The organism is Formosa sp. Hel3_A1_48 (assembly GCF_001735715.1).
In the GTDB taxonomy this organism is placed as follows: domain Bacteria; phylum Bacteroidota; class Bacteroidia; order Flavobacteriales; family Flavobacteriaceae; genus UBA3537.
The window spans coordinates 905858-963528 of the sequence record NZ_CP017259.1; the positions used below are offsets into that span (position 1 = coordinate 905858).

Consider the following 57671-nt stretch of genomic DNA (forward strand, 5'->3'; position numbering starts at 1 on the left):
TTGAGTTTTCTGGTTCGGAACAGTTATTACCTTTTGCTGAAAAGGTTTATGATACTGATATCGATTTTAAGAACACCATTAAGTCTGCACTAGGCAATGCAACATATCTTAAAAATGATGGGGTCATTTTAGAAGCGTCAACTCGTATAAATGCCACTTTAGTACTCATTGGAATTTTAGGATTTATTGCCTGCTTTGCATTTTCACTAGGCCCTGTAATGTGGGTCTTACTGTCCGAGTTATACCCATTGAAATATAGAGGTCTAGCTATCGGAGTTATTGCCTTTGTAAACTCCCTTATTAGCTCTTTAGTGCAATTGATTTTTCCTTGGGAACTTTCAAACTTAGGAAACGCACTAACCTTTTTTATCTTTGGAGCAATTGCTTTGATAGGCTTCTTTGTACTCCTAAAACTATTACCAGAAACAAAAGGAAAGTCTTTAGAGGCTTTAGAAAAAGAGTTGGTAAAACAATAAAGTTATAAAAAACTCTTTAGTATTTTAAGCTTGCATTTAAAGATGAATGAATCATAACTTTCTGTAGCTTGATTATTGAGCCAGTCCCCTTAAATCTCCAAAATTCTATGGCAATACATTAAATAAATATACAATGCAGCGCGATCAAATCACTTCTAATTTGAATGCGCTCAATATTTCAGATTCGGAATATAAGGGTCTTATTGAAAATACATTTCTACATTTATAAAATTTTAAGCAAACCTATACCAACAGTGCAATTGCGCATAAAAAAAGCTGATAAGTTCGATTTTAACTTCATTTTTAATTGTACAGATTAAACCGCATCACTTTTATGCAAAGGTTTTGCGGTTCTTTTTAGACAACCAATTAAAAAACCTCTTAAAACACTTCGTTTTAGCACAATAAAATAAACTCCTCCCAAGTCTTTTCATTTTAATTAGTTGATTTTTTAGCTTAAAATTAAGATTCAAAGCGATTTATTGCTCTTATATTTGGTCTACCAATTTAACACTCATGAAAATAAATCTGTACCTTATTTGTCTAATTGGGTGTATTCTTTACATCACTACTTGTCGGTTCCAAGCGAACTCAACGCCCAAAAAAATAAATCCCGTCGTACTCAAAAAAAAAGGTAAAAAAACTGCGGAAGAAAGGCGATTATTTGTAGAAGAGCGAATGCAACATGAGTATAATCTCCAAAAAAACCCTCTCAGCAGAATTATCCCTATTCAAGAAAAGCGTATTGAACTTAACAATTCCATAGCTGCAAAGCAGAAATTAGCGCGCAGGCGCTCAATGAGCAGCAATACATATATTTCAAGAGGACCCTCAAATTATGGAGGAAGAACACGTTCTTTGGTTATAGACCTGAGTGACCCAAGTGGCAACACTATGATTGCAGGAGGAGTTAGTAGTGGAGTATTCCGAACAACTGATGGTGGTGCTAGTTGGAGTAAGGTCTCTGCTAACGATGAAATTCACAATGTATCCGCAATTGCGCAAGATCCAAGACCTGGGTTTCAAAATATTTGGTATTATGCCACTGGAGAAAGGTTGGGCAATAGCGCCTCATTGGGGTCATTTTATTTTGGTGATGGTATATGGAAATCGGAAGATGGTGGCTTAACATGGAATATAATACAACAAACCAGCTTCGATTTCACTAGTTTTGACTCAAGACTTGATCTGATATCTGCATTAGAAGTTAGCCCTATCAACGGAGATCTTTTGATTGCAGCAACTGCGCGAATCTACCGATTCGATGGTACAACACTAACTACCGAACTCAATCAAGACAATTCAAATACAACATCAGATGTATTGATTAGCAGCAGCGGGCGCGTTTACGCAGCCTTTGATGGAGGAGTAGATCAAAACGGAGTATGGACCTCTCCCACAGGAAATGGCTCATGGACAAGAATTGCTGAAAATGGGACACCAACCGATTGGTTAGCGCAAGGAAGAATTGTACTTGGAGCCGCCCCATCAAATGACAATATTATTTATGCCCTTTACGTCAATGGAGCCTCAGAAAGCATAGAAGCAGATTTATGGAAATATGACTTGGATTTGGATACATGGACCAATTACTCATCAAAATTACCGGACGAACCTGACGGTGACCTTGCTGGAAATGACCCGTTTGCTGTTCAAGGAGGGTACGATTTAGTGGTTAGTGTTAAGCCCGACGATGAAAACTTTGTAACCATAGGAGGAACCAATATTTACAAAATAGAAGATATTTTAAATGATGAAACATTTACGCGCATTGGTGGCTACATCAGCAACACCAGTTATGGTTTGTACAATACCGGTGGCGTTGAGCATCACCCAGATATACATGCTTTAGTTTTTGATCCTAATAACCCTAATATATTTTTTTCTGGAACAGATGGTGGTGTACATAAAACCTCTGATGTTAATGCCGAGGAAGTCGCTTGGGAAAGCTTAAATAATAATTACATAACCTACCAATTTTACCATGTCGCATTAGATCCAACAACAGAAAGTAATCTTGTTATTGGAGGAACCCAAGATAACGGTACAAAATATGGAGGAACAGATGTTGGCCTTCCAGACAACACAAGTATGCAATCGTATTCAGGTGGAGATGGTGTTGCTGTTGGAATTGCACGGAGAGGCGAAAACGAAGCTATTCAAATCTATGCGGGAACTCAAAATGGGAATATGTTTACTAACCTTCCTGAGTTCAGAACAATTACCCCTGATGGGTCCGAAAGCCAATTTGTAACCTACTTTTATATAGACCCCGATAATACAACAAATTTGTATTACGCAGGATTGTCTGAACTGTACAAAACAAATGACGCAGAAAACATAACAGCTCTCACGTGGGAAAACTTAGGCGCTTTGCCAAACGATGAGCCAATCCGGACATTTGCAACTACAAGAGGGGCTCATAATCCTCTATCAAGTTATTTGTTGATTGGTGGCGGGAACGGCGGTATTTTCAGGCTAGATGATCCACAAAACGCAACAAGTATTGACGATGCAATAATCATTACACCCTTTGGTGCAGACACCAATAACGGGGCTTATGTAAGTGGATTGGCGATTCATCCGAACGATCCAGATACCGTCTTGGTGGTTTATTCAAATTATGGTATTAATAGTATTTTTTTAACCCTAAATGCCCGTGCAGAGGAACCACTATGGTCGTTAGTGGAAAACAATCTAAATGCACATTCCATTCGCTCTGCGGCGATAGCCGAGGTTGACGGAGAGGTGATTTATTTTGTTGGTACAGCCAGGGGGCTGTATGCATCTAATGATCCACTTAATAACGATTGGGAAATTGAAGGAGTTAATGAAATTGGACTGGCCGTGGTCAGCGGATTGGTTTACAGACCGTCCGACAGCAAACTTCTTGTGGGAACGCACGGAAACGGCATGTTCGAAACAACAGTTGAAAGCACTTTATCTGCCAATGAAAATAGTTTTAATACAACGTCACTCAGTATATTTCCCAATCCTGTAGTTTCAACACTAAGCATAAAAACAGCCCCTTCTATTCAAAAGATCGCCTACAGTATCATGGAGCTTTCTGGGAAACAAATTTTGAAAGGGATTACAGAAAATAAAAGAATTGGTGTAGAAACACTCCGCCCCGGACTTTACATCCTAGGCCTAAAATTTGAAGGTAAAGAGCAATTTTTAAAGTTTATTAAAAAATAGAAAACTGTTCTTCTGGCTTCAGCAAAATTTAGTGTGAAATAAAAAAAGACCTCCGTTTGGAGGTCTTTTATATTTTGATTAGTTAGTAAAAACTTATTTGATGACTAACTTTTTAGTTGCTTGTTGTGCACCTAACGTCATTTGAACGAAATATAGTCCAGAATTTAATTCAGAAACATTAACTGCATTTCTTACGTTATCGACACGCATTACAGATTTTCCTAGCATATCAAAAATCTGAACATCCAAATTCTCGTTAGAATTTACAGAGAATTGAACTGTATCTTTTGCAGGATTAGGGAACATTTTGACAGCAGAGCTTAACTCAAAAGATTGAGTTGACAAAGATGCGAATTCACCAAAAACAATATTGTCAATCATGAAGGTATCATCATTAGCATCTGTACTTGCTGGTCCTGTAATATCTGTGAACAATACAATAAGATTTAAATCTGAAGCATTAAATGCAGAGAAGTCAAAAAGAAGTCTCTGCCATAATCCAACATTAGTGTAGTTAGCATCTACTTCTCTAGCGGCTGAACCACCTTCCAATTTTAATTTTACTGAGGTTTCTCTATTACCCTTGTACATAATAGAAAAACCCTTATCGTTAGCAGATAAATCAAAAGCTGTTGGGTTAATCGCAATTTTAATGTGGCAGTAGGGAGCGGCGTTTACATTATCCAATTTCCCAACTTTAGCTGATGTATTGATACCATCAGTTAGATCATTGTCAAAAAGATCTGTGTATACCAAACCTTCAAATCCTGATACAGTTGTTGCAGTTTCGAAATCTAATGACCAGCTTGTAACTGGAGGGGTATATGTAGCTCCAAGTACACCACCCTCAAAATCGTCAATGTAATAGGTTCCCACTGATGTAATACCAAAATCCATGAACAACACATATTTTCTATATTGGTCATAGACTACAGTATTTGTATTACCACAGCAGTAGCTTGCACTACTAAAATCAAGATCTATTGTTTCCCATCCTGTTCCTGCTGTTGTGAACGATTTTTCAATTGCAGGATTACCATTTAGAGAACTTTCTAATTTCAATAATCCTGGCTTAGGCGAATCACTCCAAATTCGAAAAGAAATGGTTTTGTCGCCTCCTGTAAGATCAACATAAACATCTTGCGTAAATTGTGTGTTTGCATATGCTGGGTTAGAGTTTTCTATTTTCCCAACATTATTAGTAGCATCAAAGGGATCTGCTACCACAGAGAATGTAGGAGCAGCACCACCAGCGCCATCAGTTGAAACAGTATAGTTTACAGTTTCAAAATCAAATAAAGGATTCAAAGTACCTGATGAACCATAGGTTTCAATTTTGAAGTTACTTGCAGTAACCTCAATATCTCTAGATGTCACATAAAATATAGCAGAATTAAAATTCTGGCCAACAGTTGAATACGCAGGAATATCAACAGTGTAAGTTGAATTATCCCCTAAAGCTGCTAATAAAGGAACCGTAACTTCGAATGAAGGGGTATTGTTTGGATAGGGATTAGCTTCAAATAAAAATCTTACCTCAGTATCAGTTGCTGTAGTTGCTGTGAATGTAATCTTACCCCCTCGTTAAAAGTCATAGGGTATAAATTGGTATTATTGTTTGCAAATCCTGCCCAAGCATCAGCAGCAGTAGGAAAAGTAAAACTTTGTGAATAAACTGATCCTGCAAAAACACCCTTGTAGACTGGAAAATCTGATTTTTCTACTGTAGTCCCATCTGAAGCATACGTTTGGATCTTAGCTTCCTTAATTGAAACTGTAACATCCCTTTGAGTGACATAAAAAATAGCGGAGTTAAAGTTTTGATCAGCTGTAGTATACGCTGGAATAGTGACAGAGTAAACATGATCGGCATCATTAGAAGCAAGCAGTTGAACTGTTACATCAAATGCTGGTGAGTTGTTCGGATATGGATTAGCTTCAAATAAAAATCTTACCTCAGTATCAGTTGCTGTAGTTGCCTTAAAAGTGATTAAGCCACCATTGTTAAATACCATTGGATACATATTAGTATTATCGTTTGCGAAGCCTGCCCAAGCATCAGCAGCAGTAGGAAAAGTAAAACTTTGCGAATAAACTGATCCAGCAAAAGTGCCATCATAAACAGGGTAATCAGTTTTTAGGACATCCTGTGAAAATCCAAGCATGAAGAATGAAAGGAATAATAAAAATGTAATTTTTTTCATGTTATTGTAATTTGTTAATTAATTTATCAATCTCAAAAATAATTAAATGTTTGTTTTGAATTCCATAGCAAACCAATACAAATAACATACAAAAGGGTTAACAAAACTTCGTTTTTTATAAATTTGATAATTTTAAACATATAAAAAATGTAATTAATAAACGAAAACGATTAATTATAACATAATCTATACTAAAGGAAAATACTTAAACTATCAAAATGTATGGTTTATGTACAGTTTATTTTAACATTAAATTAGTTCTACATAGTAAAAAACTGATTTTAAAAAATTAATAATGTGCAAAAAAAGCAGAATTAACAATAATAACTAAAACGGTTTCGTTAGAATAAACTGATAAATAATTGTTACTAAAGTGTTTGAGAATAAATAAAAATAACGAAAAACCCAACTACTTAAAGGCTGGCTATTTAATTTTGATTGCAGTTGTTGAATAAATTGATAAATAATCAGCTTTGTCTAGCTAAATTCACCCACAATGTCATTTTTATGAAAAAAAGTCTATCTCCTAAAGTTGAAATATTGAGTGGGTGAGCGCAATGGTTTTCTGGGCGTAGAACAGCTACTTATTGTAGATCAAAAATATAAAGAGCAATTAAAAAAAGACATCTCTAAAGATGCCTTTTCAAGTTAAGTTGGTTAGTCAAATTAGACGAATCTAATTAGTTTGTTGCTTTTATGCTCTGCTATAACTAGGTAAACAAAACTTCAAAATTGATAGAAGATGCGCTGTTTTGGCTTTAATATTTTTAAAACATAAAACAAAAATTCACAACAAAACAAAATTAATTATTTGTGTGCTGATCATAAACATTAACACCACTACAATTTTGATACATTATAATGTAAAAAAACTAACCGTTTTAAAACTGCTTGTTTATTTAGTTGTGCTTATAATTTAAGAATATTAATTAAACATTTATACAGTCTAATTAATGTTCAAAAAAAATAAACCCGAGCTACTGTATAGCCCTTGTATAGTTTATTTTATATTTTTTAGTTTTTAAAGTTTAAAAAACAAAAATTAATAATTAGCTTTAGGGATAAATAACATAAAAATTCAAATTCATGAACAAAACCTATTATGACCCAGCAGACCTAAAAAAATTTAAAAACATCTCCCAATGGAACGAAGAACTCGGCCAAAAGTTTTTTGACTATTATGGAAAAGTATTTGAAGAAGGTGCACTAAGTGCACGTGAAAAATCCCTTATTGCCTTAGCAGTAGCACATGTTGTGAAATGCCCATATTGTATCGATGCCTATACTAAAGACGGTTTAGAGCGCGGAATCACAAAAGAAGAAATGATGGAAGCTGTACATGCAGGTGCTGCTATAGAAAGTGGCGCAACACTTGTTCACGGGGTGCAAATGATGAATAAGTACAATAAACTTTCTATGTAGATATGTTGAAAAAATCGTTGAAACAGCGGCAAAACGAACTGGCAAATACAGAACGACAGTTGGAAATTTTATCCAATGGAATCTTTGACAACAACGAACTACCAACATTTGTTGAATCCCTAAAAACTGTAAATGAATTTCCTCTGCAGCCCAATACCATTGAAATTTTACAAATCAACCTAGGCTATATGTGCAACCAGGTCTGTGCGCATTGTCATGTTGATGCCGGACCGGATCGAAAAGAAATCATGTCCAAAGCCACCATGATGCAATGTCTAGATGTACTGAAAAAATCGAATGTACACACCTTAGACCTTACTGGAGGTGCACCTGAAATGAATCCAAATTTTAGATGGTTCGTTGAAGAAGCTAGTAAAATAGGAGTGAACGACTTTATTGTGCGCTCAAACCTAACCATCATTATGGCCAATAAAAATTATAACGATTTACCAGCATTTTTTAAAAAACACAATATTCACGTGGTCTCATCTATGCCGCACTGGACCAAAGACAAAACAGATAAGCAAAGGGGGGATGGTGTTTTCAACAAATCTATTGAAGCCTTAAAAAAACTCAATAGTGCTGGTTATGGTCAAAGCGATTCGAAACTAAAATTAGACCTTGTCTACAACCCATCGGGCGCATTTTTACCTGCAGATCAGAAAAGCTTGGAGCTTGAGTTTAAAAAAGAACTTCAAGACGAATTTGGCATAAAATTCAATACCCTTTTTGCGATTACAAATTTGCCTATTAGCCGCTTCTTAGATTACCTTTTGGCGTCAGAGAATTATGAAGACTACATGCATACACTAGTAGAGGCCTTCAACCCCAGTGCTGTACAAAATGTGATGTGCAAAAATACAATATCTGTAAGCTGGGATGGGTATTTGTATGATTGTGACTTTAATCAGATGCTAAATTTGAAACTTAAGGGGGCTGTAGTGCATATTAAAGATTTTGATGAGGCCCTGTTGAATAAACGCAATATTCAAATTTCGCAACACTGCTACGGCTGTACTGCAGGAGCTGGAAGTAGTTGCCAAGGCAGTGTGACTAATTAAAATGAAAATGAAAATCCTAATTTTATTCTTTATGACATTAAGCTGGAGTACTTATGGACAAAAAAGCATTGATGAACTCATGGCTGGTTACAACTTTAAAGCCCCGTTTATCTCTGCCAAATCCTTGTACAAAGTTCAAACGACTAGCGTAGTTTTGGATGCAAGGGAAAAACAGGAGTACCAAGTAAGCAAAATTGAAAATGCATTGCATATTGGATATAAGAATTTTGATTTAAACGAGCTGAGGGATCTAATATCAGATAAAAACACAACCCTAATTGTATATTGCTCTGTTGGGGTTCGATCAGGAAAAATAGCAGAACAACTAATCGCATACGGCTACACTTCAGTATATAACTTATATGGTGGTATTTTCGACTGGGTAAACAAAGGGTATCCAGTCTATGACGATAATAAAAAGACAACAGAAAAAGTGCATGTCTTTTCAAAAAAATGGGGTGTATACCTCTCGAAAGGAAAAAAAGTTTATGAGTAATCAACTGATTATTATATTTGTACGCAATCCAGAGTTGGGACGCGTAAAAACGCGATTAGCCAAAGCTATTGGCGATGAAGCAGCACTCGAGACTTATAAAATCTTAACAAAACACACCGCAAAAATTGCCGCAAAAAGCACAGCAGACAAAATTGTATTTTATTCTCAATATGTTGAAGACAAAGACCCCTGGACATTACTAGAGTGCAAGAAAAAAAAGCAAGCAGAAGGCGACTTGGGTGATAAAATGTCCGCTGCTTTTGAACAAGCATTCAGCTTGGGTTACAAACAGGTAGTCATTGTCGGAAGTGACGTTTACAGTCTAAAAACAGAACACATCACAACTGCTTTTGCTCAACTCTCAAAAAAAGATGTAGTTATTGGACCGGCTGAGGACGGAGGGTATTATTTATTGGGCCTAAATTTTATGATTCCAGAACTATTTAAACACAAAAAATGGGGCAGCAGTACGGTTTTAGAAAACAGTTTAAAGGATTTAAAAAAATTCAACATCAGCTTGCTAGAACCGCTCAACGATATTGATCATTTTGAAGATCTCAAAAAAGAACCTCAACTTCTAAAACAATTAAATATTTATGGTTAAACTCATCAACGAAACGGTTACTTACCTAAAAGATAAAGGATTCGAATCTCCTGAAATTGGGATTATACTTGGTACTGGCCTTGGTCAACTCATCAAGGAGGTCGAGATCATAAGCGAAGTCAGCTACAACCACATTCCTAACTTTCCTACAGCAACAGTAGAATTTCATAAAGGCAAACTCATTTTTGGAAAAATTGAAGGCAAAACAACAATCGTGATGCAAGGGCGCTTCCATTTATATGAAGGCTACTCTTTGCAAGATGTTACCTATCCTGTACGCATCATGAAAGCACTTGGTGTGGCAAAGCTTTTGGTTTCAAATGCCTCTGGTGCCATCAATCTTAATTTTAAAAAAAGTGAGCTTATGCTCGTTGATGACCACATAAATTTACAAGGGGGCTCTCCCCTAGCCTTCAAAGGTGTTGAACTACTCGGTGAACGCTTTGTTGACATGAGTGCACCTTATGATCAAAAAATGAATGAGCGCTTAAAATCTATAGCTCAAAAAGAAGGAATTAAGCTGCACAGTGGTGTGTATACTAGTGTCTATGGCCCCCAACTCGAAACACGTGCAGAATACAGAATGTTGAAACTCATTGGTACGGATGCTGTGGGGATGAGCACAGTTCCCGAAGTCATTGTTGCCAATCATTTAGGCATTAAAGTTGTTGCTGTTTCAGTAATTACTGATGAATGCGATCCAAATCATCTCAGGCCAGTAGACATTCAAGATATTATGGATATGGCTGCTTTGGCTGAGCCCAAAATGATTATTTTATTTAAAGAACTAATTAAAACACTCTAAATGAGCTACTTAGAAACTACACACAATGTTTATAAAGCCGCAGCACTGAAGCCAGATGTTGGCCTGTGTTGTACAACCAATCCGATTTGGGAATTACCGGGTCTGAAGATTCCCAAAATCATGCAAGAAATGAACTATGGCTGTGGAAGTACAGTTCATGCGCGGGATTTGACCAATAACCCAAAAATTTTGTACGTTGGTGTGGGTGGAGGTATGGAACTTTTGCAGTTTGCTTATTTCAGTAGGCAAAAAAATGGCGTTATTGGCGTTGATGTTGTTGATGAAATGCTTGAAGCCTCGGCACAAAACTTCACTGAAGCAGAAGCCCTCAATCCATGGTTTAAAAAAGATTTTGTGCGCCTTGAAAAAGGAAATGCACTAGAACTTCCCGTGGACAGTAACAGTATTGATGTTGCGGCGCAAAACTGTCTGTTCAATATCTTTAAAACTGAAGAATTGAAAAAAGCGATTGCAGAAATGTTTCGGGTTCTTAAACCTCATGGCCGCTTGGTCATGAGCGATCCAACCTGCGAACAACCCATGAGCGATGAACTTCGCGAAAACGAACAACTACGTGCATTATGCCTAAGTGGTAGTATTCCCATTAATGATTATGTACGCATGCTCACCGACGCAGGGTTTGGTACAATTGAAATAAGAGCACGAAAACCCTATCGGATATTAGACCCAAAACACTATAATACCGACGAAATTATTTATATAGAGTCTATTGAAGTTGCAGCTATAAAAGACCCCATGCCTAGCGATGGGCCATGCGTCTTTACTGGCAAAGCTGCTATTTATTTTGGGAGCGATGATTATTTCGACGATAAAGCAGGTCATATACTCCTCAAAAATCAACCTTTGGCTATTTGTGATAAAACTGCTAAAGCGCTCAAAAAATTAAACCAGAAAGATATTTTTATAAGTAAATCAACCTTTCACTACGACGGTGGTGGGTGTTGCTAAATCAGCAAAATGAAATTTAGTATTGTCTTTTTTATCTACATAAATGTCTTGTTTGGATTTTCACAAAACATAAACCACCAGCAGTGGACTTCTCTGCTCAAGAAACACGTTTCTCCAAATGGAGCTGTAGATTATAAAGCCTTTCAAAAAGACCACAAAGCACTTAATGATTATATCAACTTTTTAAGTCTAAATGCCCCTAGTAAATTATGGAGTAAAACTGAAATTTTAGCCTATTGGATAAATGCATATAATGCCCTTACAGTACAACTTATCATTGAAGTATATCCGCTGAAAAGCATAAAAAACATTTGGCGGCCTTGGTCTAAAAAATTGATTGTGGTTGAGGGCAAAAAACTGTCTTTAGACACAATCGAACATGAAATATTGCGCAAAATGAACGAACCCCGAATCCACTTTGCAATTGTATGTGCATCAAAATCCTGTCCCAAACTACAAAACAGCGCATTTGAAGCTTCAAATTTAGATCTTGTGCTTGAGAACGCAACAAAGGAATTTATGAATGATCAAGAAAAAAACAGCATCAGCAAAAAAGTGGTAAACCTGTCAAAGATTTTTAAATGGTTTGCTGCAGATTTTCCAAAAAACAAAGCGTTTATAAAATTCTTAAACCGCTACAGTACAACTAAAATAGATTTGGATGCCAAAATCAATTTTTTAAACTACGACTGGTCCCTAAATGAATAGTCTTAGTGTCATAATTCCTGTCTTTAACGAAGCACAAAACATAAAGCGGCTTCTAGATTATTTGATTGAAAATAAACACGATGATGTTCCTACAGAGGTGATTGTCGTAGATGGCGGCAGCAGGGATGGATCTGTAGAGATTGTATCCGAAATTGCTTCAAAAAACAAAGACATACACATTTTAAAGTCCGAAAAAGGCCGTGCTAAGCAAATGAATATGGGGGCAAAAAAAGCAAAATACAAGATTTTATATTTTCTTCACGCCGATACCTTTCCGCCCAAAAATTACAATAAAATTATAAGCAAACACATTGGAAATGGAGCAAGTTCAGGGTGTTTTAAAATGAAATTTGATTCCCAGCATTGGTGGCTTGTATTTTCTGGATGGCTCACACATTTTAATTTAAAAATTTGCCGTGGAGGTGACCAAAGTCTATTTGTAACTAAGGAAGTGTTTAATCAACTCAATGGTTATGACGAAAGCTATCTAATTTATGAAGACAATGATTTTATAGCTAAGTTATACAAACATCATAAGTTTATTGTTTTGCCGCATTGGGTAACAAGCTCTGCCCGGCGGTACAAATCCAACGGGGTATGGCAACTCCAATATCACTTTTTAATAATCCACCTGAAATGGTATTTTGGCGCATCAGCAAAACAACTTGAAAACTATTATATCAAACATATTAAGTAACTTTAACGTTTGAAACTACAAATTATGACCCAAAAAAAAGACCCTAACCTTATTAAATGGGGTGTCAAATACTCCATAAGTGCTGCACTAGCAGGTATTTTATGCTGTGTAGCTCCCGCTGTTCTATTTATGTTTGGCCTTATGGGTGGCGTTTATGCCATTTCATTTGCTGATTTTTTTTATGAAGAAGATGGAAGTTCTGGTACTGGAGCCTGGATTTTAAAAATCTTAGCCCTATGCATTGGAATTTATGGTGTATACAAATTCAGAAAAAAACAAAACCAGTGTTCTATTGATCCTAAACGCAAGAAGAAAAACCTAATATTACTAAGCATTATTATTTTAATTCTCGGAATTGGCCTCTTTTTGAGTTTAGAAAAATGGTCAGCTTGGTATTTTGACGAATACATTGTGCCTGCACAACAAAAAGAATTGAACATAAAAAACTAAAGACTTTGAATCCCAAAATTAGAGTCATCATTCCTGCCTATAACGAAGCTAATGCGATCAATCATGTGATCAAAGCGATTCCTAAAAGTGTAGCTGAAATTGTAGTTGTGGACAATGGATCAGAAGACCTGACATCAGAAACGGCACGAAAAGCTGGAGCAACAGTACTGTTTGAACCCAATAAAGGATATGGGAATAGTTGTCTCAAAGGGTTGGAATATATTGAAAAATTAAAAGCACAAACAGATATTATTGTTTTTCTGGATGGCGACTACAGCGACTACCCCGAAGAACTTGATCAGCTCGTGGCGCCTATTGTAAAGGATAATATCGATTTTGTATTGGGGTCAAGAGTGCCTTCGCTCCGGGAAGCTGGTGCGATGCAACCACAACAAATCTTTGGAAACTGGTTAGCAACAATTTTAATGAGGCTGTTATTTAATGCCAAATTTACGGACCTTGGCCCCTTTAGAGCAGTCAAATATTCAGTGCTTAAATCTCTAAAGATGAAGGATAAAACATACGGTTGGACAGTTGAAATGCAACTCAAAATACTTAAAAATAGGTGTAGTTACCTAGAAATTCCTGTGCATTACAGAAATAGAATTGGTGTTTCTAAAGTGTCTGGTACTTTAAAAGGTAGTATATTTGCAGGGATTAAAATCCTAACATGGATTTTTAAATACAGTTTCAAGTAATGCTCTTAGAGTCTATCATCATTGTTGTATATTCAACAGCGCTCATCCTAATATTCATGTATGCGCTTGCCCAATTGAACCTACTGTTCAACTACTTAGGCGCCCCTAAGTCCAGCTCCCAGGATGAAAAATTCGATTTATCTAATCCAGATCAAGTACCATTTGTTACTATTCAGCTTCCAGTATACAACGAGATGTATGTAATGGAACGCCTTCTGGACAATATTGTCAAATTAGAGTATCCAAGTCATAAACTTGAGATTCAAGTCTTGGACGACTCGACAGATGAATCAATCGAAACCACATCAGAACAAATAACACGTCTACAAGATAAGGGGTTTAATATTCAACATATAAGAAGAGAAAATAGAACAGGTTTCAAAGCAGGAGCACTAAAGGAGGGTCTAACTGTGGCAAAAGGTGAATATATAGCTATTTTTGACGCCGATTTTCTCCCAAAATCTGATTGGCTAAAGCGTACTATTCCCTACTTCAAAAATGATAAAATAGGTGTTGTTCAAACACGTTGGGGACACATCAATAGGGACTATTCTGTGCTTACAAGAGTGCAAGCATTTGCACTTGATGCACATTTCACTTTAGAACAAGTAGGGCGAAATACAAAAGGCCACTTTATAAACTTTAATGGGACGGCAGGTATCTGGCGTAAGGAATGTATTATTGATGCCGGTAACTGGGAAGGCGATACACTGACCGAAGATTTAGATTTAAGCTATCGTGCGCAATTGAAAAATTGGGAATTCAAATATTTAGAGCATGTAGAAACCCCCGCCGAACTGCCTGTGGTGATCAGTGCCGCACGATCACAACAATTTCGCTGGAACAAAGGGGGGGCTGAAAATTTTAGAAAAATGATTGGGCGTGTATTTTCCAGCAAAAACTTATCTCTAAAAACGAAAATCCACGGCATGTTGCACTTGCTCAACAGTACGATGTTTTTGAATGTACTTATCGTGGGAATTCTAAGCATCCCAATGTTGTATATCAAAAATGAATATGCTCACTTGAAAGCTTATTTTTATGTGATGAGTTTCTTTGTTATAAGTACGCTCATATTTTTTATATGTTACTGGTATATGTACAAAAAGACACACGGTACTTCTCTAAAGAGTTTTGTACAATATATTGTGCTGTTTTTTACATTTTTTTCCATCGCAATGGGCTTCTCTTTACACAATTCTATCGCTGTTATTGAAGGTCATATTGGCAAACGAAGTGAGTTTGTTCGTACCCCAAAATTCAACATGAATTCGCTAACCGACAGTTGGAAAAATAATAAATATATTCGCAAAAAACCATCACTGAATGTTGTTTTAGAAGGGCTTTTGATGCTGTATTTTGCTTTTGGTATGTACAGTGCTTTTATTGTCGGCGATCAAGGTGGAGACTTTGGTTTATTCCCATTCCACTTGATGTTGTTTGTTGGCTTTGGCTTTGTGTTTTTTAACTCCCTCAAATCTAAAACTTAACATCCTTGACCATGATGTCAAGACCCCATACCAAAAACGCACGCCTCTTTTTTTTGAGCTGCATCCTATCGGCTCTTGTTTATTTTTACTTTTTACAATCAGTACAGCGGTACGAACATTTGAAACTAAGCCTTTGCGCGGCTTTGCTTTTTGCAGCCTACTATTACATATTAAAAACACTAAACAACAATACATTAATTCTGGGAGCAGGACTATTCTTTAGACTTGTGCTGTTATTAAGTATTCCGAATTTATCACAAGATTTTTACCGTTTTTTATGGGACGGACGAATGGTCCTGAACGGGCTAAACCCTTATTTGTTTACTCCAAAATCTGTCATCAACTCTAGTGAAGCCCTCTTTCCCCAAATACAACTACTGTATGAAGGCATGGGCCCCCTAAGCGCAAGACACTTTTCTAACTACCCGCCCATACATCAACTACCTTTTGTCATTACAGCTCTGATTTCCAGCACATCAATTCTAGGAAGTGTAGTGGGCTTGAGAATGATCATTATCTTAGCCGATATTGGGGTCTTTATTTTTGGAGTGAAACTACTGAAGACTCTAAAATTGCCAACTAAAAACATAGCCTATTACTTTCTGAACCCCCTAGTTATTATTGAACTGACTGGGAACCTACATTTTGAAGGGTTAATGCTGTTCTTTTTAGTTGCTGCTGTCTATTTTTTACAGCAGAATAAGATTCTTCGTTCGGGAATTTTTATGAGTTTTTCTATCCTTACAAAACTCATTCCTGTTCTTTTTCTACCTCTTTTAATACAACGGCTAGGACGCAAAAACTCCTTGCGCTACTTTGGTGTTATTTTATTGTGTTCATTACTGTTTACTTTACCCTTTTTTGAAGTTGAATTTTTAAAAAATTACAGCAATACTATCGGACTATGGTTTACGAATTTTGAGTTCAATTCTAGCATATTCGCTCTTAGCAAAAAACTGATGTTGCAGATTTTCAATCAAAATCTTATGAAGTATATGCCATTTATCGCCCCTTTACTCATGTCAATTGTACTGCTTTGTTTTGTACGTCTAAAAAAAACTACAACAGCAGGAATACTTCATTTGTTTTTATGGGTTTTGACCATCTATTATCTATGTTCCACAACGATACATCCTTGGTATATTTGCGCTTTAGTTTTGTTGTGTTGTTTTACTAAATACCGATTTGCTTTAGTATGGAGTGGCACCATCTTTTTGAGCTACTTTGCTTATCAGCAGGATTTAGTAAGTGATAATAGTTTGTGGGAAGCGGTGGAATATTTTAGTGTTGGAGCTTATATGCTGTATGAACTTAGCAACGCTAAGGGACTTAGAGCATCATCATCAAGCTAAGTTCTTGTGCCGAAAGGTGTTTCCAATGTCCTCTTGGTAAATCCTTTTTAGTAAGCGGCCCAATAGATACACAATCAATTTTTTCAATTTCGTAGTTAAAATGTGTAAAAATTGTTCGTAAAAGAGTATTGCCTGTATTTTTAATCTTAATTCCAATTTCATTCTTCTTAGCGCCTTCAACATAACTAATGGCTTCAACCCGAATGAGTTTCCCTTTGTGCTTAAAGCCTTCCTGAATTTGTTTAAGATGCTCAAACTGTAAAGGACTGTCTAGTGTTACTTGAAAAAGACGCGCCACGCCATGTTTGGAGTTCGTAAATTTAGCATGTAGCTTTTCGTCATTGGTAAATAAAATTAAACCAAGCGAATTTCTCCCCAAACGCCCAATGGGCCGAATTTTAGAAGACGTTGCCTTAGCAACTAAATCCATTACTGTTCGCCCTTTTCCTTCACTTGTAGTGGTAGCAAATCCTTTGGGCTTGTTCAATAAAACATAAGCCTTTTGCTCTGGGTTAATTCGCGCACCATCAAAACGAACGTCGTCATCTGGTTTTACTTTATAACCCATTTCGGTGACCACTTTACCATTCACAGTCACATTGCCAATACTAATGAACATATCAGCCTCTCGGCGGGAACAAATTCCCGAATTTGAAATAAATTTATTCAATCGAATACGTTGGGAATTCTCTTTATCCTTACTGACTGACGGTTTTATTTTATCTCTGTTTTTCACTAATACGGTTAATTTTTTTCAAAGGTACAGTATAAAATAGGATCTGTTGGCGCTGTTCCTAAAAAATCTTGTTGATTATTAATGCTGGGTCCAGTAATATGATACTCAAAACTCCTAAAAAAATCAAGAGTTTCAACATATTATGTGCAAGATTATAATGCTTGTGTGATATGGTAAGCCAAATTATAGATAAACAGATAATCAAGGTAAGAATTGAATATAGAAAAAAGTAGTCCATCAGGCCTAAATCAAAATTGAGCACTAAAAACAGGCTTACTGCTGTGTTGATCAAAACCATTAAAGTGAATATCCATTTGGTAAGACTCTCGCCATACACCACGGGAACTGTTTGGTAGTCTAGAGCCAAATCTCCTTTAATATTCTCTAAGTCCTTAATCAACTCGCGCATGGCAAGAATCAGAAACAAATAAAACCCAAAAACATAAATCAACGCATTGTAATTCTTAAAATAAAGAAAGATGGCAAAAAAAGGACTTATTGAAAGTAGGGCTGAACTAAGGTTACCTATTAGGGGCATTTTTTTTATTTTGTGGGAATAATACCATATTCCAAAAATATAAGTAATAAAAAATAAAACTGCACGAAAAGAAATTGCACTAGCCGCAAGTAAAACTAAAAAGTTCAAAATAACGTAAAGCTTGAGCTTTGTTTGCTGACTAACCATGCGGTCCAAAATAAATTTCTGAGGCCTATTTATTATATCTTTTTCTTGATCGTAAAAGTTGTTAATAATATAACCTGAGGCCACAGCTCCAATAGTCGCTAAAACTACTGCTAAGAGAAATGGATCCAGAAGGACATCAAAAATTGGGGTGTTTGGCGCTAATATAAATACAGACGTTAGGTATTGCGCAAGGATAATCAATCCAATATTGTAGCCACGGACAACAGAAAACATGCTAAAAACCTTTAGCAGTGTATGTTTAAAATTGGATTGCATCGGGCGTAGTTTAGAAGTTGTAAACGACCTCTAATTTATAGTCTGAAAGCGCTTTACGTGCCTTGTCAATATCTTCAGTAAACCCAAGAATATAACCACCACCACCTGAGCCACAAAGCTTCAAATAATAATCATTAGATTCAATCCCTGAAGCCCAGAGTTGATGAAACTTCTTCGGAATCATGGGTTTGAAATGACTTAAAACAACCTTAGAAAGCTGTTTAGTACTTTTAAAAAGAGTGTGCACATCACCAGCTAGAAACGCATCTACACAATGATCGGTATGTTTGATGAACTGATCTTTCAACATCGATCGGAAACCTTCTTGCTTCATTTTTTGCATAAAAATCTGTACCATTGGAGCCGTTTCGCCTACAACACCACTGTCCAAAAGAAAAACTGTTCCTTTTCCTGTAGTGTTTTGTGAGGGAATACCCGTAGCCTCAATTTGGTCTTGTGCAGAAATCAAAATAGGAAGACTTAAATAACTATTCAAGGGATCTAATCCAGAAGATTTACCGTGGAAGAACGATTCCATCTGCGCAAAAATAGTTTTCAATTTTAAAAGTTTGACACGTGTAAGATTTTCAAGAACAGTGACCTTTTCAGTTGCATATTTATCATAAATAGCCGCTACTAAAGCCCCACTACTGCCCACACCATAGCCTTGAGGTATAGAAGAGTCAAAGTACATCCCATTAGAAATATCTTTTTGCATTTGTTCAAAATTGAACTGCCCTACAGTATTGTCTAAGGTTTTTAAATATATTAAATATTCAGAAAGAATAGTATTAGACTCAAGGGATTCAGCCGAAGGGTTATGGTCAGACTTCAAAGCCCCTTTATAGAAATTATAAGGAATAGATAAACCCTTGGAATCTTTGATGATTCCATATTCGCCGAAAAGTAAAATCTTGGAATAAAAAAGTGGTCCTTTCATACGGTTTAATCAATTTTAAATACTAATCGCTTAGTGCAAGTCAAATATACTAAATTTTGATTGGTTCTGCACCTAGCCCAACATGATCAAGAATATACTGACCATTTTGGCAATAAACAGACAACTGATCTTTTATTAAGTGTTCAACTTCAGAGGTGTATTGTTTTGGATACAGAACATGTACATTTGCTCCAGCATCTAAAGTAAAGCATACAGGAATCTGCGTTGCTTTTCTAAAAGCCCATATGCTGTTTATGATTTCCAAAGTATTAGGCTTCATCAAAATAAAATACGGGTCGCTACTCATCATCATAGCATGTAAGCTTAGGGCTTCTTTTTCTACAATTTTCATAAACTCTTGAACAGCACCTGATTCAAGTATTGGAATCAGCTGGTCCATATGCGTGTGTGCTTGTTCAAAACGAGCCTTTGCGTAGGGATGATTATGCATCAAATTGTGGCCTACAGAGCTGCTCACTTGTTTCTCTCCTTTGTCGACCAAAAGAATTGCATCTTGATAGTCTTTAAAAACAGGGTGGACTTCAAACGGAAACTGAAAGCCTACTAAGTCTGAACTTCCCAAAATTGAATTGTGTTTTCCCCAAACCACCAATCCACCTTCGATGCTGCGGCAGGCACTCCCTGAGCCTAACCGAGCCAAAAAGGACGCCTTTCGTTTCAAAAACGCACTGTCCAAATCGACACAAATCAATTCCTCTAAAGCAACAACACAGATGGCCAAAGCACTCATACCAGAAGCCGATGAGGCAATTCCGGAACTGTGCGGGAATGTATTGCTTGTTTCAATATCGAAATGAAAAGACTTTAAAAAAGGTGCATAGGGCAGGATGCGCTCAAAAAACTGCTGAATTTTTGGTCTAAAATCAGCTTGTTTATTTCCATCCAAGAATACATCAAAAGAAAAATCGTCTGTCGATTTCGGTGAGTAACGTAAAATCGTATTTGTTTTGCAATTACTAAGAGTGAAGCTAATAGAGGGGTTAGCTGGAATTTGATGTGGTCTTTTACCCCAATATTTTACCAAAGCTATATTACTGGGCGAAGAGAATCCGATGGCACCACTGCCAATGTTTTTCGAGGGGGTATTAGGAATAAATTCTTCTACAAGCATAAAAATTTCGGTCTACTACAGCAAAGATACTAACTTCGATTTGTTTTTTTGTTATTTGCTCAATTCTTGTGCTGCCAAATATGCGCCGGTCCAAGCGTTTTGAAAATTAAATCCACCTGTCACACCATCAATATTAATGATTTCTCCGGCAAAAAACAGATTTTTAAACAACTTGCTTTCGTAGGTTTTAAAATTAATTTCTTTCAGGTCTATCCCCCCTGCTGTTACAAATTCTTCTTTAAATGTGCTTTTCCCATGAACCTGGAAAACAGCCTTAGTAAGTTGCTTTGAAAGCGATTGTAGTTGTAATTTATTCAAATCAGCCCAACGCAACTCATCAGCAATAGCAGCGGCTTGTACTAACTTAACCCACAACCGTTTTGGAAGTTCAAAAAGAGGGGTGTTGCGTACGAGTTTTTTGGATAATTCTAATTTATTTTTCATTAAAACCTCAAGACAAGAAGCGGCATCTTGTTGTATAAAGTTAATTTTAATTTCAAATTTATAATTTAATTGAGCGAGTTCTATTGCCCCAAAAGCAGACAGTTTTAAAATTGAAGGAGCGCTCAACCCTGAATGAGTAATCAACAATGGCCCTTCAGAATGTAAAGAAGTTCCCATCACTTCAACGGCAACGTCTTTTGCAACAACTCCAGGAATATCTTTAAGTCGTGGATCATCGATATCAAAAGTAAAAAGTGATGGCACTGCTGGCGAAATATTGTGCCCAAGAGACTGCAGCATCTGCCAAATTTTAGGATTACTCCCTGTTGCTATCATCAGCTTTTTACAATAAAAAACTTCTTTTGTTGTTTCAACGGCCCAAGAGTCGCCTGTTTGACCAATAGAACGAACCGCATGATTTTTTTTAAGCTTTATATCATATTTTTGACTCTGTTTAAGAAAACAATCTATTATGGATTGTGAAGAATTTGACTCTGGAAAAACTCGTCCATCATCTTCAATCTTAAGGGGGACACCACGGGATTCGAACCACGCCATTGTATCTCCAGTCATAAAAGAATGAAACGGTCCCTTCAGCTCTTTTTGGCCTCTGGGGTAATAAGATGCTAATTCGTTGGGTATAAATTCTGCATGGGTAACATTACAACGTCCACCGCCAGAAACTTTCACTTTGTTTAGTACAGATGTCCCGCGCTCCAAAATAGCCACGCTTAAGGCAGGATTCCGTTCGGCGGTATTGATCGCAGCAAAAAAACCAGCAGCACCACCGCCAACCACAAGCACATCATATTGTTCCATAGGTCAAAAATAATAAAAAAAGCTTCTCAAAGATGAGAAGCTTTTTTTGCTGTGCGGGCGGGGAGACTCGAACTCCCACACCTTGCGGCACTAGATCCTAAGTCTAGCGTGTCTACCAATTCCACCACGCCCGCTAAATCCTAATTTATAGGGACGCAAATATAAACAATAGTTTATAAATTCAAACTGAACAATAGAAAATTATTTAATGGCATTTCGTAATTTTGAAAAAAACAAAAAACCCATGAAAGGACTTAAAACTTATGTTGAAACGCACAAAGAACGATTTCTAAATGAACTCTTTGATTTACTTAAACTCCCCTCTGTAAGTGCCGATTCTGCTTATGAAAAAGACGTAATCGCAACAGCAAAATTTGTCGCCAAGAGCTTAGAAAAAGCAGGGTGTACCCAAGTCGAACTGTGTGAAACAAAAGGATATCCAATCGTTTACGCTGAAAAACTGGTCGACCCAAAACTCCCCACCGTATTGGTCTATGGACATTACGACGTTCAACCGGCGGACCCTATAGAATTGTGGGACTCACCTCCTTTTGAACCTCTTATAAAAACCACAGAATTACATCCTGAGGGTGCAATTTTTGCACGTGGTGCTTGCGACGACAAAGGCCAAATGTACATGCACATCAAAGCATTAGAGTTTATGACTTCCACAGACCAATTGCCTTGTAATGTCAAATTTATGATTGAGGGTGAAGAAGAGGTTGGAAGCGAAAACCTGGGTGCTTTTGTTGCAGAACAGAGCGAAAAACTCAGCAATGATGTTATTCTTATTTCAGATACAGGCATGATTTCCAAAGATACTCCTTCCATCACCACAGGACTGCGCGGCCTTAGTTACGTAGAAGTTGAAGTTACAGGACCAAATCGAGATTTGCACTCTGGAATTTATGGTGGTGCTGTCGCAAACCCAATCAATATTTTATCAAAAATGATTGCTTCACTACACGATGCAAACAACCGTATTACCATTCCTGGATTTTATGATAAAGTAGAAGAACTATCAAAAGATGAACGTGCAGCTATGGCCGAAGCACCCTTTTCGCTAGAGGATTATAAAAAAGCACTAAATATCGAGGCTGTATATGGTGAAAATGGTTACAGTACTAATGAACGCAATTCTATCCGGCCTACGCTCGACGTGAATGGAATATGGGGTGGCTACACAGGGGAAGGTGCTAAAACAGTCATTGCCAGTAAGGCTTACGCAAAAATTTCGATGCGCTTGGTTCCTAATCAAGACCACCACGAAATAACAGCACTTTTCAAAACGCATTTTGAATCTATCGCACCTGAGGGCGTTCGCGTAAAAGTCACACCACACCATGGTGGGCAAGGTTATGTAACTCCTATCGACAATATTGGCTATCAAGCTGCGTCAAAAGCATATTTTGATACTTTTGGTAAAAACCCCATTCCACAACGAGGTGGTGGAAGCATCCCTATTGTTGCTCTTTTTGAAGAACACCTAAAGAGCAAAACAATCCTCATGGGGTTTGGCCTCAATAGCGATGCCATTCATTCTCCAAACGAGCATTATGGTGTTTTTAATTACCTCAAAGGCATTGAGACCATTCCATTGTTTTACAAATATTTTGTGGATTTAAAAGAAAGTCGCTAATAGGCCCACAGACCTTATTGTTCGAAACCGAATTTTTTACGCTGTTTTTTACTCATATTGTTTACTACCATTTCGTAACTATGAGTAATAAGTTCTAAAATAAATTTTGGTGAGAGCTCATTCGTGTCTAATTGAATCGTATTCCAATGTTTTTTATTGGCGTGAAAACCAGGGAGGATTGAGTCAAATTCACTCCTCAATTCCAAAGCGTATTCTGGATCACATTTCAAGGTGATGGATGCAGCACCTCGCTCCCAATGACTTAGAGGACAAAGAGCAAATATTTTGCCCAGTACTTTAAATACAAGAGTATCTTGATCGAAAGGAAATTCTTCTGTTGTTTTAGGTTTTTGCAAACAAAATAGACGAATGTCTTCAATAGTCATAAAGTCTTTTATTAATCGTAAAGCATGTAAAGAACTGGCTTGCTCGGAGAAGCATCGTTTTGAAATGGTGCAATTAATAGATTCAAAATATATTTACCGTCTTTGACACGGTTAGGAACATAAATCAATTCAGTAATCGTGGCTTCCATGCGCACATCGCCATCAACATCCCAAAAGGCTTTGTGGGCCAATAACTGACCATCGTCGTTTTCTTTATCTACACTAGGCATATCCACCAATAGGTGTTTCACCCCCTTAGTTCTTAAATACACTGCCGCAGCTTCAGACAGATAAGGCGGGTTAGAATTTGCATATTGTCGATTTAGCTTGTCTTTGGTATTGGGTAAGGTACGGATTACTACAGCTTCGCGTTTTTTATTACCAATAGCATAGCGCAGTTGTTTTTCAGAGATGACCAAATCTTCTCCATTCTTTTCAGGGACAACCGTGATGACCTCAGCAACAAATAAAAACTGTTTTAGGCATGAATTGATACTGTGCACCTCTTCAGTAATATGACCTACACACTCGGTATGTGTCCCATGAGCATGCGGATTAAATTCAATAGAATTAAAATTGACCGAGGCGCCACTTTTGACACTACCTGTCCAGTTTTTAATGACCGCTGGATAAATTTTAGGTGGGGGCAAATACCATGCATTGACGTTGTCTTTAGCCGCCCTTAAGGGGATTGAAATATCAATAGGTTGATCTACAAAAATAGTGTACGTTCTGCTGTTGGCATGGATAATGGCTTTCATAAAATGAAGATTTCACTAAATTTAATAAAAATTTACAGCATAAATAAATCTGAGGCAATACCATCACACAAAAATTTTCCTTTTTGGGTAGTTTTTAAATGATTTTGGTCTAAAATCAGCGTTTTGGCATCAAAATGTTTTTGAGCATTTTTTAGAAGTTGTGTTTGAAAAGCAGTTCCATATTCTTTTTCGATACGATCTAATGAAACGCCCCAAATGGTACGTAGTCCGGTCATCAAATATTCGTTAAAACAATTTTCTGGAGTTAGAATTTCTGATGTTAGTGGCAAATTATCATTGGCCAAGGCATTGATGTATTTTTTATTGTTGGAAATGTTCCAAGATCGCTTTTTACCATCAAAAGAATGCGCCGATGGGCCAAGACCGAGATAAGGTTTACCTAACCAATAACTACTGTTGTGTTTGGAAAAATAGCCCGGTTTACCAAAACTACATACTTCATAATGAGTAAACCCCGCTTTGGCTGTTTCATCTACTAAAATTTGAAAATGTGCGGCCGCCACAGCATCATCCATGGGGGGATGTTGGTCTGTTTTTATAAAATGTTCTAAAGCTGTTTTTGGCTCTACCGTAAGCGCATAACTCGACAAGTGGTTTAGCCCCAAATCAAAGGCAATTTGAAGGTTCTCTAGCCACCGCGTATTAGTCATTTGCGGCATCCCATACAGCAAATCTATAGTGATATTATCGAAGTATGGCGTTGCCAATTGAATACATTTATGGGCTTCCTTGGCGCTATGAGCACGATTCATTAGTTTCAAATCTTCATCAAAAAAAGATTGGATTCCGATGCTCAGCCTGTTTATTGGCGTTTCAGAAAGCATTATGAGTTTATCTTCTGTAAAATCATCTGGATTAGCTTCTAGCGTAATTTCAGCATTTGGCGATACTTGGCAGTAAGTTTCGATAGTTTGAAAAATAATGTTTAAATCATTTGTCGTTAGTAAAGACGGTGTTCCTCCACCAAAATAAACAGATTCAAAAACTACTGGGCTCAACTCTTTTGCTCTAAGCTGAAGTTCTTTGCAAAGGGCCTCAATAAAATCTTGCTTATGCTTTTGGTTGGTAGAAAAATGAAAATTACAATAATGACATGCTTTTTTACAAAAGGGAATATGTATGTAGAGTCCTGCCAAATGAAAGTTTATTTATTTACTCTTTTTTCATTTTGCTTGACAAAAGCACTCCATCCGGTATAGCTTTTCCCAGCAGTCACTTTACCCGCATTATAAAAATGGCAAACTGCAGCGGCCAAGCCATCTGTAGAATCCAAGTTTTTAGGTAATTCTTTCAGTTGCAAAAGACTTTGCAGCATTTTGGCCACTTGTTCTTTACTGGCATTTCCATTGCCAGTAATCGCCATTTTAATTTTTTTTGGCGAATACTCCGTAATGGGAATTTCTCTAGACAGTCCAGCAGCCATAGCTACTCCTTGGGCACGCCCCAACTTGAGCATACTTTGTACATTTTTTCCAAAAAACGGAGCTTCAATCGCAATCTCATCCGGGTTGAAAGTATCAATAAGTTCTATGGTGCGTTCGAAAATGAGCTTTAACTTCAAATAATGATCGCTGTATTTTTTGAGTTGCAATTCATTTAATTGTAAAAATTCCATGGTTTTGCCTTTGACTTTAATCAAACCAAAACCCATTATTGTAGTTCCGGGATCGATCCCCAAAATAATTTTTTCGCTAGTATTTGATGTGGCCATAGTAATGTTGGATTATACCATAGTAGCTATTTGGCGTTTAAAATAATGGGTAATACAAACTCGACTTGTACGTGTTGTCCTCGTTTAATGGCAGGGTAAAGGGTAGGTAAATCGTTTAGCGCAGATCTCAAAACTGTTTTTAAATCTGCTGTTGAGCGGTCTTTTGTAGTGTGAGTTGCTACTTCAGAAAGCCTAAGAACTCCTGTAGTAGAAACTAAAAACCGTACATCAATAGTATCTGTTACAAAGGGCAACACAACATTCTGATTTTGCTGTAAAACTTCAGAAACATAAGTCGACAGTGTGTTTTCAAAACAGATTTTATTTTCATTAAAATTGATGATGTCCTCACAGCTTTCAAAACTTGGGAATTGATCTACTTCATTCCACGAAAATGTTTTTAATTCTTGTTCAAGAATTGATTGTGAATCCATTTTCTTTTTCTCAAAATAAGAACAAGAACACAGGAAAAACGATAAAAAAAGCAGTATTACTGAGCGCATTGGTTTGTTGTAAACACTAAAATTACGCTTTTAATTTCAACTGTAAAAATCCAGATAAAAACTAGAAGGACTAATATATTATTTGTTGGCTCTTAAATTTGGCGCGCCAGCCATGATTTCGGCATTGGCATAAGCTTCATATTGCTTGAAATTATCGACAAAAGATTGAGAGAGTTGATAAGCAATTTTATAAAACCCATCGTCATTGTTCCATGTTTTTCTAGGGCTCAAAACTGCTGTTGCGACATTGGGGCAAACCCGTGGCTGTAGTACGCCAAAAACAGAGTGAATATGATAATTATCTTTGTTGGCGGCCTCCAAAGAACCATCCATTGCCGCCGCAATCATGGCGCGCGTATGCTTGAGTGCCATACGCGCTCCTATACCGTATGGCCCACCTGTCCAACCTGTATTGACCAACCAAACGGTAACGCCTGAAGATTTCATTTTGGCGCTCAACATTTCGGCATATTTAGTGGGATGAAGCGGCATAAATGGCGCCCCAAAACAGGCCGAAAAAATAGGTTTCGGCTCATTGATTCCCGCCTCTGTTCCAGCCACTTTTGCAGTGTAACCAGAAATAAAATGATATGCCGCTTGACCGGGTGTAAGTTTCGAAATGGGGGGCAACACACCAAAAGCATCGGCCGTTAAGAAAAAAATATTTTTTGGATTCCCCCCTATAGAATTGGGTTGAATATTTTGGATGTGGTGGATGGGGTAACTCACCCGCGTGTTGGGGGTGATGCTTTTGTCTGTAAAATCGACATTGCCGTCTTTATCCATAACGACATTCTCCAAAATTGCCCCTTTTTTTATGGCGTTATAAATGTCTGGTTCTTTGGATTTTGACAAGTTGATGACCTTGGCATAACACCCACCTTCAAAATTAAATATAGTATTTTCGGCCGTCCAGCCATGCTCATCATCGCCAATGAGTTGACGTTCTGGATCTGTAGATAATGTGGTTTTTCCTGTACCAGAGAGTCCGAAAAATATGGCTGTACTTCCATCTTTTCCAACATTGGCACTGCAATGCATGGGCAAGGTATTTTTGTATACAGGAAGAATAAAATTAAGCGCAGAAAAAATCCCTTTTTTGATTTCTCCGGTATAGCCAGTACCCCCAATAAGGGCTATTTTTTTTGTAAAATTCAATATCGCAAAGTTGTGCTGTCGTGTACCATCTTCTTTTGGAATGGCCATAAAACTAGGCGTATTGACAATCGTCCACTCGGGAATAAAATCTTCAAGTTCTGAAGCACTAGGACGCATAAACATATTATAAGCAAAAAAGTTGCTCCACGGATATTCATTAATGACCCGTATATTGACCCGATACTTGGGGTCGGCACAGACATAACTGTCACGAACATACAATTCCTTATCATTGAGGTACGTAATTACTTTGGTGTAGAGCTTGTCAAAGGCGGTTGGCGAGAATGGAATATTGATATCCCCCCACCAGATTTTGTCTTTGGTAATGCTGTCTTTGACAATAAAACGGTCTTTGGGTGAACGCCCTGTAAATTCCCCAGTATTGATGGCGAGCGCACCAGAAGAGGCCTCAACACCTTGTTGGAGTGCTATGGTTTGCTCGTGCAAATGTGCTGGTGAAAGTTGATAGTAAACTGACGTTGAAGTTATTCCGAGTGCTTTTAACGAAATCGTTTTCGTAACTTGGCGTACGTTTTCCATAAAAAATGAATTACATTAAAGAAGCAAAGTTAAATATTCTTTTAAAAACAGCTTAGAAATTAACTAAAATTTATTTTTTAATGTATGATAAAACAAAACTCCCCAAGCACTAATCAGGAATAACCCACCTATGGGTGTTATGGGGCCAAAAAACCCAAAATCTATGGGGGTTAGCGTGTTGGTAGACAACAAATAAATAGAGCCCGAAAACAGCACTACCCCAATAATAGTGAGCCAAAAAAGACGACTTTTTTGAGCCGGTGTCAGCTGTGGTAGAAGCCCAACCACAAAAAGAAAAAACGCATGGTACATTTGATAACGCACCCCCGTTTGAAAACTTTCTAAGCTCGATACGCTAAGCGCAGAACGCAGTCCGTGTGCGGCAAAAGCACCCAAAACTACAGCAATAAGCCCTAGCAGACTTGCCGAAATAAAGATTTTCTTTTCCATATTTATGTTTAACAATTCAAATGACTAACTTAGGGGCAAAAGTAACAATTGATACAGTAATATGCGAACAATTTTAATTATTGGGGCAGGCAAATCTACAGCATATCTCGTAAAATACTTGCTGGAGAAATCTGAAGCTGAGCAACTACAAGTTATTCTTGCTGATAAAAATATTGAATTCGCGGCAAAACTTATAAATCAACACCCCAATGGGAAAGCCATCACTTTTGATGTTTTTGATGCAAAGCAACGTGCAAAAGAAATACAAAAAGCAGATGTAGTGGTGTCTATGTTGCCTGCGCGATTTCATATTGAAGTGGCCAAAGATTGTTTGAATTTTGAAAAAAATATGATCACCGCTTCTTATGTAAGTGACGAAATGCAAGCCCTAAATGATGCCGCCAAAGCAAAAGGCCTGTTGTTTCTAAATGAAATGGGCGTAGATCCGGGTATCGATCATATGAGTGCCATGCAAGTTATAGACCGCATCAAGGCCAAAGGTGGCGAGATGATTCTTTTTGAATCGTTTACCGGTGGACTTGTAGCCCCCGAAAGTGATGATAATTTGTGGCATTATAAATTTACATGGAACCCCAGAAATGTAGTCACCGCTGGTCAAGGTGGTGCTGCAAAATTTTTACAAGAAGGTAAATTCAAATACATCCCATATCACCGCTTGTTCCGAAGAACAGAGTTTTTGGAAGTCGACGGCTATGGCCGTTTTGAAGCTTACGCCAACAGAGACTCCCTCAAATACCAAAGTGCCTATGGATTGGACCACATCCAAACGCTGTACCGAGGCACCATCAGAAGAGTTGGATTTGGAAAAGCATGGCAAAAATTTATCCTGTTGGGCATGACGGACGATAGCTATACCATTGAAGACAGCGAACACATGAGTTACCGCGATTTCATAAACTCCTTTTTGCCGTATAGCCATACCGATTCAGTAGAGCTCAAACTCAGACATCAATTAAAGATTGATCAAGATGATATCATTTGGGAAAAGCTGGAAGAATTGGATTTATTTAATCCAAACAAAAAAGTAGGACTCAAAAATGCGACGCCTGCCCAAATTTTGCAGAAAATTCTCATGGACAGTTGGACCCTCAAAGAAGAAGACAAAGACATGATTGTGATGTACCACAAATTTGGATATCAACTCAACGGAAAAAAACACCAAATTGATGCGACTATGGTATGTAAAGGCGAAAATCAAACCTACACCGCTATGGCAAAAACCGTTGGTTTACCTGTTGCTATAGCTACAATAAAAATGCTTAATAACGAATTTGAGCTAAAAGGTGTTGAAATTCCAACAAAAAAGGCCATATATGAATCAATTTTGAAAGAATTAGAATATTTTGATATCATTTTCAAAGAAAAAGAAGTAAAATACTTAGGATATAATATACTAAACACTTGATTTAGTTATAAATTATAAAATTTTTACATACTTTTGCGTCATTGAACCAAATAAATAATAAAAAATGGCCAAAGTTTCGATAGACGGTATTGATAAAACAATATTAAGAGCATTAATGAAAGATGCACGAACACCAGTTCTTGAAATTGCGCGAAGTATAGGGATTTCTGGTGCTGCAATCCATCAAAGGTTACGAAAATTAGAAAATTCTGGACTCATTGCAGGCTCTAAGTTTGTGATTAATCCCAAAGTATTGGGGTACAAAACAATGGCCTTTGTAGGGGTCTATTTAGAAAAAGCAAAAAACAATGCTGATGCTGTACGGCAACTCAAGCGTATTCCAGAAGTATTAGAATGCCACTATACGACTGGCGATTGGAGTATTCTTATTAAAATCCTTTGCAAGGACAACGAGCATTTAATGAACGTTCTCAATAAAAGTATTCAAGATATTTCTGGTGTTTCCAGAACAGAAACGTTTATTTCTTTAAACCAACAACTTGACAGGCAGATTAAAATTTAATCTCTACCAAAGATTTGAAGTCCCCAATATATCAAAGTCGCCAATGCACCTAATGCAGCCACTAAATAAGTGCGCGCCGCCCATCTCAGAGCATCTTGTGCGCCGTCGTATTCTTCGCGAGAGACCATATTTTTGTTCTTTAACCATGCTAATGCTCTGTTACTGGCATCGTATTCAACAGGAAGGGTTACAAAACTGAAAGATGTGGCAACAGCCATCAACACAAAACCAAGTACAGCTACCCAATACCCAAGCCCTAGCCCTGCACCAAAGCCAAGCATCAGTCCAGCTAAAATCACCCACATGGAAAGCCGCGAAGAAATACTCACTATAGGCACCAAAGCAGAACGCATTTCCAGCCAACTGTAGGCCTGAGCATGTTGTACCGCATGACCACATTCGTGTGCCGCAACAGCGGCGGCAGCAGCATTGCGTTCGTGATATACCGCTTCACTCAGATTTACTGTGCGGTCTTTTGGATTGTAATGATCTGTTAAACGTCCTTTAACAGAGACCACACGTACATTATTTATCCCATGATCCGATAACATCTTTTCAGCAATTTCTGCACCAGACATGCCGTTTCTTAAATATGTTTTGGAGTATTTGGCAAATTTACGTTTCAAAGTTGAACTCACCATCCAACTCACCAAAGCAATAATTCCAAGTAATAAATAATAAGTTCCCATAGAATTAAATTTTTTAGAATTTATACATTAAAAATAACGCCAATCCTTGAAAAAGTGAAATTTTGGCAGTTAAGGTTTTCGGTATTTTATAATAAGAAGCAAAATCACAAATGACGATGCCATCGTTATGGAATTGGCTAAAATCATGGATAAACTTTCTTTATAAATTCCATAAATCAACCAACAGACAATCCCAATAAAAAACAAAGTAAACGTAGTCAGAGAAAATGCAGACACATCCTTGGTTTTCCATGTTTTGTAAACTTGCGGTAAAAACGAATACGTAGTAAGAGCAGCAGCAAGTAATCCTACACCTTCAATAAGATCTAAATCAGCCAACAATATTAACAATTTTTCCAGGTACAACAATCACTTTCTTAGGCACTCTTCCCTGCAGTTGTGCAATGGTTTTCTCGTGTGCCAAAACCGTTTGCTCAATTTCATCATTACTTAAATCCATTGAAAGCTCTAATGTAAAACGCATTTTACCATTAAATGAAATTGGATAATTTTTTGAACTTTCTACCAAATAACTGGGCTCGAAGACAGGGAACTTTGCACTTGAAATAGAATCCTGATGCCCTAATTTGGCCCACAACTCTTCAGCAATGTGTGGCGCATAGGGTGAAATCAGAATTAAAAGTGGTTCGAGAACCGAACGACTCGAACAACCCTGAGCAGTAAGCTCATTTACAGCAATCATAAAATTAGAAACCGATGTGTTAAACGAAAACTGTTCTATATCCTCCGTTACTTTCTTGATGGTTTTATGTAGTGTTTTTAGTGCATCCTTTGAGGGTGATTCATCAGTCGCTTTAATTCCTGAGTCGTTTACATACAGTTTCCATAGTTTTTTTAGAAAAGTACTTACCCCAGTTATTCCTGCGGTATTCCAAGGTTTATACTGCTCTAACGGCCCCAAAAACATTTCATACAAACGCAATGCATCAGCACCATAGGTTTCGCATATTTCATCTGGATTGACGACGTTGTATTTTGATTTTGACATTTTCTCGACCTCACGCCTTACTTTAAAACTACCGTCATCAGACAAGTGGAACTCTGAAGTTGAAAATTCTTTTCGCCACAATTTGAACGCTTCAATATCCAATTCATTAGAAGCATTTACAAAACTAACATCCGCATGAATGTATTGAACGTTTTCATTGGTAATTTTGTCGTAAGACATAAAAGTGTTGCTGCCATTTACTCGGGCCACAAAAGCACTAGTGCCCAAAATCATCCCTTGGTTGATGAGTTTTTTCGCAAACTCATCTACTGGAAGGTAGCCCAAATCAAATAAGAATTTTTGCCAAAAACGCGCATACAATAAATGACCAGTCGCATGTTCGCTTCCTCCGATATACAAATCAACCTCTTGCCAATAATCTAGGGCTTCTTTACTTGCAAATTCATCGCTATTATGAGCATCCATATAGCGGTTGAAATACCATGAACTTCCTGCCCAACCCGGCATGGTGTTAAGCTCTAAGGGAAATATGGTTTTGTGGTCAATTGTGGTATTGCTTACCACTGTATTTTTTTGAGTGTCCCAAGCCCAAACCTCAGCGCGTCCTAAAGGTGGCTCTCCTTCTTTAGTTGGGAGATATTTTTCAACTTCAGGAAGTGTTATGGGTAAATGGCTTTGATCAATCATTTGTGGTAAGCCGTCTTCATAATATACTGGAAATGGCTCACCCCAATAGCGCTGTCGAGAAAATACAGCATCGCGTAGGCGGTAATTTATTTTTCTTTCCCCTTGACTGATATCTTCCAATGCTTCAATTACACGTTTTGTGGCAGACTTAAAATCTAATCCGTCCAAAAATTGACTGTTCCCAATCTTAGTTTTTGACTTATCCGTAAATGCTTCTTCTGAAATATCAACACCATCAAAAATATTAGGAATAGAAATATTGAAATGCTTGGCAAAATCATAATCTCTTTGATCGCCACAGGGGACTGCCATAACAGCACCTGTTCCATATCCTGCGAGCACATAATCACCAATCCAAATGGGGATGGATTCTTTGGTGAAAGGGTGCTCCGCATATGCCCCTGTAAACACCCCTGAGATGGATTTTACATCGGCCATGCGCTCGCGTTCACTCCGCTTGGAAGTGGCCAAAATATACTGCTCTACAGCCTCTTTCTGAGTTTCCGTAGTGATGGATTTCACCAACTCATGTTCGGGTGCTAGGGTCATAAATGATACTCCAAAAATCGTATCGGGACGGGTGGTAAAGACTTCAATTTTAGTATCAAAACCAACTACATTAAATCGAACAGAAGCTCCAACAGATTTTCCAATCCAATTGCGCTGACTTTCTTTTAAAGCATCTGTCCAATCTATTTTTTCTAAACCTGTCAAAAGGCGATCTGCATAAGCAGAAATACGCATACTCCATTGCGTCATTTTTTTTCTAACTACTGGATAACCTCCACGCTCAGAGACCCCATTGACAATCTCGTCATTGGCCAAAACGGTTCCCAATTCTGGACACCAGTTTACCTCTGCTTCTGCTAAATACGTCAATCGGTATTGCAACAAGTGTTGTTGTTGCTGTTGCGCTGAAAAAGCATTCCATTCTTCAGCAGAAAATATGGCTGTGTTTTCATCACAGGCGGCACTAATGTGTTGACTCCCCTTTGATGAAAAGTGTGCAATTAGCTCTGTAATAGGTTTTGCTTTATCATCCGTTTTGTCATACCATGAGTTGAACAATTGAATAAAAATCCACTGTGTCCATTTGTAATAATCTGGTGAAGAGGTGCGTACTTCACGACTCCAATCAAATGAAAAACCAATTTGATCTAGCTGACGACGATATGTGTTAATATTTTTTTCTGTGGTGACAGCAGGGTGCTGACCCGTTTGTATGGCGTATTGCTCAGCAGGAAGTCCAAAGCTATCATAGCCTTGGGGATGCAACACATTAAAGCCCTTATGACGCTTGTAGCGCGCATAGATATCAGAGGCTATGTACCCCAGTGGATGCCCTACATGTAAACCGGCTCCACTTGGGTAAGGGAACATGTCTAAAACATAATATTTAGGCTTATTGGTGTTAGTCTCCGCCTTAAAGGTCTTGTTTTGCGCCCAGTAATTTTGCCACTTAGCTTCAATTTCCTTGAAATTGTACGTCATAATTCCTACTTTATTGATTGCAAATTTACATTTTATTTGAGGAAGTTTTATATTTTTACAAAACCAAGACAACTGCAATGGGCTCAACATTTGAAAAACATCAAAAAAGACGACTAATTTCCTCCTATTTTTCGGTCGTAATCAGCATCAGCTTGGTGCTGTTTTTATTAGGCGTTTTAGGAATTTTACTGATTAATACAAAACATATTTCTGATGAATTTAAAGAAAAAGTCGTGCTTACGATTTATTTGGAGGATGAAACAAAACCCATTGAAATCAATCAACTAAAAAAAAGTTTAAGTTTAGCCAACTATGTAAAACAAACACGATTTATCTCGAAAGATGAAGCCGCTGCGTTTATGACCGCGGAATACGGCAAAGACTTTCTAGACGATGTCGGCTATAATCCACTCAAAAATTCTCTAGAAGTCAATCTACTTGCCCCTTATGTTACTGCAAAAAGATTAGATAGTATTTCAGAAAAAGCGCTTCAGAAAAATTTTGTGGAAGATGTAAAATACGACAAGGATTTAGTTGCTCTAATGAACAATAATGTAAAACGGCTGGGAGGCTGGATCTTGGCCATCAGCGGCCTGTTTGCACTTATCGCCATGTTACTAATAAACAGCTCGATACGACTGGCCGTGTATGCCAAACGTTTTTCGATTAAAACCATGCAAATGGTTGGTGCTACAAAACAGTTCATTAGAAAACCATTTATTTTGAGAAATATACGTCTAGGTATTCTAGGAGCACTCTTAGGCATAGGAGTAAATTGTCTTTTAATTTATTATTTAAATGCCTCATTCCCTGAACTTAAACTCATCAATTATCCTCTTGAGTTAGGCGCTCTATTTCTAAGTATTCTTTTGATCGGTATCTTTATCACATGGATCAGCACACATTTGGCAACACAGCGTTTCTTAAATCTAAAAACCGATCAACTTTACTACTAATATTAAAAAACCATGGGAGAAAAAAAACGTAAAGAAGCAATAAAACAAAACTTTGTTTTTGAAAAAAGAAATTATATCTGGATGTTTATCGGCTTAGCTTTCATAGCTCTTGGTTTTGTACTTATGTCTGGAGGCGGATCGAACGATCCAAATGTGTTTAGTGATGCAATATTTAACACCCAAAGAATTCGCATAGCGCCCACCCTTGTTCTTATTGGGTTCGGGATTCAAGTCTATGCAATACTTCTAAAGCCCAAAGCCTAGATGGATATAATAGACAGTCTTCTTTTGGGAGTTATACAAGGGCTCACCGAATTTCTTCCCGTATCCTCAAGCGGGCATTTGGAGTTGGGAAAAGCATTGCTTGGCGACACTTCTTTACCAAAAGAAAGTATGATTTTCACTGTTGTTCTTCATTTTGCAACAGCACTGAGCACCATTGTGGTTTTCCGAAAAGACCTCTTGGAAATTATTATGGACCTGACAAAATTTGAATGGAATGTAAATACGCAATTTGTCTTTAAAATTGCTGTTTCAATGCTTCCAGCGGTACTTATTGGTCTTTTATTTGAATCTCAATTGGAATCTCTTTTTTCAAACAATATTTCTCTAGTTGGCGCCATGCTCATTGTTACGGGTTTACTGCTGCTTTTGGCTGATCGCGCACAAAACACGACCAAAAATGTAAATTTCAAAAACGCTTTTACCGTTGGCCTCGCACAAGCTATAGCTATGCTTCCGGGCATCTCAAGATCTGGCGCAACTATCTCTACTGCTGTCCTTCTAGGTATAGATAAAACTAAAGCAGCACGTTTCTCATTCTTGATGGTTATACCCTTGATATTTGGTAAGATTTTTAAAGATTTATTAAGCGGAGAATTGACTTACGACAGCACTCAATTGACAACATTAAGCATTGGCTTTATATCCGCTTTCCTTTCGGGATTGGTAGCTTGCACATGGATGATTAAGCTTGTGAAAAACAGCAAACTAAAATACTTTGCACTCTACTGTGGCCTCATTGGAGTTCTTGCAGTATGCGCAACATTTTTCAACACATGAAGACTGTAGAGGATTTTAAAAATGGACAGCTTTTAGCCATCGACAAACCCTTGAAATGGACCTCCTTTCAAGTGGTGAATAAATTGAGATGGCATATTAAAAAAAAGTTCGAGCTCAAAAAAATTAAAGTAGGTCATGCAGGAACATTAGACCCTTTGGCAAGCGGGCTTCTGTTGATATGCACAGGAAAAATGACCAAGCAAATTCAGGACTTTCAAGCACAAGTAAAAACCTATACGGGAAGTTTTGTGCTGGGCAGTACAACTCCATCCTATGATTTGGAAACAGCGATTGATAAGTACTTCCCTACAGAACATATTTCAGAAGAATTGATCTATCAAACCGCAAAAAAATTTGAAGGGAAAATCCAGCAACAACCCCCTATTTTTTCGGCACTAAAAAAAGACGGGAAACGCCTCTATGAATTTGCCAGAGCAGGAAAAGACGTGGTAATTCCAACAAGAGAAATTACTATCGATTATTTCAAAATCAAAAATATTAAAGATCATAAAATTGACTTTGAAATCCAGTGTAGTAAAGGAACTTATATACGATCTTTAGCCCATGACTATGGAAGGGCACTTGATTCTGGGGCACACCTCTCAGCATTGAGGCGTACAAAAATCGGTGAATTTTCTGTTGAAAATGCCATTTCCATTGAGGCGTTCGTAAATAATTTAAATTTGGATTGATTCTTGAGGGAATACAAGGTATGACATCACTAAAATACTTAATCACAGGCTCTCTTTTTTTTGTTTTACTTTCGTCTTACGCTCAAATCGACGATAGAGAACAAGGCTTGTTTTATAAAATTGGGATTGCCACAACATTGGCTTTAAATGAGAATTACGAAGTTTTCAATAAAGATGATGATGACCTTTTATTGAAAATTAATGCTCTTTTCATAAACAATACTTTAGGCTATAGATTTAGTACAAAAACATCGATTGGGTTAAATTTAGAAGCTAATTTTCACCCTGAACCGTTCAATCGATTTTATCCGGCATTTTTAGATTTTCGGTACAACATCATTGATAAGGACGACAATGGGTTTATACGTTTTGGCTATGGTGTTCTCATCCACAACAGCAAATTAAATAGAGGGACTTTGTATAAAATAGGCTTAGGCGGTGAGTATTTTCTTGAAAATTCTAACAAATCTATTTTGTTTGGCATAGATTTTATGAGAAAACGTTTTGGATATCGACAAGAAAACAAATTGAGTAGTGTTGCTCTTTTTCTGGAACTTATTTTCTAGCCTAAGACCAAAAAACAGTATTGCTGCAAACAAATTAAACATAGCTGCACAATTCTAAAACAAATAAGGCCTGATCTTTTACTGTGAAGAAGCAGTATCGTCGTAAGGTACAAGATCCAAAAGTTTTTGAATCACTTCTACCCTAGCGCGCATTTTCTTGTTGGCCTTAATGACGATCCAAGGGGCAAACTTTGTGTCTGTTTTTTCAAACATTTTAGTTTTATACAAAGTATAATCGTCCCAACGCTCCAAAGCAGTTTGATCTACTGGGCTAAATTTCCATTTTTTGACTGGACTTGATTTTATATCATTAAAACGACGTTCTTGTTCATCTTTATTGATAGAAAAATAAAACTTTACCAATCGGACTCCAGATTCAACAAGCATTTGTTCAAAACCATTGACTTGATTCATAAAAATCCTATACTCCTCTTCTGTACAAAACCCATTGACAGGTTCAACAACAGCACGGTTGTACCAACTGCGGTCAAAAAAAGTAATCTGTCCACTGCGTGGTAAATTTTTAATATAACGCTGAAAATACCACTGTTCCTTTTCCTCAGGAGTTGGTTTTGGCAGAGCCACAACATTAAATTCCCGAGGATTTAAATGCTGAGTAATTCTGCGAATAGCTCCCCCTTTTCCTGCCGCATCACGGCCTTCAAAAACAATAACTAATTTTTCGCCTTTCGCCTCAACCCATTGTTGAAGCTTAATTAACTCCTCTTGTAATTTTTTGAGCTTATCTTCATAATTTAAAATACGAAGCGCCTTAGCTACAGTCATATCGTCTTCTTTAAAAAAGAGCTTCAACCCGCGCTTAGAGTTTAATTTTTTGATGTTTTTTGGCGTTAAATTACTCATCATCAATCGATTTGGTTGATCATTCTGTGGTAGCGCTGAACTACGTTAGGATCGGGAAGAATTGTGGTATTCGATTCCCCTTTACGATCGTATTCAAATTTAGAAAGCACATAGCGGATGCTCTCTAGGCGCGCTTCTTTTTTGTTGTTGGTTTTTATGATAATCCAAGGACTAAAAGACGTATGCGTTTTACTAAACATTTGTTCTTTATATGAGGTATATAAATCCCATCGCTTTTGCCCTTCTTTATCAACAGGACTAAACTTCCATTGTTTTAATGGGTTGGCCAATCGAGAATTGAATCGTCTTAATTGTTCGTCTTTCGAGATAGAGAACCAAAATTTTATAATGATCACGCCATCTTCAGAAAGCATGTGCTCAAACTCTGGAACTTGAACCATGTATTTTTTATATTGCTCGTCGTTGCAAAAGCCCATCACAGGTTCTACCACCGCACGATTGTACCAACTGCGGTCAAAAAATACCAATTCTCCAGGTTCAGGCAATTCCTTAATGTAGCGTCTAAAATACCATTGTCCACGCTCTACCTCTGTTGGTTTTGTAAGCGCAACCACACGCATAGAACGCGGATTCAAATGCTCTGTAAAACGACGAATGGCGCCTCCTTTTCCGGCTGCATCACGGCCCTCAAAAACCACACAAACACGCTTTTTGTGCTTCGCTACCCATTGCTGTAAATCTACAAGCTCTGCTTGAAGTTTCAACAACTCTGTTTCGTAATGTACCCCCTCAAGAATAGCCGCATACTTCTTTGGTTCTAATTTTGATTTTAGAACAGATTTAAAAGATGCTGCATCTGAAAGTGCTTCGAAATCTTTAGTTGTCAAGGACCCCATAGATAAATTTACAAATTAGTTATTGCCAACAATGGAGGATTAAAACGGCAGATCGTCTGGTTCATTTTCTTTTAAGTCTGAAGCAGGCTCAAAAGCTTCCATTGGAGGTACAGGCGGTGCCGTAGCGGCAGCTTGATTTTGTTGTACGCTATCAATACGCCAGCCTTGAATGGAATTAAAATGCTTGGTTTCTCCCTGAGGACTTATCCACTCACGACCACGTAAATTGATCCCTACTTTTACTTGCTGTCCCACTTGAAAGTTATTCAATAAATCCGTTTTATCTTGTACAAAATCGACCGATAGGTGTTGCGGGTATTGCTCTTCGGTTGTCACCACCAACTCACGCTTTCTAAAGCCATTAGACCCGACTGTTTGTGTTTCTCCTATTAATTTAATTTTTCCTTGTATTTCCATGTTTAAATATGCGTTTATTTTTATTTTAATAATATACACCAGGCCTTTTGAACTTGGCCTTCGCGCAAATAATCTTGGGCCTTTTGGTGCAGTTCTTTTTTTGTTTTTAAACTTTTGTGCTCCTGATTCTTACAGAAATCGTCGATTTCATTTTGGGTTGGCAATGCTTCTACATTACCTAAAAGTCCTAAATCATTACCAGTTAATATAGTGCTATTACGTAGCTCTTCTGGCAATGCATCAATACCGATACCCAATGTTCTGAGCGGCTTTGGGATTTCTAGAAACCCGTCTTTGGCTCGAATATAATAACTTCCTCCTCCTCGTGCAACCAAATCTAGTTTTTCTTGATCAATTTCTCCTTTAATATTCAGCACTTCGTCTGAAACATGGAGTTTCAAAACTTTGCAGATCACCAGATTTCCTGCGCCTTTGTCCTGACCTAAGGGCTTTATTTCAATGACTTTACACTCCATTTGAATGGGTGACTCTGCAACGCGAAAAGGCCGTACCAATTCAGATTTTAGCATTGTTAAACCCGATTTGTCAAACTCATTAACGCCTTTGGCATATTCTGTACTGCTAAGCGACATTTGCTGAATCATTCCATAATGCACTACATTTATCACCACCTCTGGAACATCTTGAACGTTTTGAAGTGTGTGTTTGGTTGTATTGTCACGAACGCGACGCGCTGGTGAAAAAATCAAAATTGGTGGATTTGAACTGAAAATATTGTAAAAGCTAAAAGGAGATAGGTTAGGATTTCCTTCCGCATCAATTGTACTGGCAAAGGCAATAGGGCGTGGCGCCACAGCACTAGAAAGAAGTGCTTGCATTTGTTGAACAGTGCAGTCTTTTGGAACAAAGGAAGTCATAAGCTTAAATATATGACAAAATTAACAAATATGTCGTGAGATAAAAGAAGTTGATGGAAATTTAAAACAATAATATCAACATAATTACATTATATTTAGTGCTGAAAAAAAATATCCAATGAAATTAAGTTCAAATCGGTCAATAATCAATTGGGTTGTTATTCTGGTATCTTTTATTATAGTTTCCTTGATTTTGTGGAATACCTATCGCTTTTTTCAAAAGTTTAAAGATGAAGAACGCATCAAGATGGAGAATTTTTCTGAGGCGCAAAGAGAACTTGTGAAAACCCAAGATCTGGATGGTAACATAAGCGAATTGCCTTTAACAATTATTCAAAGCAACACAACAACACCCATGATCATTGAAGATTCAAAAGGGGTGTTTCAATCCAATAACGTCGAAATACGTACAGAAAACAATCAGCAGTACCTCAAAAAATTAAGTGAAAAATTTGCCAAAGAGAACACCCCAATTCAAGTTATATACAATGGCGAAGTACTATCAACATTTTATTATGGCAACTCGGATTTATTGAACAAATTAAAATATTACCCTTTGGCTCTGGTACTTATTATCGTTTTATTTTTGGGACTTATTTACTTTTTTTATCGAAGTTCACGGATTGCTACTCAAAACAAATTATGGACCGCTATGGCCAAAGAAACGGCACACCAAATTGGGACCCCCTTGTCCTCGCTCATTGGATGGGCTGAATTGCTCAAAAATGAAAACGTAAATTCTACATATATTGAGGAAATCAACAACGATATCAATAGACTTGAAACCATAACTGAACGCTTCAGTAAAATTGGCTCTATCCCTCAACTGACACCCACAGATATTGTCCAAGCAACAAGGAATTCCATTTTGTATTTGGAAGCACGAAGCAGTCAAATGATCACTTTTAATTCCAAATTGCTTGAAGGTGCTGTTTTAATTGACCTCAACGAGGCGCTCTACAGTTGGACTATTGAAAACTTGATAAAAAACAGCATTGATGCCATGAAAGGCAAAGGCGATTTAAATATTGTGATGGAAGACAAACCAGAAGAGGTTTGTATACTGATTTCAGATACGGGCCAGGGGCTTTCCAAAAAACAATTCAACACTATTTTTGAAACGGGCTATACCACCAAAAAAAGAGGTTGGGGACTTGGGCTTTCACTAGCCAAACGCATCATAGAACAGTATCATGATGGTAAAATTAAGGTGCTTTCTTCAGAACTGGGAAAAGGCACTACTTTTCAAATCACGCTCAAGAAGTCGATATAAAACGAGCAATAGCCGTTGCTGTAGCTTGAAAATCTTCTGAAGTTGATTTTTCTTTTTTAATGAATTGTGCATCTTCCATAGTATTCAATGGAATCAAATGTACGTGTACGTGCGGCACTTCTAGTCCGATGACTGTGAGTCCAATGCGTTTACAAGGAATTGCTTTTTTGATTGCTATGGCTACAGTTCGAGAAAAAGCCATCAATCCATTGTACGTAGTTTTGTCTAAATCAAAAAGTTGATCTACTTCTTTTTTGGGTATGCAAAGCGTATGTCCTTTAGCATTAGGATTGATGTCCAAAAAGGCCAAAAAGTCATCAGTCTCTGCGACTTTGTGGCAAGGAATTTCTCCAGAAATTATTTTTGAGAAAATTGAAGACATCGTTGATTTTTATCGAGTGATTTCTAAAATTTCAAACTTGATAACACCATTGGGGACTTGAATTTCAGCAATATCTCCTACGCTTTTTCCAAGCAGACCCTTTCCGATTGGTGAATTCACAGAAATTTTACCTGCTGCCAAATCAGCTTCGCCATCGGCAACCAACAGGTAAGTAAGCTCCATGCCATTGGCTTGATTTTTTATTTTCACATTAGACAAAACCAATGCTTTGGAGGTGTCCAATTGCGATTCATCTATCAGACGAGCCCCAGCTAGGGTGTCTTCAAGTTTAGAAATACGCATTTCGAGCATACCTTGTGCTTCTTTGGCAGCGTCGTATTCGGCGTTTTCACTCAAATCTCCTTTGTCTCGAGCTTCTGCAATTGCCTTAGAGGCTTTCACGCGTTCCACGTCTTTGAGTTGCTGCAACTCATCACGCAGTTTTTTTAGCCCTTCGGCTGTATAATATGAAACCTTACTCATTAGTTCAAGTTGTTGTTTTAATTTAGATTTAGGTTGTTTTTTTAGCTATTAGCTAAAATAGAAAAAATCTCGCGTTTACGAGATTAGAATACAAATATACAAAATATTTAACTTCTACTGTATTTTGTTGTATTTTGGCATAGCTTTTATAAATTCCATATGATAATGCTGCGCAAACCTCTGCTTTTTCTATATGATTTGGGAACAAAATTCTTTTGTTATTCTTTGCTGTGTTTATTGCTCTTGAATTGCTCAGATGGGAGTAATTATGATGAAAATTGTGATTTTCTATTGAACGTAGGTGTCAATGTAAGCTTAAACCTAAACCTATCACAATACAACCAATTGAGTTTTCCAAGCAATCCTGTATACATACCCAATGAAGGTAATGGCGGTATTATTGTCAACAACACCGGTACAGGTTATGTTGCTTTTGATGCGGCAGACCCCAATACTCCACTCAGTAACAATTGCTTGATACAAATCATTGACGGGATCGGTGTGAGTAGTTGTGATGAAACCCACAAATATGATTTGGTGCTTGGCCTCCCTTTTCAAAATACTAATTTGCGTTGTTCGCTCAAGCCCTATCGTGTAGAACGCAACGGCAATGAATTGTTTGTTTATAATTAAATAAAAACCCCACACCAATAGTGCAGGGTTTTATAATCAAATCATTTGTAATTTAAAACATCAAGGTCATACCTAGCAAAAAGTTGCGCGTTGCTTGTGGGTAGTATCCTTGTATTTCGGTGGCTGTAGGGCCGCTCCAAGTATCCAGATAAGTGAAACCACGGTCCACATACTCTAAATCAAAAAGATTATTGACCATGCCCGTAAAGACAATAGAATCAAATACATTATTCACGGGAAGAGTGTACGTGAAATTAAAATCTGTTACAAAATAGCTGTCCAACTTAGAGGCCTCAGTATCGGTATTGCTCAAGTATTGCTCCCCAACATATTTGCCTATCAATGCGGCTCTGAACTTTGTATTCGGCGCATATTCTAAAGCGTGTGTCGTAATCAAATCAGGTGAAAAAGCAATATTGGTATCGTTTAAATTTTGCACAGCACCATCACGATTGATGGTCAAATCCTGGATTTTGTTTTTGCTTAACGCAAAATTTGAGACTAAAGACAATTGCTCTGTAAGTACAATACTAACGTCTAATTCTAGTCCTAAACGGTAGCTTTTATCCACATTTTCACGAAGGTACTCGCCGACGTTGTCCAATGCGCCGCTAAGCACGAGCTGGTTGTTGTATTGCATATAATATACATTGGCATTTAAGCGTAGGCGGTCACTTTCATGACGCCACCCTAATTCAAAATCATTCAACTCTTCGTGTTGTACATCTACAGCGTTACTTTCAAAATCGTTCCGATTGGGCTCTTTATTGGCGCGCGCATAGGAAACATAAAGACTGTTGCCTGGATTCAACGTATAAGTAAACCCTAACTTAGGATTGAAAAAATCAAAACGTTCATCTATATCGATTGGCGCCCTGTCCGATGTTAGCCCTGTAGTTGTATAATTTACAAATCGCCCTTGGATATCCAAAAAGGCCTGCAGTTTTTCGGACATTCTAAAAGTGGCTTTAGAAAAAATACTAAAGTCAGACTTATCCGAAATACTCAAATAATAACGGTCTCTAATATTTGTTTCAGAGGCCAAATCACTACCCCAAATAATTTCACCATAATGATCATTGGTATAGTCGCTATAAGAAATGCCTGTAATGAGTTCCAGACTATTCTTTTTGTAAGTCACATTGGCATTTGCTACATAAAAATGATTGTCTAACCAACGGCGAACGACAACGTCGCTGTCTTCATTGATAAGATTGTTGTAATCCGCTGCACTGCGTCCGTCTTTGAATTGCTCAAAATACCCTTTACCCCTAGTGTAATTAAGACCAATATTAGTCGACCAATTGGCATTTAATGTTTCAATCCAATGCAACTGGTAGTGATCCTGCCAATAGTTATCTGTCTCATTGTCGTAGGTATAAGGATTCTGAGTACGGTCTTCCTCTAATTGATCTTTAGAAAGACCATACCATGCTTGGTAGGTTTTTTCTTTTCCTCCAAAAGCAATGGCTTTGACTATAGTGTTTTTATCAACATAATTTCCTTGTAAATAATAGGATTTCAAATCTGTAAAAGCACGGTCAACATAACCATCAGAATAAATTTTGGAAAGTCTACCCGCAAACTCAAAGTGATCATTCAAAAGGCCAGTCGTAAATTTAATACTGTGCTTTCGAGTCCCAAAAGAACCAAATGAATTGGCAATTTCGCCGCCTGCGTTCTCTGAAATACCATCCGTCAAGATATTTAAGCTTGCCCCAAAAGCCCCCGAGCCATTGGTAGATGTACCAACTCCACGTTGCAATTGTAAACTTTCAACTGATGAAGCAAAGTCTCCAAGATTGACCCAAAAGGTACCCTGACTTTCAGCATCATTGTAAGGAATTCCATTAATGGTGACATTGACTCGCGTAGCATCGCTTCCTCGTACTCTAAGATAAGTGTAGCCGATTCCTGTACCAGCATCAGAGGAAGAGACAACAGATGGAAGATAATTCAAAAGCACAGGGATGTCTTGTCCTAAATTACGCTTTCGAATATCCTTTTTAGTGAGATTAGAATGTGTGATTGGTGCATTGGGTTGTACACGAACTGCTTTAACCAAAACCTCATCGAGATTTTGTGTTTGGGTTGAATCCTGTGGTTGTGCTTCTTGTGCCCATAGTGGTACTACCAAAATGAATGCAAGATAAAGAATGTAATTTTTCATACGATTGTTTTTAAATAATCGAATAAAAAGAGGTCATTATTCTTTGTTAATAATAAATAAAATATAAACTGAAACGCTTTGTTTCAGACGATTCCCTAAACAGCATTACCTGTTCTAGGTTCAATGGGTATGATCTCAGCCATGCGGCACCCCTTTTTTGAGAACGACACAAAATTACATTAGAAAATATATTTATGCTAATTATTAAAAGACTTTTTTAATCCTCTAATTGATGTGGTGCTTTGAGTAAATCTGCTATTGATTTTACCGGAGTAAATGTAGTAAGGGGCACCTCTACAAAAATGGTATTCCAGCCAGCCATACCCCCATTCCAAAGGCCTGGGCGTTCAAGTGTTTTGAGTTTCTTTCCATATTTGTTTTTGACCGCCACAAAATGAGTGTTTAAATCAACAAACTGTTCTAAATCATACTTTTCTCCTTTATAATCTCTAATGCCACAAACAAGATCAACAGGATTAAAATGAGTTGAAGATTTTGAAATCGCTTTCTGGTGTTTGGAATTAGTATTGATTTGATTCATTTCAACAATTTGAAGGCTTAATTCTCCATTTTCTTTTTTAACCCAAAATGGACCACCACCAGGTTCGCCTTCATTTTTAACCATTCCACAAACGCGAATTGGACGATGAATACGCGATTTCAAATACTCTATCTTAAAATGATGCGCATATTTCTCAAATTCTTTGCTGATAAACACATTCATTTGATCAGATAGAAAATTAGCAATTTCATTAACTCTGTTTTCATTAATTGATGAATCATCTAACTCCAAAGCATAATCAAAAGCTTGCTTTTGAATTTTTAACAACAACCCTGCTAAAACATTCTTATAAAATACCATCAGATCCCCACGGTGCTGCATAAGCACATTATCAATGTTTTTGATGAAAATCAAATCTGCATCAATCGCGTTTAAATTAGAAATTAAAGCCCCATGTCCAGAGGGTCTAAATAATAATTTGCCCTCTAATCTAAAGGGCGTGTTATCAAGGCCTACGGAAATTGTATCCGTTTTTGGGTCTTGAAAAGAGTAGTCAATTTCAAACTGTGTTTCTGTTTTGGACTCCACAATGGTTTTGATGGTTTCAAAATGAGCCACAAACTGTTGGTGGTGATCTTTTGAGACTGTAAAGTGAAGTGAGGCCTTACCGCCAACAGAAGCGTACTTGCTAGCTTCAATCAAATGCTCCTCGAAAGCAGTCGATACATACGAGCGGTAATTATGAAAAGGCAATAATCCTTTAGGGTATTCGCCAAAGTTAAAATGTTCTTTTGCTAACATAATCTCTACAAACAATAACCGTCTTTGATCTAAAGTCATTTGTTTATATTCTGGATAATTCTTTTTCAATGCAGCAAAAACTTTGTCGTGAAATGGTAGCTTTTCAACGGTAACAAAAAACAAAAATAAATCTATACTTTTTGTTCTGTTAACATAGGAATTAATGGTTTCTTTATTGATGTTATAATTATCCAAAAACAAATAAAGACTTTTAAACATTCTGGATGCTGCACCAGAAGCTGGAACAAATTTTATAATAGAAATATTCTCTTTTGAAGTCTTATAGAAAGAGGCGTAAAAGTCAACTTCTTTATTATTCATCTGAACAATACCATTACCCACGACAGCTGGGGCACACAAGTTTATGTTTGTGTTTTTATTGGTAAAACATGAAAGTTGATTTTCGATCGTTTTAACGCCTAAGCCTCTTTCAGTAATTTGACTAATTTCTTTGGCTGTAAACTTCAATTTCTTGTGCTTATTAGTTGATCTATATGAGCTATAGCAGTATTAAATCGTTGCCTTTTAGTTCCTTCCAAAACAATGAAAGGTACATTTTGCGCCTTAAGCGCCCCCTCAAAGCATTCAAACATATATTCACGCTCATTAGGCTTGTCACGTAAATCGTCTCCTACCCATGGAACGTCAATGCCGCATAAAAAGTATAAATCATATGAGTTTTTTTTGATATTTAACACAATTTCAGGAGGGCAATAGCCATCATAGTAAATTTCTGAATAAACTTTAATTTGTAAAAGATTGGTGTCACAAAAAAGGATTTTATCGGCGAGCTTTGCTTTGTTGTTTTCCAATTGCATTTGCCCCTCAGCTATTGGGATTAGGTCTGATTTGGTACATACGGCGCGTTGATGATCCCATTTGTGTTGTAGATATTGTCGCATATACTCAGGAACAAACATTGTTTTGTAATGTGTCGCTAATTCTTCTGCAAGAGTAGATTTCCCTGTGGATTCAGGTCCAAAAAGAACAATCCTTACACAAGCTGAAGCTATTTTACTAATTGTTTTTTCCATTCAAAATATCCTTGAACCGCTAGAATTAAAAAAATAATAAATTGTAGTCCTGAAAACCCAAGTCCTTTAATAAAGTATAAAGGGATAGAGATTAAATTACCAACAATCCAAAAAAGCCAATGTTCAATTTTTTTGTTGGCCATAAGCCACATTGCCGCAAAAAACACAGCTGTTGTAAACGTATCAAAATAATCGGTTAGTCGATCGAAACGATCAAAATAAAAATACACTAAAACAACAAACGTAGCCGTGCCTACAAAAATAATCAATGCATTGGACATGTCTTTGATCGAAGCATATGAAACTTCAATAGTACTGCCTTTTATAAAACGGCGCCACATATACCAACCATATAAACTCATCAGTGTGTAATAGCTATTGATGATCACATCCCCATAGAGAGAAAATTTAAAACAAATATATATGTATAAGGATGTGCTGATAATTCCTGTAGGAAATACGAGAATGTTTTCTTTTTTCGCATACCAAACACTAAAAATACCTAGTACAACTGCTGCTATTTCAAGAGCAATATCTAGTGCAGGTGCTGAAGTATATGGCGCTACAAAAAAATCAATCAATTCGTTCATTTGCTTGGTGTTGTTATGGCAAATCCAAATCCGTTAAATTCTAAAACTAATGCTTCAAATCGTTGCCGTTGATTCTTGTCCAAAATCCATGCCGTTGTTGATTCTTGATCAGCACCAATAGGCAAAACTAACATCTGTTCTTTAAAAGATACTCCTAGCTTGGCGTATAACTTATACAATGATTCTTTAATGCACCATATCCAAGTTAATTGCTTAATATAATGCTCTGAGTAGATATTAAGGTAAGCAGCTTCATAGCCTATGAACTTTGAAGCTATGGCTGTGATTTTTTGGCGTTGTTTTTCAATATCAATGCCAACAGCTGATGTGCTAATGACTACCGCTGCGTAAGTGTAGGAATGAGAAATCGATATAAAGAGACCATTCTCAAGGTGAGGTTTGCCATATTCATCATAAATTAAATCAGAATCAGAGTACCCAAAGGCTTTTAAAAGCAGACGTACACTCAAAAACGCACGCTGATGTAGTTCGCTTTTCATTTTTTGAACCCTTTGACGACTTTCCTCTTTTAAGTCGGTATTTGACATCAAAAAATCTAAAGACTCAACAATATGCCATATTTTAACATTAGTTTGTGAGTTAACCTGTATGGTTTTGTAAAGTGGCATAAAAATTTAAAAAGTTAATAACTATATTTGCAAATAATTAAATCCAAAACGAAAGTACACTATTTTGAGCGTTTTTTCTAAACACGTTCAAATTATAAAAACTAAACTTATGAGCGTCAAAACCCTCCCTTATGTACCCTATAAAGTAAAAGACATGTCTCTAGCGGAATGGGGGCGAAAAGAAATTGAACTTGCAGAAGCAGAAATGCCTGGGCTGATGAGTCTTCGTGAAGAATACAAAGACAGTCAACCCCTAAAAGGGGCCCGAATTGCTGGATGTCTTCACATGACAATTCAAACAGCAGTACTTATTGAAACTCTTGTTGCCCTTGGTGCTGAGGTAACATGGAGTTCCTGTAATATTTTTTCAACACAAGACCAAGCAGCAGCAGCTATTGCTGCGGCAGGAATTCCTGTTTATGCCTGGAAAGGAATGAACGAAGAAGAATTTGATTGGTGTATTGAGCAAACTTTATTTTTTGGCGATGATCGAAAGCCACTGAACATGATTTTGGATGATGGAGGAGATCTTACTAATCTTGTTTTTGATCATTATCCAGAACTTACTGCTGGAATCAATGGGCTAAGTGAAGAAACAACAACTGGGGTTCACCGCTTGTACGAACGAATGAACAACGGTACATTAGCCATGCCAGCAATAAATGTAAATGACTCCGTAACCAAAAGTAAATTTGATAATAAATACGGATGTAAAGAAAGTGCCGTTGATGCTGTACGCAGAGCTACCGACACCATGCTAGCTGGAAAACGTGTTGTTGTATGTGGTTATGGTGATGTAGGGAAAGGCACTGCAGCCTCGTTTAGAGGTGCAGGAAGCATCGTGACCATTACAGAAATTGATCCAATATGTGCACTTCAAGCAGCTATGGATGGCTTCGAAGTTAAAAAATTAGAAACTGTTTTACCTGTAGCTGATGTAGTTGTGACTGCTACTGGAAATAAAGACATCGTACAAAGTCAGCATTTTGAAGCCATGAAAGACAAAACCATTGTTTGCAACATTGGACACTTTGATAATGAAATTGATATGGCTTGGCTCAATGAAAATTTTGGATATACCAAAGACGAAATCAAAGCACAAGTAGATAAGTATACGGTCAATGGTAATGACATTATCGTATTGGCCGAAGGCCGACTGGTGAATCTTGGATGTGCGACAGGACACCCAAGCTTTGTAATGAGCAACTCCTTTACAAATCAAGTCTTAGCACAAATAGAATTGTGGAACAACAAAGATGCTTACGAAAACAAAGTATATATGTTGCCTAAACATTTGGATGAGAAAGTAGCCAAATTACATTTAGAAAAAATTGGCGTAGAGCTTACAGAGCTCCGAAAAGATCAAGCCAGCTATATTGGGGTAAAGCAAGAAGGTCCTTTTAAACCTGAGTATTACCGCTATTAAGCTAAGCATTTATCATAAAGTCAAAGTTAATTCTTTGGCTTTTTTTTTGGATCAATTAATTATTAGCCATAAAAAATGAACCTTTTACGAGCAAAAAAGAAAGATTTAAAAGGGATTATGGACATCATCAAAGATGCGCAGGAGCTGTTGGCAAACCAAAACATTGATCAATGGCAAAATGGATATCCGAATGAATCTATCATTAGCAATGATATAGACAACAATGAAAGCTACCTACTGAAATCCCACGATCAATCGCCTATTGCAACCGCTATGTTTTCTACTAAAAATGAGCCGACTTATTCAAAAATAGAAGGCAGCTGGTCAGATCCAGATCAAACAATATACGGTGTGATTCACCGAATGGCAGTTGCAAAAAACCACAGGGGAAAAGGATTCGCTAAGTTCATTTTTAAGAAATGTGAGCAGATGCTTTATGAACATAAAATTCCTTCCATGCGTATCGATACACACGAAGAGAATTTAGGAATGCAAGAACTACTCAAAACTATGGGTTATGCGTACTGCGGAATTATTTATCTAGAAAATAGTGACAAGCGCTTGGCTTATGAAAAACTATTATATAAGGCACATTAGACCAAAAAAAAGCTCCGCAATGCGGAGCTTTTTATATAAGGTTTATTGAGAACTATGCCTCAAAAGGAACAACAGAAACATAAGATTTGTTGTTCTTCTTTTTCTCAAACTTAACAACGCCATCAATTTTAGCGTGTAAGGTGTGGTCTTTTCCAGCGTAAACATTTTCACCTGGGTTATGTGCAGTACCTCTTTGTCTAACAATGATGTTACCTGCAACAGCAGCTTGCCCACCAAAAATTTTGACGCCTAAGCGTTTCGATTCTGATTCTCTACCGTTTTTCGAACTTCCGACTCCTTTTTTATGTGCCATTTTATTTCGATTTAAATGATTATAATTTAGCTAAGGGCTGAGATTAAATCTGCTTTTTTCATGGCAGAAATTCCTGTTATACCTTTCGCTTTCGCTAGTTCCTTAAGTTGTGCAACTGTCATTTTGCTAAAGTCTTGCACTGGAGCTTCTGCTTTTGGAGCAGCTTTTTTGGCCTTAGGCGCTGGCGCTTCAACTTTGGCAGCTGGTTTTTGTACTTTTTTAGCAGGGGCAGCTTTTTTAGCGCCTGTTGCTGTAATATTATCAATTTGGATCTCTGTTAAAGCTTGGCGATGACCATTCTTCACTCTATATCCCTTGCGTCGTTTCTTTTTGAATACGACTACTTTATCACCTTTCAGGTGCTTTAAGACTTTTGCTCCTACTTGAGCACCGTCTATAGCGGGGGCGCCTACTGTGACCTTGTCGCCGTCAGCCAAGAGAAGTACATTGTCAAAAGCGACCTTTTTTCCTTCTTCTGTTTGCAAACGGTGGACAAAGACTTTTTGGTCTTTTTCAACTTTAAATTGTTGCCCTGCTATTTCTACAATTGCGTACATAGCGTTACGTTTTTTTATTAATTAATTTAATACCTTCCTATTCTTATCCTAAAAAGGCGGGTGCAAATATAATTTTTAAAAATCAATTTACAAACTATTTATCAGCTTACTTTTAACGCTTCAAAACATTTAAAAATTCATTAAATTACATATATTTGGAACCGCGCTGTAACAAAATAGCTTTATGAGCGTCTTAATAACAATTAATTTTAAATAAAATCATTCAAATGAAAACTTATCTATGTGTTTTTTCTTGTTTGCTGGGTTCGGTTTTTGCTGTTTCGGCTCAAGAAGTAAAGTTTGAGGAATACGATTTAGATAACGGCATGCACGTTATTCTTCATCAAGACAATACTGCACCAGTAGTAACTACCTCGGTTATGTACCATGTTGGCGCCAAAGATGAAAACCCAGAGCGAACTGGATTTGCACACTTTTTCGAGCATCTTCTTTTTGAAGGAACTGTAAACATCCCTAAAGGAGAATGGTTTACTATAGTAACTTCTAACGGTGGGAGTAATAATGCAAATACAACAGATGACCGGACTTACTACTATGAAGTTTTTCCTTCAAACAACGTAGAGTTGGGCATCTGGATGGAATCTGAGCGCCTACTACACCCTGTAATCAATCAAGAAGGTGTTGATACTCAAAATGAAGTAGTAAAGGAAGAAAAAAGATTGAGAGTTGATAACAGTCCTTACGGAAAATTTCTAGAAAATGTAAAATTACACATGTTCAAAAAGCACCCGTACAAAGGAACAACCATTGGGAAAATGGAGCACCTGGATGCGGCAACCCTAGAAGAATTCCAAGCATTCAATAAAAAATACTATGTCCCTAATAATGCAACTTTAGTAATTGCTGGTGATATAGATGTACCTGCAGTTAAAAAAATGATTGAAGATTATTTTGGCCCAATTCCGCGCGGAGAAGATATTGTAAGAGATTTTCCAAAAGAAGATCCTATTACAGAACCAATCCGTGCAAAAGCTTATGATGCAAACATTCAAATACCAGCCATCATGGCCGCTTACAGAACCTCATCCTTTAAGGATAGAGACTCATACGTTTTAGATATGGTTTCAACTTACTTAAGTGACGGAAAGACCTCTAAGCTCTACAAAAAACTTGTGGACGATAAGAAAATTGCACTCCAAGCAGGAGCCATCAACTTGAGTCAGGAAGACTACGGAATGTACATCCTTTTTGGGTTACCACTAGGCGATACTTCTCTAGATACTTTGGTTGAAGAAATGGACGAAGAAATTGAAAAATTAAAATCTGAGCTCATTTCTGAAAGAGATTACCAAAAAATCCAAAATAAATTTGAAAATGACTTTGTAAGTTCAAACTCGAGTGTTGAGGGTATAGCCAATTCTTTAGCGCGTTACCACATGTTGTATGGAGACACCAACCTCATCAATAACCAAATTGATATATACAGATCCATAACGCGCGAAGAAATAAAAGCAGTTGCTAATAAGTATTTAAACGCAGATCAACGTCTGCTTTTGGAGTATTTACCAGAGTCTGCACAAGAATAATTCAAAAAAAGACATTCCTATGAAAACTAAATTTTATACAATTCTGGCCTTTTTATTTGTGACAGTAAGTCTTACAGCACAAATAGATCGTAGTCAACAACCTAAACCAGGTCCAGCACCAAAAATTTCGCTGGAAAAGCCAACGGAATATGAACTGAAAAACGGGCTAAAGATACTTATTGTTGAAAACCACAAGCTCCCACGTGTTTCTTACAATCTTACGATTGATAGAGATCCAATCATTGAAGGTGACAAAGCTGGTGTAACCTCTTTGTTGGGATCTATGCTAGGTAATGGAACCACAAACATTTCAAAAGACGACTTCAACGAAGAAGTTGATTTCTTAGGTGCTCGCTTAAGCTTTGGGTTCAGTGGTGGTTTCGCAAGTTCACTCACGAAATACAGTGATCGAATTTTACAATTATTAGCAGATGCTGCAATGAATCCGCTTTTGACAGAGGAAGAATTTGGCAAAGAAAAAGATAAACTCTTAGAAGGGTTGAAGTCTGAAGCAAAAAGTGTTGATGCCGTTGCAGGTCGTGTTGGAAGAGCACTATCTTATGGAGCTGAACACCCTTATGGTGAATTTGTTACAGAGGAGACCGTAAACGGTGTCAGTTTTGATGACGTCCAATCGTACTATAAGAAGTATTTTGGACCAAACGACGCCTACCTAGTTGTTATTGGCGATGTCAATACTAAAGAGGTGTACAAGCGCATCAAAAAATACTTTGGCAAATGGAAAAAAACAGCAGAAATCAATTCTAATGTCCCTGAAGCCAATGCCAATGTAGAGGCTTTGGAAATTAACTTCATAGATATGCCCAACGCAGTACAGTCGAACATCTCTATCACTAGCAATGTAAAACTTAAAATGAGTGATCCTGATTATCATGCAGTACTTATTGCCAACAAAATTTTTGGTGGGGGTTTTAACAGCTATTTAAATATGAATTTGCGCGAAGCAAACGGCTGGACTTATGGTGCGCGGTCGTCTGTTGGAACCGACAAGTATATTTCTAGATTTTCTGCTGGTGCCGCAGTTAGAAACGCCGTAACTGACAGTGCAATGGTCGAAACCATCAAAGAAATTAAACGATTCCAATCAGAACCCGTTGAAGCTTCTGCATTAGCGAATGCAAAAGCAAAATATGTAGGTGATTTCGTGTTGGCTTTAGAACGCCCAAGCACTATTGCTCAATATGCCATTAGCACAAAAATCAATGAATTACCAGAAGACTTTTATGCGACTTACCTAGAGAAAATCAACGCTGTTTCTATTGAAGATGTACAGCGTGTGGCCAACAAATATTTTACGGTCGATAATGCCCGTTTTATTATTGTTGGTAAAGGAAGTGAAGTGGTTGCAAATCTTGAAAAGCTAAACATTCCTATCAACTATTTTGATAAATATGCCAATCCAGTAGACAAGCCAGAGTTTTCGAAGCCAATTCCTGATGGTGTGACTGCTTTAACAGTCATGAGCAGCTATGTAGAGGCCGTTGGAGGAAAAGAAGCCATTGAAGCCGTTAGCACATTACTTTTCAATGCTGACGTCACCATTGAAGGTGCACCTTTCAAGCCCACTGCTGTTATTAAAAGCATGGCACCAAACAAATCTTCTATGGAAATGAGTATTGCTGGAATGGGCACCATCATGAAACAAAAATTTGATGGAACTACTGGTTATGCTGAACAACAAGGCATGAAACAGCCGATGACTGAGGAGCAAATTGCAGATCAAGCCAGTCAAAAAGGATTATTCCCTGAGGCACACTATACTGCCGAAGACATTGAATTGATAAGTTTAAGTGATTTGGACGGTACAGATGTATACAAAATCAAGGTGAACGGTGATAAAGAATCGTTCCGTTATTATGATGCAACATCTGGGCTACTCATAAGAGAAGAAAAGACTGAAGAAGCACAAGGACAAACGATAACTTCCATCGAAGATATTTCGGATTATAGAGCAGTCAATGGGGTATTGATTCCTTTTGGACGAAAAATCTCTACAGGACCACAAGTCATCAGTATTAACGCTAGTGAAGTACAAGTGAATTCTGGTGTAACCGAAGAAGATTTTAAATAAAATATTCTCTAATTCAGATTAAAAAAAGACCGCTATATGCGGTCTTTTTTTATTGACTTTTTATTTGCCAAATAGACGCCAACCAAAATCAACAGCGCTGCAAAACCTTGAAATAGATCAAAAACTTCGCCGTCTAATACACCCCAAAAAAGAGCGACAATAGGCATCAAATAAGTAACCGAAGAGGCAAAAACTGGGGTCGAAATCTGAATTAATCTATTGAACATCACTTTGGCCATAGCAGTGCCAAAAAGAGACAGTAAAACCACGCAGCCAAGCGCAGGTAAAAAAGTGTCATTTCCCAATGCTGTAGCGCTTAAGCCTTCGGAGAATAAAAGCACAAGGATTGCAGGAAAAAGAATAACAACAAAATTGGCTGTTGCTATGGACAGTGGGCGAACATTTTGTAAATGCTTTTTAATGATATTTACATTGGCGGCATACATTAGTGTTGCCAAAATAATTAAACCAGCAAACCAATAATTTTGTCGCGGATTGAGTTCGGCACCTTCAAGAATGAGTAAAACTGCACCTAAAAACCCTAGCAGAACTCCAAAGGTCTGTATGCGATTGGATTTAATATTAAAAATGACAAGTCCAATAATAATCGTATTCAAAGGCACCAAAGAATTTAATATCGAAGCTATAGTACTGTCTACCTCTGTCTCAGCAAATGCAAATAAAAAAGACGGAAAAAAGGTGCCTAGGAATCCCGAAAGAGCAAGCCATTTCCACTCTTTTTTTTGTTATATTTTTCAAAGAATTATAACCAGGAATAAAAATGAACAAGGCAGAAATCACGATTCTAAAACCTCCCAATTGCAAAGGACTAAGTCCAACTAAACCCTTTTTGATGAGAATGAAGGAACTTCCCCAAATCAGCGATAAGACAATCAGAAGACTCCATTTTTTTAGATTTTGATTGGGCATTAATCTTTTTTAAGGCCGCAAATTAGATTAATTTATATCAAAAAAGAGTTAAAAAAATAATAACTTTATGCCCTATTAAAATTAAAATCATGAAAACTCTAAACTCAATTTTGACACTATTGCTATTAATCTGTTTTGTGTATTCCTGTAAAAATAAAACTGAGGTTATTACAAAAACAGTAGAAAATGGCAAAACTGAAGCCGTGAGGGTTGACCAAAAGCAGATGAAAAATGCTAATGATTTAGAAAATTTTACCGCAGCAAAATTTACTATAAAGGGGATGACTTGTGAAATAGGTTGTGCGAAATCTATTGAAAAAAAATTAGCCAAAATGGATGGCATGTACAAGGCTAAAGTGGATTTTGAGATGGAATTAGCCACTGTTGAGTTCGATACAAAAAAAATAAGCACCGAAGACCTAATTTCAACTGTCAAGTCGGTAAGTGATAGTTATTCTACACAAGACGTGATCATTATAAAATAACTGTTTTTGGCGGTTAAAGTAAAGCCAGCAATTAGGTATTCATTAGCGTTTCAATTTCTTCTATTTCAATCGGGATATTTTTCATTAGATTGATTGGGGCACCCTTGGACTGAATTACCACATCGTCTTCTAATCTAATACCCATGCTTTCTTTCTGAATATATATGCCTGGCTCTACCGTGAATACCATATTGGGAACCATTGGTGTTTTTAGTGCACCAAAATCATGCGTATCCAAACCTAAATGATGCGAAGTGCCATGCATAAAATATTTTTTGTAGGCAGGCCATTTTGGGTCTTCATTTTGAACATCAGATT

At 37.3% G+C, this 57671-nt stretch carries 61 protein-coding genes, 1 tRNA gene and 1 pseudogene (2 of these 63 running past the window's edge); 29 read left to right on the top strand and 34 right to left on the bottom strand.

Annotation, left to right across the window (positions count from 1 at the left end):
• Positions 1–476 carry the 3' end of a sugar porter family MFS transporter gene (locus tag FORMA_RS04105; RefSeq protein WP_069674460.1) on the top strand. The gene continues 1063 nt to the left of window position 1, outside the view, so 476 of the gene's 1539 nt are visible here — the last part of the coding sequence; its start codon lies beyond the left edge, outside the window; the stop codon is at positions 474–476.
• Positions 477–992: 516 nt separating this feature from the next.
• Positions 993–3674, top strand: a complete 2682-nt coding sequence (locus tag FORMA_RS04110) for a T9SS type A sorting domain-containing protein (RefSeq protein ID WP_069674461.1) — start codon at positions 993–995, stop codon at positions 3672–3674.
• 93 nt (positions 3675–3767) lie between these two features.
• Here the strand turns inward: FORMA_RS04110 and FORMA_RS04115 are convergent, their stop codons facing one another.
• Both FORMA_RS04115 and FORMA_RS04120 read right to left on the bottom strand, forming a co-directional pair.
• A complete protein-coding gene (locus tag FORMA_RS04115; RefSeq protein WP_069674462.1) occupies positions 3768–5051 on the bottom strand; it encodes a T9SS type A sorting domain-containing protein in 1284 nt (427 codons plus the stop codon).
• A 155-nt stretch (positions 5052–5206) separates the two neighbouring features.
• Complete coding sequence (locus FORMA_RS04120) at positions 5207–5878, bottom strand: hypothetical protein (RefSeq protein ID WP_069674463.1); 672 nt, start codon at positions 5876–5878, stop codon at positions 5207–5209.
• A gap of 1086 nt (positions 5879–6964) precedes the next feature.
• Between FORMA_RS04120 and FORMA_RS04125 the strand changes: the two genes are divergently transcribed.
• The 12 genes from FORMA_RS04125 to FORMA_RS04180 are packed head-to-tail and all read left to right on the top strand — an operon-like array spanning position 6965 to position 16630.
• Entirely contained in the window at positions 6965–7300 is a 336-nt protein-coding gene (locus FORMA_RS04125; protein WP_069674464.1) for an arsenosugar biosynthesis-associated peroxidase-like protein, read from the top strand.
• A gap of 2 nt (positions 7301–7302) precedes the next feature.
• On the top strand, positions 7303–8361 hold the full coding sequence (arsS, locus tag FORMA_RS04130; protein ID WP_069674465.1) for an arsenosugar biosynthesis radical SAM (seleno)protein ArsS: 1059 nt from the start codon (positions 7303–7305) through the stop codon (positions 8359–8361).
• A gap of 7 nt (positions 8362–8368) precedes the next feature.
• Complete coding sequence (locus FORMA_RS04135) at positions 8369–8857, top strand: rhodanese-like domain-containing protein (protein ID WP_197500780.1); 489 nt, start codon at positions 8369–8371, stop codon at positions 8855–8857.
• A complete protein-coding gene (locus tag FORMA_RS04140; protein ID WP_069674467.1) occupies positions 8850–9461 on the top strand; it encodes a TIGR04282 family arsenosugar biosynthesis glycosyltransferase in 612 nt (203 codons plus the stop codon). Before FORMA_RS04135 ends, FORMA_RS04140 begins: the two co-directional genes overlap by 8 nt.
• The gene (locus FORMA_RS04145) at positions 9454–10266 is read left to right on the top strand and encodes a purine-nucleoside phosphorylase (RefSeq protein ID WP_069674468.1); all 813 of its coding nucleotides are present in this window, start codon (positions 9454–9456) and stop codon (positions 10264–10266) included. Before FORMA_RS04140 ends, FORMA_RS04145 begins: the two co-directional genes overlap by 8 nt.
• Positions 10267–11235, top strand: coding sequence for an arsenosugar biosynthesis arsenite methyltransferase ArsM (arsM, locus tag FORMA_RS04150; RefSeq protein ID WP_069674469.1), 969 nt, complete (start codon positions 10267–10269; stop codon positions 11233–11235).
• A gap of 9 nt (positions 11236–11244) precedes the next feature.
• Entirely contained in the window at positions 11245–11943 is a 699-nt protein-coding gene (locus tag FORMA_RS04155; protein WP_069674470.1) for a DUF547 domain-containing protein, read from the top strand.
• A complete protein-coding gene (locus FORMA_RS04160) occupies positions 11936–12640 on the top strand; it encodes a TIGR04283 family arsenosugar biosynthesis glycosyltransferase (protein WP_069674471.1) in 705 nt (234 codons plus the stop codon). The genes FORMA_RS04155 and FORMA_RS04160 overlap by 8 nt, the downstream gene beginning before the upstream one ends.
• Positions 12641–12664: 24 nt before the next feature.
• Positions 12665–13090: a hypothetical protein gene (locus FORMA_RS04165; protein ID WP_069674472.1), complete on the top strand. Its 426-nt coding sequence runs from the start codon at positions 12665–12667 to the stop codon at positions 13088–13090.
• A 5-nt stretch (positions 13091–13095) separates the two neighbouring features.
• Positions 13096–13788, top strand: coding sequence for a glycosyltransferase family 2 protein (locus tag FORMA_RS04170; RefSeq protein WP_069674473.1), 693 nt, complete (start codon positions 13096–13098; stop codon positions 13786–13788).
• A complete protein-coding gene (locus FORMA_RS04175) occupies positions 13788–15278 on the top strand; it encodes a cellulose synthase family protein (RefSeq protein ID WP_069674474.1) in 1491 nt (496 codons plus the stop codon). The genes FORMA_RS04170 and FORMA_RS04175 overlap by 1 nt, the downstream gene beginning before the upstream one ends.
• A gap of 11 nt (positions 15279–15289) precedes the next feature.
• On the top strand, positions 15290–16630 hold the full coding sequence (locus FORMA_RS04180; RefSeq protein WP_069674475.1) for a hypothetical protein: 1341 nt from the start codon (positions 15290–15292) through the stop codon (positions 16628–16630).
• Here FORMA_RS04180 and FORMA_RS04185 read toward each other — a convergent pair.
• The 6 genes from FORMA_RS04185 to FORMA_RS04210 form a co-directional block, all read right to left on the bottom strand.
• Positions 16608–17366 (bottom strand): pseudouridine synthase, encoded by a 759-nt coding sequence (locus FORMA_RS04185; protein WP_083236553.1) that lies wholly within the window; start codon positions 17364–17366, stop codon positions 16608–16610. The genes FORMA_RS04180 and FORMA_RS04185 overlap by 23 nt on opposite strands.
• A 58-nt stretch (positions 17367–17424) precedes the next feature.
• A complete protein-coding gene (locus FORMA_RS04190) occupies positions 17425–18327 on the bottom strand; it encodes a geranylgeranylglycerol-phosphate geranylgeranyltransferase (RefSeq protein ID WP_069674476.1) in 903 nt (300 codons plus the stop codon).
• Between the two features lie 10 nt (positions 18328–18337).
• The gene (locus tag FORMA_RS04195; protein ID WP_069674477.1) at positions 18338–19267 is read right to left on the bottom strand and encodes a mevalonate kinase family protein; all 930 of its coding nucleotides are present in this window, start codon (positions 19265–19267) and stop codon (positions 18338–18340) included.
• 49 nt (positions 19268–19316) lie between these two features.
• Complete coding sequence (locus tag FORMA_RS04200; protein ID WP_069674478.1) at positions 19317–20399, bottom strand: diphosphomevalonate/mevalonate 3,5-bisphosphate decarboxylase family protein; 1083 nt, start codon at positions 20397–20399, stop codon at positions 19317–19319.
• Between the two features lie 51 nt (positions 20400–20450).
• Positions 20451–21662 carry an NAD(P)/FAD-dependent oxidoreductase gene (locus tag FORMA_RS04205; RefSeq protein WP_069674479.1) on the bottom strand — a complete coding sequence of 404 codons (1212 nt, stop codon included), beginning with the start codon at positions 21660–21662 and terminating at the stop codon, positions 20451–20453.
• A gap of 52 nt (positions 21663–21714) precedes the next feature.
• Positions 21715–21796: transfer RNA gene (locus FORMA_RS04210), tRNA-Leu, on the bottom strand.
• Positions 21797–21906: 110 nt separating this feature from the next.
• Here FORMA_RS04210 and FORMA_RS04215 point away from each other — a divergent pair.
• A complete protein-coding gene (locus FORMA_RS04215) occupies positions 21907–23301 on the top strand; it encodes a dipeptidase (protein WP_069675440.1) in 1395 nt (464 codons plus the stop codon).
• Between the two features lie 14 nt (positions 23302–23315).
• Here the strand turns inward: FORMA_RS04215 and FORMA_RS04220 are convergent, their stop codons facing one another.
• The 7 genes from FORMA_RS04220 to FORMA_RS04250 form a co-directional block, all read right to left on the bottom strand.
• A complete protein-coding gene (locus FORMA_RS04220) occupies positions 23316–23687 on the bottom strand; it encodes an MmcQ/YjbR family DNA-binding protein (RefSeq protein WP_069674480.1) in 372 nt (123 codons plus the stop codon).
• Positions 23688–23698: 11 nt separating this feature from the next.
• Positions 23699–24448, bottom strand: coding sequence for a cyclase family protein (locus tag FORMA_RS04225; protein WP_069674481.1), 750 nt, complete (start codon positions 24446–24448; stop codon positions 23699–23701).
• Positions 24449–24480: 32 nt separating this feature from the next.
• Positions 24481–25605: a radical SAM family heme chaperone HemW gene (gene hemW, locus FORMA_RS04230; RefSeq protein ID WP_069674482.1), complete on the bottom strand. Its 1125-nt coding sequence runs from the start codon at positions 25603–25605 to the stop codon at positions 24481–24483.
• An 8-nt stretch (positions 25606–25613) separates the two neighbouring features.
• Positions 25614–26180, bottom strand: a complete 567-nt coding sequence (ruvC, locus tag FORMA_RS04235; RefSeq protein WP_069674483.1) for a crossover junction endodeoxyribonuclease RuvC — start codon at positions 26178–26180, stop codon at positions 25614–25616.
• Between the two features lie 26 nt (positions 26181–26206).
• Positions 26207–26614, bottom strand: coding sequence for a hypothetical protein (locus FORMA_RS04240; protein WP_083236554.1), 408 nt, complete (start codon positions 26612–26614; stop codon positions 26207–26209).
• A 147-nt stretch (positions 26615–26761) separates the two neighbouring features.
• On the bottom strand, positions 26762–28381 hold the full coding sequence (gene pckA / locus FORMA_RS04245) for a phosphoenolpyruvate carboxykinase (ATP) (RefSeq protein WP_069674485.1): 1620 nt from the start codon (positions 28379–28381) through the stop codon (positions 26762–26764).
• A gap of 63 nt (positions 28382–28444) precedes the next feature.
• The gene (locus tag FORMA_RS04250; RefSeq protein WP_069674486.1) at positions 28445–28831 is read right to left on the bottom strand and encodes a DUF423 domain-containing protein; all 387 of its coding nucleotides are present in this window, start codon (positions 28829–28831) and stop codon (positions 28445–28447) included.
• 61 nt (positions 28832–28892) lie between these two features.
• On the opposite strand from FORMA_RS04250, the gene FORMA_RS04255 reads away from it, so the two are divergent.
• Positions 28893–30257: a saccharopine dehydrogenase family protein gene (locus FORMA_RS04255; RefSeq protein ID WP_069674487.1), complete on the top strand. Its 1365-nt coding sequence runs from the start codon at positions 28893–28895 to the stop codon at positions 30255–30257.
• Positions 30258–30321: 64 nt separating this feature from the next.
• Positions 30322–30780 carry an Lrp/AsnC family transcriptional regulator gene (locus FORMA_RS04260; RefSeq protein WP_069674488.1) on the top strand — a complete coding sequence of 153 codons (459 nt, stop codon included), beginning with the start codon at positions 30322–30324 and terminating at the stop codon, positions 30778–30780.
• Here FORMA_RS04260 and FORMA_RS04265 read toward each other — a convergent pair.
• The 3 genes from FORMA_RS04265 to leuS all read right to left on the bottom strand — a co-directional run bounded on the left by FORMA_RS04265 (position 30777) and on the right by leuS (position 34617).
• Positions 30777–31469, bottom strand: a complete 693-nt coding sequence (locus FORMA_RS04265; protein ID WP_069674489.1) for a zinc metallopeptidase — start codon at positions 31467–31469, stop codon at positions 30777–30779. The two genes, FORMA_RS04260 and FORMA_RS04265, sit on opposite strands and share 4 nt — an antisense overlap.
• 69 nt (positions 31470–31538) lie before the next feature.
• Positions 31539–31808 (bottom strand): SemiSWEET family sugar transporter, encoded by a 270-nt coding sequence (locus tag FORMA_RS04270; RefSeq protein WP_069674490.1) that lies wholly within the window; start codon positions 31806–31808, stop codon positions 31539–31541.
• A complete protein-coding gene (gene leuS, locus FORMA_RS04275; protein WP_069675441.1) occupies positions 31801–34617 on the bottom strand; it encodes a leucine--tRNA ligase in 2817 nt (938 codons plus the stop codon). The genes FORMA_RS04270 and leuS overlap by 8 nt, the downstream gene beginning before the upstream one ends.
• Positions 34618–34694: 77 nt before the next feature.
• Between leuS and FORMA_RS04280 the strand changes: the two genes are divergently transcribed.
• The 5 genes from FORMA_RS04280 to FORMA_RS04300 are packed head-to-tail and all read left to right on the top strand — an operon-like array spanning position 34695 to position 37893.
• Positions 34695–35573, top strand: coding sequence for a cell division protein FtsX (locus FORMA_RS04280; protein ID WP_069675442.1), 879 nt, complete (start codon positions 34695–34697; stop codon positions 35571–35573).
• Positions 35574–35585: 12 nt separating this feature from the next.
• Entirely contained in the window at positions 35586–35837 is a 252-nt protein-coding gene (locus tag FORMA_RS04285; protein WP_069674491.1) for a DUF3098 domain-containing protein, read from the top strand.
• Entirely contained in the window at positions 35838–36635 is a 798-nt protein-coding gene (locus FORMA_RS04290) for an undecaprenyl-diphosphate phosphatase (protein WP_069674492.1), read from the top strand.
• Positions 36632–37327 (top strand): tRNA pseudouridine(55) synthase TruB, encoded by a 696-nt coding sequence (gene truB, locus FORMA_RS04295; RefSeq protein ID WP_069675443.1) that lies wholly within the window; start codon positions 36632–36634, stop codon positions 37325–37327. The genes FORMA_RS04290 and truB overlap by 4 nt, the downstream gene beginning before the upstream one ends.
• Positions 37328–37347: 20 nt before the next feature.
• Positions 37348–37893: a hypothetical protein gene (locus tag FORMA_RS04300; protein ID WP_157506024.1), complete on the top strand. Its 546-nt coding sequence runs from the start codon at positions 37348–37350 to the stop codon at positions 37891–37893.
• 78 nt (positions 37894–37971) lie between these two features.
• On the opposite strand, the gene ppk2 (FORMA_RS04305) is transcribed toward FORMA_RS04300, so the two are convergent.
• Genes ppk2 (FORMA_RS04305) through FORMA_RS04320 form a run of 4 tightly spaced genes read right to left on the bottom strand, consistent with a single transcriptional unit; the run spans position 37972 to position 40909 of the window.
• The gene (ppk2, locus tag FORMA_RS04305; protein ID WP_069674494.1) at positions 37972–38760 is read right to left on the bottom strand and encodes a polyphosphate kinase 2; all 789 of its coding nucleotides are present in this window, start codon (positions 38758–38760) and stop codon (positions 37972–37974) included.
• On the bottom strand, positions 38760–39614 hold the full coding sequence (gene ppk2, locus FORMA_RS04310) for a polyphosphate kinase 2 (protein WP_069674495.1): 855 nt from the start codon (positions 39612–39614) through the stop codon (positions 38760–38762). Before ppk2 (FORMA_RS04310) ends, ppk2 (FORMA_RS04305) begins: the two co-directional genes overlap by 1 nt.
• Positions 39615–39653: 39 nt before the next feature.
• Positions 39654–40031, bottom strand: a complete 378-nt coding sequence (locus FORMA_RS04315; protein WP_069675444.1) for a DUF3127 domain-containing protein — start codon at positions 40029–40031, stop codon at positions 39654–39656.
• Between the two features lie 20 nt (positions 40032–40051).
• Positions 40052–40909: a flavin reductase family protein gene (locus FORMA_RS04320; RefSeq protein ID WP_069674496.1), complete on the bottom strand. Its 858-nt coding sequence runs from the start codon at positions 40907–40909 to the stop codon at positions 40052–40054.
• Between the two features lie 118 nt (positions 40910–41027).
• Here FORMA_RS04320 and FORMA_RS04325 point away from each other — a divergent pair, with 118 nt between their 5' ends.
• Positions 41028–42182 carry a sensor histidine kinase gene (locus tag FORMA_RS04325; protein ID WP_069674497.1) on the top strand — a complete coding sequence of 385 codons (1155 nt, stop codon included), beginning with the start codon at positions 41028–41030 and terminating at the stop codon, positions 42180–42182.
• Here the strand turns inward: FORMA_RS04325 and FORMA_RS04330 are convergent.
• Entirely contained in the window at positions 42166–42564 is a 399-nt protein-coding gene (locus FORMA_RS04330; protein WP_069674498.1) for an HIT family protein, read from the bottom strand. The two genes, FORMA_RS04325 and FORMA_RS04330, sit on opposite strands and share 17 nt — an antisense overlap.
• 9 nt (positions 42565–42573) lie before the next feature.
• Positions 42574–43047 carry a transcription elongation factor GreA gene (gene greA / locus FORMA_RS04335; RefSeq protein ID WP_069674499.1) on the bottom strand — a complete coding sequence of 158 codons (474 nt, stop codon included), beginning with the start codon at positions 43045–43047 and terminating at the stop codon, positions 42574–42576.
• Positions 43048–43338: 291 nt separating this feature from the next.
• On the opposite strand from greA, the gene FORMA_RS04340 reads away from it, so the two are divergent.
• The gene (locus FORMA_RS04340) at positions 43339–43680 is read left to right on the top strand and encodes a hypothetical protein (protein WP_157506025.1); all 342 of its coding nucleotides are present in this window, start codon (positions 43339–43341) and stop codon (positions 43678–43680) included.
• A gap of 52 nt (positions 43681–43732) precedes the next feature.
• Here FORMA_RS04340 and FORMA_RS04345 read toward each other — a convergent pair whose 3' ends face one another.
• The 5 genes from FORMA_RS04345 to FORMA_RS04365 all read right to left on the bottom strand — a co-directional run bounded on the left by FORMA_RS04345 (position 43733) and on the right by FORMA_RS04365 (position 49406).
• Positions 43733–45850, bottom strand: coding sequence for a TonB-dependent receptor (locus FORMA_RS04345; RefSeq protein WP_069674501.1), 2118 nt, complete (start codon positions 45848–45850; stop codon positions 43733–43735).
• Positions 45851–46067: 217 nt separating this feature from the next.
• Complete coding sequence (locus FORMA_RS04350; protein WP_069674502.1) at positions 46068–47621, bottom strand: DUF4301 family protein; 1554 nt, start codon at positions 47619–47621, stop codon at positions 46068–46070.
• Positions 47618–48187, bottom strand: coding sequence for an AAA family ATPase (locus FORMA_RS04355; RefSeq protein WP_069674503.1), 570 nt, complete (start codon positions 48185–48187; stop codon positions 47618–47620). Before FORMA_RS04355 ends, FORMA_RS04350 begins: the two co-directional genes overlap by 4 nt.
• Positions 48163–48777 carry a nicotinamide riboside transporter PnuC gene (pnuC, locus tag FORMA_RS04360; protein WP_069674504.1) on the bottom strand — a complete coding sequence of 205 codons (615 nt, stop codon included), beginning with the start codon at positions 48775–48777 and terminating at the stop codon, positions 48163–48165. The genes FORMA_RS04355 and pnuC overlap by 25 nt, the downstream gene beginning before the upstream one ends.
• Positions 48774–49406 (bottom strand): 4'-phosphopantetheinyl transferase family protein, encoded by a 633-nt coding sequence (locus FORMA_RS04365; RefSeq protein WP_069674505.1) that lies wholly within the window; start codon positions 49404–49406, stop codon positions 48774–48776. Before FORMA_RS04365 ends, pnuC begins: the two co-directional genes overlap by 4 nt.
• Positions 49407–49515: 109 nt before the next feature.
• On the opposite strand from FORMA_RS04365, the gene ahcY reads away from it, so the two are divergent.
• Positions 49516–50832 (top strand): adenosylhomocysteinase, encoded by a 1317-nt coding sequence (gene ahcY / locus FORMA_RS04370; RefSeq protein ID WP_069675445.1) that lies wholly within the window; start codon positions 49516–49518, stop codon positions 50830–50832.
• Between the two features lie 75 nt (positions 50833–50907).
• A complete protein-coding gene (locus FORMA_RS04375; RefSeq protein ID WP_069674506.1) occupies positions 50908–51429 on the top strand; it encodes a GNAT family N-acetyltransferase in 522 nt (173 codons plus the stop codon).
• A 52-nt stretch (positions 51430–51481) separates the two neighbouring features.
• Here the strand turns inward: FORMA_RS04375 and rpmA are convergent, their stop codons facing one another.
• Both rpmA and rplU read right to left on the bottom strand, forming a co-directional pair.
• The gene (gene rpmA / locus FORMA_RS04380) at positions 51482–51742 is read right to left on the bottom strand and encodes a 50S ribosomal protein L27 (RefSeq protein WP_069674507.1); all 261 of its coding nucleotides are present in this window, start codon (positions 51740–51742) and stop codon (positions 51482–51484) included.
• Positions 51743–51768: 26 nt separating this feature from the next.
• Complete coding sequence (gene rplU, locus FORMA_RS04385; protein ID WP_069674508.1) at positions 51769–52299, bottom strand: 50S ribosomal protein L21; 531 nt, start codon at positions 52297–52299, stop codon at positions 51769–51771.
• A gap of 227 nt (positions 52300–52526) precedes the next feature.
• Between rplU and FORMA_RS04390 the strand changes: the two genes are divergently transcribed.
• On the top strand, positions 52527–53846 hold the full coding sequence (locus FORMA_RS04390) for a M16 family metallopeptidase (RefSeq protein ID WP_069674509.1): 1320 nt from the start codon (positions 52527–52529) through the stop codon (positions 53844–53846).
• A gap of 19 nt (positions 53847–53865) precedes the next feature.
• Positions 53866–55938: a M16 family metallopeptidase gene (locus FORMA_RS04395; RefSeq protein WP_069674510.1), complete on the top strand. Its 2073-nt coding sequence runs from the start codon at positions 53866–53868 to the stop codon at positions 55936–55938.
• Between the two features lie 32 nt (positions 55939–55970).
• Here FORMA_RS04395 and FORMA_RS09405 read toward each other — a convergent pair whose 3' ends face one another.
• A complete protein-coding gene (locus tag FORMA_RS09405) occupies positions 55971–56384 on the bottom strand; it encodes a DMT family transporter (RefSeq protein ID WP_335583346.1) in 414 nt (137 codons plus the stop codon).
• 129 nt (positions 56385–56513) lie between these two features.
• A pseudogene (locus FORMA_RS09410) lies at positions 56514–56621 on the bottom strand (permease); the annotation flags it as partial.
• Between the two features lie 336 nt (positions 56622–56957).
• Between FORMA_RS09410 and FORMA_RS04405 the strand changes: the two are divergent.
• Positions 56958–57353 (top strand): heavy-metal-associated domain-containing protein, encoded by a 396-nt coding sequence (locus FORMA_RS04405; protein WP_069674511.1) that lies wholly within the window; start codon positions 56958–56960, stop codon positions 57351–57353.
• 31 nt (positions 57354–57384) lie between these two features.
• On the opposite strand, the gene FORMA_RS04410 is transcribed toward FORMA_RS04405, so the two are convergent.
• A protein-coding gene (locus FORMA_RS04410) for an aminopeptidase P family protein (protein WP_069674512.1) crosses the window boundary here: on the bottom strand, positions 57385–57671 show its final stretch. 1006 nt of this gene lie beyond the right edge of the window; 287 of the gene's 1293 nt are visible here — the last part of the coding sequence; the start codon falls outside the window, past its right edge; it ends in the stop codon at positions 57385–57387.

Excerpts from the sequence above, each read along its gene's own strand:
- FORMA_RS04395 (WP_069674510.1), top strand. The coding sequence starts at position 53,866 with ATGAAAACTAAATTTTATACAATTCTGGCCTTTTTATTTGTGACAGTA.
- FORMA_RS04195 (WP_069674477.1), bottom strand. The coding sequence starts at position 19,267 with ATGAAAGGACCACTTTTTTATTCCAAGATTTTACTTTTCGGCGAATAT.
- FORMA_RS04285 (WP_069674491.1), top strand. The coding sequence starts at position 35,586 with ATGGGAGAAAAAAAACGTAAAGAAGCAATAAAACAAAACTTTGTTTTT.
- FORMA_RS04390 (WP_069674509.1), top strand. The coding sequence starts at position 52,527 with ATGAAAACTTATCTATGTGTTTTTTCTTGTTTGCTGGGTTCGGTTTTT.
- FORMA_RS04265 (WP_069674489.1), bottom strand. The coding sequence starts at position 31,469 with ATGGGAACTTATTATTTATTACTTGGAATTATTGCTTTGGTGAGTTGG.
- ahcY (WP_069675445.1), top strand. The coding sequence starts at position 49,516 with ATGAGCGTCAAAACCCTCCCTTATGTACCCTATAAAGTAAAAGACATG.
- FORMA_RS04320 (WP_069674496.1), bottom strand. The coding sequence starts at position 40,909 with ATGACTTCCTTTGTTCCAAAAGACTGCACTGTTCAACAAATGCAAGCA.
- rpmA (WP_069674507.1), bottom strand. The coding sequence starts at position 51,742 with ATGGCACATAAAAAAGGAGTCGGAAGTTCGAAAAACGGTAGAGAATCA.
- FORMA_RS04180 (WP_069674475.1), top strand. The coding sequence starts at position 15,290 with ATGATGTCAAGACCCCATACCAAAAACGCACGCCTCTTTTTTTTGAGC.
- arsM (WP_069674469.1), top strand. The coding sequence starts at position 10,267 with ATGAGCTACTTAGAAACTACACACAATGTTTATAAAGCCGCAGCACTG.
- FORMA_RS04145 (WP_069674468.1), top strand. The coding sequence starts at position 9,454 with ATGGTTAAACTCATCAACGAAACGGTTACTTACCTAAAAGATAAAGGA.
- ppk2 (WP_069674494.1), bottom strand. The coding sequence starts at position 38,760 with ATGATGAGTAATTTAACGCCAAAAAACATCAAAAAATTAAACTCTAAG.
- ruvC (WP_069674483.1), bottom strand. The coding sequence starts at position 26,180 with ATGGCCACATCAAATACTAGCGAAAAAATTATTTTGGGGATCGATCCC.
- FORMA_RS04175 (WP_069674474.1), top strand. The coding sequence starts at position 13,788 with ATGCTCTTAGAGTCTATCATCATTGTTGTATATTCAACAGCGCTCATC.
- FORMA_RS04325 (WP_069674497.1), top strand. The coding sequence starts at position 41,028 with ATGAAATTAAGTTCAAATCGGTCAATAATCAATTGGGTTGTTATTCTG.
- FORMA_RS04205 (WP_069674479.1), bottom strand. The coding sequence starts at position 21,662 with ATGGAACAATATGATGTGCTTGTGGTTGGCGGTGGTGCTGCTGGTTTT.
- FORMA_RS04240 (WP_083236554.1), bottom strand. The coding sequence starts at position 26,614 with ATGGATTCACAATCAATTCTTGAACAAGAATTAAAAACATTTTCGTGG.
- FORMA_RS04365 (WP_069674505.1), bottom strand. The coding sequence starts at position 49,406 with ATGCCACTTTACAAAACCATACAGGTTAACTCACAAACTAATGTTAAA.
- FORMA_RS04220 (WP_069674480.1), bottom strand. The coding sequence starts at position 23,687 with ATGACTATTGAAGACATTCGTCTATTTTGTTTGCAAAAACCTAAAACA.
- FORMA_RS04190 (WP_069674476.1), bottom strand. The coding sequence starts at position 18,327 with ATGCAATCCAATTTTAAACATACACTGCTAAAGGTTTTTAGCATGTTT.
- FORMA_RS04355 (WP_069674503.1), bottom strand. The coding sequence starts at position 48,187 with ATGGAAAAAACAATTAGTAAAATAGCTTCAGCTTGTGTAAGGATTGTT.
- pnuC (WP_069674504.1), bottom strand. The coding sequence starts at position 48,777 with ATGAACGAATTGATTGATTTTTTTGTAGCGCCATATACTTCAGCACCT.
- greA (WP_069674499.1), bottom strand. The coding sequence starts at position 43,047 with ATGAGTAAGGTTTCATATTATACAGCCGAAGGGCTAAAAAAACTGCGT.
- pckA (WP_069674485.1), bottom strand. The coding sequence starts at position 28,381 with ATGGAAAACGTACGCCAAGTTACGAAAACGATTTCGTTAAAAGCACTC.
- ppk2 (WP_069674495.1), bottom strand. The coding sequence starts at position 39,614 with ATGGGGTCCTTGACAACTAAAGATTTCGAAGCACTTTCAGATGCAGCA.
- FORMA_RS04125 (WP_069674464.1), top strand. The coding sequence starts at position 6,965 with ATGAACAAAACCTATTATGACCCAGCAGACCTAAAAAAATTTAAAAAC.
- FORMA_RS04260 (WP_069674488.1), top strand. The coding sequence starts at position 30,322 with ATGGCCAAAGTTTCGATAGACGGTATTGATAAAACAATATTAAGAGCA.
- FORMA_RS04110 (WP_069674461.1), top strand. The coding sequence starts at position 993 with ATGAAAATAAATCTGTACCTTATTTGTCTAATTGGGTGTATTCTTTAC.
- FORMA_RS04280 (WP_069675442.1), top strand. The coding sequence starts at position 34,695 with ATGGGCTCAACATTTGAAAAACATCAAAAAAGACGACTAATTTCCTCC.
- FORMA_RS04290 (WP_069674492.1), top strand. The coding sequence starts at position 35,838 with ATGGATATAATAGACAGTCTTCTTTTGGGAGTTATACAAGGGCTCACC.
- arsS (WP_069674465.1), top strand. The coding sequence starts at position 7,303 with ATGTTGAAAAAATCGTTGAAACAGCGGCAAAACGAACTGGCAAATACA.
- FORMA_RS04140 (WP_069674467.1), top strand. The coding sequence starts at position 8,850 with ATGAGTAATCAACTGATTATTATATTTGTACGCAATCCAGAGTTGGGA.
- FORMA_RS04215 (WP_069675440.1), top strand. The coding sequence starts at position 21,907 with ATGAAAGGACTTAAAACTTATGTTGAAACGCACAAAGAACGATTTCTA.
- FORMA_RS04135 (WP_197500780.1), top strand. The coding sequence starts at position 8,369 with ATGAAAATCCTAATTTTATTCTTTATGACATTAAGCTGGAGTACTTAT.
- FORMA_RS04165 (WP_069674472.1), top strand. The coding sequence starts at position 12,665 with ATGACCCAAAAAAAAGACCCTAACCTTATTAAATGGGGTGTCAAATAC.
- FORMA_RS04200 (WP_069674478.1), bottom strand. The coding sequence starts at position 20,399 with ATGCTTGTAGAAGAATTTATTCCTAATACCCCCTCGAAAAACATTGGC.
- rplU (WP_069674508.1), bottom strand. The coding sequence starts at position 52,299 with ATGTACGCAATTGTAGAAATAGCAGGGCAACAATTTAAAGTTGAAAAA.
- truB (WP_069675443.1), top strand. The coding sequence starts at position 36,632 with ATGAAGACTGTAGAGGATTTTAAAAATGGACAGCTTTTAGCCATCGAC.
- FORMA_RS04315 (WP_069675444.1), bottom strand. The coding sequence starts at position 40,031 with ATGGAAATACAAGGAAAAATTAAATTAATAGGAGAAACACAAACAGTC.
- FORMA_RS09405 (WP_335583346.1), bottom strand. The coding sequence starts at position 56,384 with ATGTATGCCGCCAATGTAAATATCATTAAAAAGCATTTACAAAATGTT.
- FORMA_RS04300 (WP_157506024.1), top strand. The coding sequence starts at position 37,348 with ATGACATCACTAAAATACTTAATCACAGGCTCTCTTTTTTTTGTTTTA.
- FORMA_RS04120 (WP_069674463.1), bottom strand. The coding sequence starts at position 5,878 with ATGAAAAAAATTACATTTTTATTATTCCTTTCATTCTTCATGCTTGGA.
- leuS (WP_069675441.1), bottom strand. The coding sequence starts at position 34,617 with ATGACGTACAATTTCAAGGAAATTGAAGCTAAGTGGCAAAATTACTGG.
- FORMA_RS04250 (WP_069674486.1), bottom strand. The coding sequence starts at position 28,831 with ATGGAAAAGAAAATCTTTATTTCGGCAAGTCTGCTAGGGCTTATTGCT.
- FORMA_RS04255 (WP_069674487.1), top strand. The coding sequence starts at position 28,893 with ATGCGAACAATTTTAATTATTGGGGCAGGCAAATCTACAGCATATCTC.
- FORMA_RS04155 (WP_069674470.1), top strand. The coding sequence starts at position 11,245 with ATGAAATTTAGTATTGTCTTTTTTATCTACATAAATGTCTTGTTTGGA.
- FORMA_RS04160 (WP_069674471.1), top strand. The coding sequence starts at position 11,936 with ATGAATAGTCTTAGTGTCATAATTCCTGTCTTTAACGAAGCACAAAAC.
- FORMA_RS04225 (WP_069674481.1), bottom strand. The coding sequence starts at position 24,448 with ATGAAAGCCATTATCCATGCCAACAGCAGAACGTACACTATTTTTGTA.
- FORMA_RS04375 (WP_069674506.1), top strand. The coding sequence starts at position 50,908 with ATGAACCTTTTACGAGCAAAAAAGAAAGATTTAAAAGGGATTATGGAC.
- FORMA_RS04330 (WP_069674498.1), bottom strand. The coding sequence starts at position 42,564 with ATGTCTTCAATTTTCTCAAAAATAATTTCTGGAGAAATTCCTTGCCAC.
- FORMA_RS04345 (WP_069674501.1), bottom strand. The coding sequence starts at position 45,850 with ATGAAAAATTACATTCTTTATCTTGCATTCATTTTGGTAGTACCACTA.
- FORMA_RS04405 (WP_069674511.1), top strand. The coding sequence starts at position 56,958 with ATGAAAACTCTAAACTCAATTTTGACACTATTGCTATTAATCTGTTTT.